Source organism: Parageobacillus caldoxylosilyticus NBRC 107762, from assembly GCF_000632715.1.
Lineage (GTDB): Bacteria > Bacillota > Bacilli > Bacillales > Anoxybacillaceae > Saccharococcus > Saccharococcus caldoxylosilyticus.
This window is the reverse complement of the sequence record NZ_BAWO01000024.1, coordinates 1-57,671: the sequence shown is the minus strand read 5'-3', so window position 1 is coordinate 57,671 and position 57,671 is coordinate 1. Positions and strand designations below refer to the sequence as shown.

Here is a 57,671-nt window from a genome sequence, read left to right as displayed (position 1 = left end):
TTCATCCCAATATACGAAAGGGATGGAATTCCGATCCTGTGTTGCATGAGAGGAGCCATTTCTTTCGTGCGGACCTCTTCGGGTTCGCCCCACTGAATAAAAAATGGGTAGCGGCATGTATCATCTTGTTCGTCTTTAATAAATAGCATCGACCAGCTTAATACTTTACCGTCTTCACGTTTTCGGCTTCCGGAAAACGGACCAATCGGCTTTAGTCCTTTTGCCTGGATGTGGGCGATGACAGCATCGATATCGTCCGTGCGGAATGCCAATTGCGAAAAGCCTTCTCCTTTATGGGAGTCTGCGACGATTTGCTGGATTAATACGTTGTCGGAAGTTTTTGCTTTATCAAAGTCTGTAAAGCCGATCCATTCAATATATCGCAGTCCTGTAAAGTAGTTCAAGCAGTTATACGTGCCCCAAGAAAGATGTTTTCCACCGTTTATTGCGTGAAATCCGATAAGCTGAAACGCGGTTTTCGCTTCTTCCGGATTTTTCGTAAAGTGAACGATATGGTCAAACATGATATCCATGCTGGCTACTTCTCCTTTTTATAAAAAATAGAGGGCGAGAACTGTTTGGTAATAAATGCCTAAAACAGCCTGCTTTTCATTTTATATATCTCTCGCTCATTCTCCGTCGTTTTATGAACAGCAAAATCGACATCAAGAAGCTTAATATTGTTTAGCTGTTCGTTCAGTTGTTGGTAATGGGAATCTACTTTTTTCTCAAGTTTATGAAGGCCTTGTTTGAGAGAAGCGATTTCACCGTGGATGTTGTGTACGTCCATTGCGAGGGCTTCGAGTTTGGCATCTGTTTTATCTTGCCGGTAAAGAAGTGCCGTCATTAGTTCGTTCAGTTCCTTTAGCCCGGATTTCAAATAAGCCTGTTCTTTTTCCAAACATTTTTGACCATCGTGTAAATTTTTCACTTCATTTTCCAGCGTTTTTGGCCATCGCGTAAATCTTTTACATCTTTTTCTAACCGCTTTTGCCCATCACGCAGATTTTTTATTTCGTTTTCTAGCTGTTGTTGTCCGTTGCGTAAATCTTTTATTTCCGTTTCCAGCCGCTGTTGTTCGTCGTTTAGACGATGCAGGGTGTCTCCCATATTCCCAAGGCGATCTAATATTTGTTGGGGAAGTACATCAGTCATCGATTTGTCTCTTTTCAAAAAATAATGTCTTTCCTTTAATATAGCACGTACGTTCGGTTTTATCAAGCAATAGTAGGTTTTACCTTGATTATTTTTTAGCCTCATTTTTGTTTTCTTTTACAGGATGCGGCAAATGTTGCTTCATTCGATGAAAGTTTGGTATCATCATAGTATTGTGATAGGTCGAACTCATTGGAGGTGAAAAAGATGTCGAGAATTTCTATTGAACAAGTAAAACATGTAGCGCATTTGGCGCGTTTGGCGATTACGGACGAAGAAGCAGAAATGTTTACGAAGCAGTTGGACGCGATTATTACGTTTGCTGAACAATTAAACGAGCTCGATACAGAAAATGTTCCGCCAACATCACACGTGCTTGATATGAAAAACGTCATGCGCGAAGATGTGCCGACACCGGGACTTCCGCGCGAGGAAGTGCTGAAAAACGCGCCGGATCACCAAGACGGTCAGTTTCGCGTGCCAGCGATTTTAGAGTAAGGAGGGGGAAGCAATGTCATTATTTGACCATAAAATTTCCGAATTACATCGTTTATTACATAAAAAAGAAATTTCTGTTTCTGATTTAGTCGATGAATCATTCCGCCGCATTGGCGAAGTGGAAGAAAAAGTGCAAGCGTTTTTAACACTAAATGAGGAAAACGCGCGCGCGAAAGCGAAAGAGTTAGATGACAAACTGGCGAAAGAAGAAAACGATTTCGGTACGCTTTTTGGCATGCCGATTGGTATTAAAGATAATATTGTGACAAAAGGATTGCGCACAACATGTGCAAGCAAAATTTTGTATAACTTTGACCCGATTTACGACGCAACGGTCATGGAGCGCTTGCATGAAGCCGGTGCGATTACGATTGGAAAATTAAACATGGACGAGTTTGCGATGGGGTCTTCCACAGAAAACTCCGGCTTTCAACTGACGCGCAACCCGTGGGATTTAGAGCGTGTGCCGGGCGGCTCCAGCGGCGGTTCCGCTGCGGCAGTAGCGGCAGGCGAAGTACCGTTTGCTTTAGGTTCTGACACGGGTGGTTCGATTCGCCAACCAGCAGCGTTCTGCGGCGTTGTTGGTTTGAAGCCAACATACGGACGCGTATCGCGCTTCGGACTTGTCGCGTTTGCCTCTTCACTTGATCAAATCGGCCCGATTACGCGTACGGTAGAGGACAACGCCTACTTATTGCAAGTCATCGCTGGTTTAGATCCGATGGATTCAACATCAGCAAATGTAGAAGTGCCAAATTATGTAGAGGCGCTTACCGGTGACATTAAAGGCCTAAAAATCGCCGTGCCGAAAGAATATTTAGGCGAAGGCGTATCAGAAGAAGTTCGCCAATCCGTACTTGATGCATTAAAAGTGTTGGAGAAATTAGGAGCGACATGGGAAGAAGTATCGCTTCCACACTCAAAGTATGCGCTAGCGACTTACTATTTGCTTGCTTCTTCGGAAGCGTCCGCGAACCTTGCCCGTTTTGACGGAGTTCGTTACGGCTACCGCACGGATAATGCGAAAAACTTAATTGATATGTACAAACAAACGCGCAGCGAAGGATTCGGAAATGAAGTGAAACGCCGCATCATGCTCGGTACGTTCGCGTTAAGTTCCGGATATTATGACGCATATTACAAAAAAGCGCAAAAAGTGCGGACATTAATCAAACAAGATTTCGAAAAGGTATTTGAAAAATACGACGTCATTATCGGGCCGACGACGCCGACGCCAGCGTTTAAAATCGGCGAAAAAACGCACGATCCGTTAACAATGTATGCAAACGACATTTTAACGATTCCAGTAAACCTTGCCGGTGTTCCTGGCATTTCTGTACCGTGCGGCTTTGTGAACGGCTTGCCGGTCGGATTACAAATTATCGGCAAACATTTTGATGAAAGCACGATTTACCGTGTCGCCCATGCGTTCGAGCAAGCGACCGACTATCATAAACAAAAACCAGCGTTATAAGGGGGGAAACATGATGAATTTTGAAACGGTCATTGGTCTTGAAGTTCACGTCGAGCTAAAGACAAAATCGAAAATTTTCTCCAGCAGCCCAAATGCGTTCGGAGCGCCCCCAAACACGCAAACGAACGTCATTGATTTAGGATACCCAGGGGTTCTCCCAGTGTTGAACAAACAAGCAGTCGAATTTGCGATGAAAGCGGCGATGGCGCTAAACTGCGAAATCGCGACCGAAACGAAATTTGACCGCAAAAACTACTTCTATCCGGATAACCCGAAAGCGTATCAAATTTCGCAATACGATCAGCCGCTTGGCAGAAACGGCTGGATTGAAATTGAAGTGAACGGCAAAAAGAAAAAAATCGGCATCACTCGCATTCATTTGGAAGAAGACGCCGGAAAATTAACGCATACCGGCGACGGTTATTCGCTTGTCGATTTTAACCGACAAGGCACTCCATTAATTGAGATTGTGTCAGAACCGGATATCCGCTCCCCAGAAGAAGCGTATGCGTATTTGGAAAAATTAAAATCAATCATCCAATATACAGGCGTGTCCGATTGTAAAATGGAAGAAGGTTCGCTTCGCTGCGACGCGAATATTTCCCTTCGTCCAATTGGCGCGACCGAATTTGGTACGAAAACAGAGTTGAAAAACTTAAACTCGTTTAACTTCGTGCGTATGGGCTTGGAATACGAAGCGAAACGGCAAGAGAAAATTTTGCTTTCCGGAGGCGTCATCCAGCAAGAAACGCGGCGCTTTGATGAAGCGACGAAAACAACGGTGCTCATGCGCGTGAAAGAAGGTTCGGAAGACTATCGTTACTTCCCAGAGCCGGATCTTGTCATGCTGTATATCGATGACGAATGGAAAGAGCGCGTCCGCGCATCGATTCCAGAGCTGCCGGATGCGCGCAAAAAACGCTACATCGAAGAACTTGGCCTGCCGGAATACGATGCGAAAGTGCTGACGCTGACAAAAGAAATGGCCGACTTTTTCGAAGCGACGGTGGCAAACGGAGCGGATCCGAAACTGGCTTCCAACTGGCTCATGGTCGAAGTGTCGGGATACTTAAACGCCGAGCAAAAAGAACTGCATGAGATCGCGTTGACGCCGGAAAGCTTGGCCGGCATGATTAAGCTCATTCAAAATGGCACGATTTCATCGAAAATCGCGAAAAAGGTATTTAAAGAGCTCGTTGAAAAAGGCGGAGACCCAGAAAAAATCGTCAAAGAAAAAGGGCTTGTGCAAATTTCCGACGAAGCGACATTGCGCAAAATCGTCATTGAAGTGCTCGACGCCAATCCGCAATCGATCGAAGACTATAAAAACGGTAAAGACCGCGCGCTTGGCTTCTTAGTTGGCCAAGTGATGAAAGCGACAAAAGGACAAGCCAACCCGCCGCTTGTTAATAAGTTGTTAATAGAAGAAATGAATAAACGATAAACAATCAAAAGCTGGCTGTTATATACAGCCAGCTTTTACTTTATTTTAAAAAACTTTCTATTGATGTTTTGGATAATCCACATGCGTGAAAGAAAGGAATACTATTACGCCAAAGCAAAGAAACTAGGATTGTTTTCTTCCGGCGAAGAACAATCTATTTCGTCTCGTCAACCATTGGATGGGGCGGAACGGACATCATCATCGTTTCTGCATGGCTGTTTGGTTTTTTCATTTTGGTCTTTCTGATCATTCTCTTCAACGTGATCGTTCCATGTATGAAAAAGTTTGTTCCGCAAACAGGTTGTTTTCGGAGGAACTTTGACATGTTGCACATGGCAGAATCATCAATAAGGAAAAAGGAAAAAGTCCTGATTGCCATCTGGCAAAACAGGAATATATCATGATTTATCCTTATTTTCCTTGTGTTACCATTTAAATAGTGTGTAAATGGGGGAGAGGAAATCAGGGTGTCGTCTTTATTGGAATCGATTGAAAAAGAAGTGAAACACAGGGTCTACGAGACGATGATCGATTGCCTTGAGTCCTATCAGGGGCAAGTCAAAGAAGCGATCGAGGAGTTTCATCAAGGCACTCGTGCCTTTTATCGCGCAATGAGGAGGATGTTCCGTATTAGCAGGGAGAGTCGAGGGAAGCGTATGAATTGGTATACCGGGACTTTTGCGGCAAATCGAGGCACATATTTATGCAACTGCAGATGAACTTCTTCATGAAATCAGCAGGGAAATCGCCCAAATTCGACGAAAGATAGAGGAGCTATAATGACTATGATTCGAATCAATCCGGAAGAACTGGAAACGGTAGCGAAGCATGTTCCCGATGCGGAAGACGCCTGCTGTCGTGCGCGGACCTCGCTTTCCTGGGAACTTCCCTCTTTAGTGATAGAGATTACCGGCATCGGTTCTGATGCCATCTATGAGCTCAAAGACGAGCTGATTCATTGGCTCCACTGCTATGAAGAAAAGCTAAATGAAGCGGAAGAACTGCTGTATCGAACAGCCGCGGCAATAAGACAGGCAGACCAAACTCTTGCGGATAACATGAAAGAATTTGGCTTAGAGCTCCTTGGCTGGTATGATGTGCAGCGATTGTTTAGAGAATACGACCGATCACCGGAGAACGGATTTCGGCAGGAGACCGCTGGCTGGCGGGAGGAATGCTATTGGCTTCTCTTATTCCTCCGGTCAAAGGGATAGGAATAGCCGGCAAAGCGGGGATCAAAGGAGCGAAAGCGGCGGAAACCGCAGCGGATGTTTCCAAATCAGTCTCGCAAACGAAACATGTTCTCCGCTATGATAAAGTTATGCCTGCCCTTCAAGCGGCGTATCTCCACGTGGTAAAAGCGCCGATTACCAACACAATCTGTTCGTTCAAAAAGCAATGAAATGACCTTCTCGCCAGCATTCCATTTGTCCGTGGCAGCCGGACTTGGCGGGAATCGGCCCAGCGCCCTGCGTATGGATGGAGCGAAGAGAGAAAGAAGCGGTAGAGGTAAAGTCTAAAGTACATGAGAAACGTAACAGTAATCAAATAAGCATATGATATGAGGCTGGCTCAAAAGGTCGCTGAATTCGCCTTTGAGTCAGCCTCCTTCACTTATCTGCGAAATTCTCATTCCACTGGCCATGTATCATGCTTGAACGCATGATGACGCCAACAGGCCGGTCATCGTCCAATATCCAAATGGTTTAATACGGATGCATCTGTTGTATAGGAGGCAATCACATCCATATCACCGTTTTTCGGTGCTTCCTATATTCCTCCACCTGGCGCTTGCAACATAGAGGATTCAGTGAATTTTGCCATAAATTATTCTTAAATTTTCCAAAGAAAATGCACAAATTGGGATTAAAGTTAATAGATGTAGATGTGTCAACAAAATGCCGGGGGTGATTGGATGAACATGACGCATTACATGGAACTGTTAGCGGTGAATCAACCTTGGAATTTGATTTTATTTATGGCTATTCCCGTTGCTCTTGCGGAGACCATTGCAATAACGGAGCTAGCCATTCTTTTTACTCGCCGTTTCGATGGAATGATGCGTAAAGTCAACAAAATATGCAGCATCATTGTTGGTGTTTACTTTTTAGTAATTTTTATTTACTTATTTGTTAATGCTGTCATTCCGTTTACATTGAATGGGGAATGGCGCGGATGGATTGATATCATTGCGGTAGGATTCTATTTAATGGGAGTCCTTCCGTTATTGGGATTAAGTCTAATCGATTTAGGCATAATCGGGCGGAGATGGAGCGAGGAACAAAAGTTGAAATATCATTCCACTTTCGTTGGTATATTTTTAGTAGTAGCCCATATTGCCATGATTTTTGGAATGCTCGATCCATCGATCGGCGGCCATTCTCATCATATGCATATGTAAAAAATAAAGCGGTATGGCGCTTAGAAGCATCATACCGCTTTATTTTTTACATACACGGGCGAAGAATGGCTGACGATTGATGCATCAAGAATGATAAAAGTTGCCAACAAACTCGGGATGGCATTTTCACATTTTGTGTTGCCATCCCTTATTTCATGCATCGCTATTTTGTTTTCTTTCCCATAATTCCTATTGAATTTTGAGGATACGGGAGTATATCAGAGCATTTCTAAGAATACGGAATCTGCTCCTGAGTCAACATGGCAAATTGGTAAATATGCAAAGATATAGCTCTATACCAAACTTGTAAACAACATCCAATTGACGATATGCTATTATTGTGACCGTTTTCACCCGTTATTCCCATTTTATGGCCTCTCCTTGCCACTGCACATCACTTCAGCACAATCTATATCAATAACGCATGCATAATCACATAAAGGAGGAATTTCATTGCGAAAATGCTTGTTTCTATTTTTATCCGCTGCCATGTTGTTCACTTTAAGCGCCTGCGGAGCTGGCGAAAAAGCGGAGAAAGGGAAAATTGTTGTCGCGGGTAAAAAGTTTACTGAACAGGTGATTTTAACCCACTTGCTTGCCGAATATTTGAAGGCGAACACCGATTTAGACGTAGAAGTGGAAGATAGTTTGGGCGGCGCGTTTATGCTGCAGCAGGCCATGGAAAAGGGAGATGTCGATTTATACGTGGAATATACGGGTACTGGCTACTTAAACATTTTAAAAAACAAATACGATCCATCGAAAACACCGGAAGAAATTTATGAAGAAACGAAAAAGCAGTATAAAGAAAAGTTTAACATCGCATGGCTGAAGCCGCTCGGCTTTAACAACACTTACGCCCTCGCAATGCGCAAAGAACTTGCCGACAAACTGGGTGTAAAAACGTACTCCGACCTCGCTAAGAAATCTGATCAGCTTGTATTCGGCTCCGATGCGGAATTTTTTGAGCGGAGCGACGGGTATGACGGGTTAGTTGAGACATACGGCTTTAAGTTTAAGAAAACTACCAACATTGATCCTGACTTGCAGTATGAAGCGGCAAAAAACGGCGATATCGATGTCATTACCGCCTATACGACCGATGCACGCATTAAAAAATACCACCTCGTTGTGCTTAAAGATGACAAACACTACTTCCCGCCTTATCACGCTGTGCCGATTATCCGTCAAGAAGCACTTGATGCCAACCCTGGATTGGAGAAAGTTTTGAATAAGCTCGAAGGTGTTTTAACGGATGAAAAAATGATGGAACTCAACGCGCAAGTAAATATGGAAGGAAAAAGTCCAAAACAAGTGGCCATTGACTTTTTGAAAGCAGAAGGATTGATAGATTAATGTTTTCTCATAGCAAAGGTGGGATGAGGATGATTCGCTTTGAAAATGTATGGAAACAATATGACGACGGTTTTGTCGCATTGAAAAATATTAATCTCGAAATTCAAAAAGGAGAATTGGTCACTTTAATCGGGCCAAGCGGATGCGGAAAAACGACGACGATGCGGATGATTAACCGCCTGATTGAACCGACGTCTGGAACGATATATATTGACGGGCAGGACATTGCAAAAATGAATCCAGTGGAACTTCGACGCAACATTGGCTATGTCATCCAGCAAATCGGGCTGTTCCCTCATATGACGATTGCGGAAAATATCGCTTTAGTGCCGAAACTGAAAAAATGGGAGCCGTCCGCCTATCAAAAACGGGTTGACGAACTGCTCGATCTTGTCGGATTAGATCCAGCAACGTTTAAACATCGCTACCCGTCGGAACTCAGCGGTGGCCAGCAGCAGCGGGTCGGCGTCATTCGTGCCCTTGCCGCAGAGCCTGACATCATTTTGATGGATGAGCCGTTTAGCGCGCTCGATCCGATCAGCCGTGAACAGCTGCAAGAGGATATTGTGAAATTGCAGGAAGAAATTCAAAAGACAATTGTGTTTGTCACCCATGATATGGATGAAGCCATTAAAATTGCCAACCGCATTGCGATTATGAAAGACGGAGAAATCGTACAATTTGCTACGCCGGATCAAATTTTGCGCCGTCCTGCCAACTCATTCGTACGCGGCTTTATTGGAGAGAACCGTCTGGCACAAAGACAGACAGCCGTGCCGACAGCGGAAGATTTAATGTCCCATTCCATCGCCACGGTATCGCCGAAGCGCGGATTGGCCGAGGCCTTCCGGTTTATGAAAGAGAAAAAAGTAGACAGCTTAATCGTTACGGATAAAAAGCAATCCTTTCTTGGTGTCGTGACATTAAAAGAACTAGAAAAACATTATCATCAGGAACATCTTCTTGTGGCGGACATTGCTGATTTCGATGTGACGACACTAACAAAGGATGCTGATGTGACGGACGTCGCGGAAATTTTCCATCAACGGGACGTCAGCGCCATCCCTGTATTGGACGGGGATCGCCTTGTCGGCGTCATCACGAGATCGAGCATGATGCGCGGGCTGGCGGAATGGGAGTTTCAAAAGCAACCGTGAAGGTGGGATGAGAAATGGATTTGCTAAACACGCTGATAGAACGAAAACAAGAGATTTGGATCGCTTTCCAAGAACATATTTTGCTTTCCGGAATCGCGATGATCATTGCGATTTTATTCGCCGTTCCGCTTGGCATTGTCTTGACAAGATATAAAAAGCTGGCTGAACCAATCATCGGCATCGCTGCTATTATTCAAACGATTCCAAGCCTTGCTTTGTTAGGATTTATGCTTCCGATCTTTGGAATCGGGAAATTGCCGGCTATTATTGCGTTAACGTTATATGCACTGCTTCCGATTTTGCGCAATACGTATACAGGCATCCTTGGAGTCGATCCCGCGCTTGTCGATGCCGGCCGAGGAATGGGAATGACATCGCGGCAAATTTTATGGATGGTCGAGCTTCCCCTTTCCTTGCCAGTGATTATGGCAGGCGTACGAACGTCTACTGTTTTGACGATCGGCGTGGCGGCGCTCGCAACCTTTATCGGCGCCGGCGGCTTAGGCGATCTCATTGACCGCGGACTGCGGATCGCCGATAAAAATTTGATTTTGGCCGGTGCCATCCCAGCAGCGATTTTAGCGATTTTATTTGATCTTTTATTGCGGAAGCTAGAAAATAAAGTAACACCAAAAGGCTTAAAATCATAGCAAAAAAAGAGGAAGGGCCGTATTCCTTCCTCTTTTTCATCGTAAACAGTGCCTGCCGCTGTTCGCCCAATTAGAGGGCAAGTAGCTAGTCTTTAACACATGCTTTGGGTGGTTTTTCCTTTCCGTTCGTGGACATCAAGAGAAGAGTACGCCATACTTCGCAGTGAGGACTTCTTGACCATGGTGGACGGCTTCGCTGATTGCTTTTGTTTCATTGACTTTTTCATCGAGAAACACAAATAGCTGTTTCTACATGGTTAAACGTTCTTTCATGCTCGTTATGTCTTCTTCTAAAGCGGATGATCGTTCTGTCATATAATAATATTATCCATGGCGAAAAATTGTCGTCGACTTCCAATCGTGCAAAAAGCGCAGAGGATCGACGGGACTTCTTTTTTCCTTTCCTCCCTGCAGCCATCAGCATTTTCATCTATTGACGAAGTTTTCGAAATGGCGTATACTTGGACACAACTATATTAGAAAAACGTTAATACATCACCGTTTTTGGGGTGATCGTAACGACGGAGAATTGCAACCTAAATGAAAAGTAATATAATGATATTGAAAATATCGTTTGCATCTTAACTATGAGGAATTGAAACTATTCTGAAAGTAGGAGTTTGTATCTTAACTATAAGGAATTGAAAGAAATATGATGGAAAGCTAACCAATCCAAACGGTTATCTTACCTATAAGGAATGGGAACTAAATGAATGATCAAATTTCTTCCCCGATCGAGCTGGTATCCTGTTTGCCAAAAGGCGTAGGCGGAAAAATAGCCGTGATAGGTAAATTTTACTAATAGTGAAAGCAAGAAGAGGCAGTTGAATGCGACCTCTTCTTTTTTGTTTTTCATTGATATAACCATTCATTTCGCAAAACACAAAATTTAAAAATTCAATTCTCTTTTTTTGTGCTATTTTGGTACAATGTAGTAAAAAAGTATGATGATGGGGTGGTATGTTGATAGAGACAATAGCACGAATAGGGTGTATAGAATTGGGAGGAAAGTACCGAGAAGCTATCGACCAATTTATTGAAAACCCAGGCTATCCCCATTGCATACATATTCTTCTTCAAAGAGGGAGCGACGGTGCATTTGCTTGGGAAGGCTGTGAAGTAGAGGAACAAAAATCTGATTTTCGTAAATATTTATTTCGCAGCGGCTCTTCCCGCGGGGTAAACTACTCGCCTACAGCCAAAATCACAACAGTAGAGAATACGTACCAGCAAAAAGTGTTAGGATGGTTTAAGAAAATGTGCAAAGTCAATAGAAATGACTTCTTCCGTGGCATTCAAGAAGTATTGGAAAAAGAAAAAGACCGCATTTTGCAAGAATTACAAAGCAAGTTGTCGTTTTCTAGTAAAAGGACGATTCTTTCTTTAAAGGTGGACGGGTCGTATCTCTATGATATTCCCGAGTTTCGTGATGCGTTTCTGTTTTTGATCAATGAAAAGGATTTGGAATTATCCGCGTCTAATCAAGTTTGTTCCATTTGCGGGCAGCGGAAAGATACTGTTATTGGCAAAATGTCGGTGTTTCGTTTTTATACGCTTGATAAGCCGGGATTTATCACCGGAGGATTGGATGAAGAAAAGGCGTGGAGAAATTATCCTGTTTGTCTTTCTTGTAAGTCATATATTGAAGAAGGAAGAAGATTTATTGAAGAGAATCTTCGTTTTCAATTTTATGGATTTTCCTATTTGCTTATCCCCAAGCCGATCGTTCCTGTTGCAGAGGATGATGGTTTTGCAGAGGTGTTGGAATATTTATCTTCCCATAAAAAAGGAGTGCGGATGCATCAGAAGCAGATTGAATCGTTTATGACCACGGAAGAAGATGTCATGGACATGTTGAAGGATATGAAAAATGTCGTTTCTATCCAGCTATTATTCTTGCAAAAAATTCAAAGTGCGGAACGAATTCTGCTTTTGATCGAAGATGTGTTGCCTTCAAGAATCAGCGAACTGTTCAAAGCCAAGTCCTATGTCGAACAACATCTATATGCGGAAGGAAATCATTCATTCCATTTTGGATTTATCCGGACTTTCTTCCATAATTCGTACGACAAATATTTTTTGCACATCGTCGAGTCGGTATTCAAAAAGCGGTCGCTTTCTATTTCTTTTTTGGCCAAATTCATTATGGAACAGTTGCGCAAAGAATTGCCTGCTTACCAATCAGGGGAACCGTCTTTCTTTTATAAAACGAGGCAGGCTATTGCCATAATTGTATTTTTAGAGCAGGCTGGTGTGTTGCCGGTTAAAGGAGGAACTGCCATGAGCGAAAAATTTGGTGCGCTGTTTGAAAAGTATGGAAAGCAGCTAGATACTCCGGAAAAGAAAGCTGTTTTTCTGCTTGGTTCATTGACGCAAATGCTTCTCGACATTCAACAAAACAAGTACGGCAGCAAGCCTTTTCTAAAGCAATTAATGGGGCTGAAAATGGATGAGCGGGCCGTAAAAGGGCTGCTTCCGAAAGTAATCAATAAGTTGGAAGAGTATGAATCCTATCATTTTATCCATAAGCAGTTAGCTGAGGAAATTTCCACTTTATTTTTGTTTTCATCCTCAAGGTGGAAAATGTCAGTAGATGAATTGAATTTTTATTTTGCTTGCGGCATGAATCTAGTTTCGAAGGTTAGAGAATCATTAATGGCAAAGGAGGAGGCATAATATGCTGCAAAATCGCTCTGAACTATTGTTTTTATATGATGTACAATGGGCCAATCCAAACGGGGATCCAGTTGATGAGAATAAACCAAGGATTGATGAAGAAACGGGAAGAAACATTGTAACAGATGTTCGGCTAAAGCGCACCATTCGAGACTATTTATATGATTATTGTCATCAAGAAATTTTTGTGCGCGAAATTGCGGGAGAAAATGAGTACATCCAGGATGCGAAAATGCGGGCGGAAGATTTTTTAGTCAAAGACGGCGAAAAATTGGATAAATCCAAACTGTCGCTTGCCGAGATGAAACGGATTATTAATGAGGAGATATTGCGTCAGTGCATTGATGTTCGTCTGTTTGGCGTGACGCTGCCTATCGAAAAAAACGCAAAAGAAAAAAGCTCTATTACCCATACAGGACCGGTTCAATTCAAAATGGGGCAGTCGCTTCACACAGTCAAACTGGAATATATTAAAGGAACAGGCGCTTTTGCATCGGGAAGCGGGATGATGCAAAAAACATTCCGGGAAGAATATGTTCTCCCTTATTCCCTTATTGCCTTTTACGGGGTTATCAATGAAACGGCTGCCGCGTATACGAAACTGACGGAAGAAGATGTGCAATTGTTGTTCGATGCGATGTGGAATGGCACGAAAAATTTGATTTCGCGCTCTAAAGCAGGACAAATTCCCCGCTTATTGCTTCGTGTTGTCTATAAGGAAAAACATTTTCATATCGGCGAGCTAGATAAATATATTTCTTTGCACTCAGAAAAAGTCGATGAGGAAATCCGCGATGTGTCCGACTATGTGCTCGATACTGCACCATTGATCCGTGTTATGGAAAAAGAAAAAGAGAAAATTGAAAGAGTGGAGATCAAAAAAGATGATCGCCTTGTGTGCAGTGAAGATATTATCGAAAGTTTGAAAGCTGCTAGAATTCCAGTAGAGGTCAAATAGCAAGGAATGAAGGACATGAATGTGCTTGTATTTGATATTCGTGCGGATTTCGGACATTTTCGCAAAATCTATTCTACGTCATCGCCTTTGACTTATTCGATCATTCCGCCCACATCTTTTTTTGGCATATTGGGGGCCATTATTGGTTTGGGAAAAGAGGAAAACGCATATTTGAGCTATGTGAATCATGAAACGGTCAACATGGCGATTCGCATTATGAGCCCAGTTCGGAAAATACGGATGGGATTGAACCATGTCAATACGAAGGGAAATATATGGGTTCCAAAGCAACGGCGCGAAGGGGCGCGGACGCAAATCCGTACCGAGTTTTTGCGGTTTCCGCATTTTCGCTGCTATGTCCATGTAAAAGAGCAGTCTTTGTTTCAACAGTTAATCGATTATATACAGCAACACCGAAGTGTATATACTGTCTGCATGGGGCTTAGTGAGTGCATCGCTGATGTCCAATACGTTTCTTTGGAGGAATTTCGCTTAGTGAACAACCATGCGGAGGCTGTTTCGATTGCTTCGGTGATTCCCGAAAAATATGTGACATCCCTTTGTATCGAATCGGGAAAGGAATATAGAAAGGAACGGTTCGCTTTTCAGATCAACGAGGAACGAATTGTGTCCGATTACGAAGAAATTTTGTTTGAAGCGAGCGGAGAAGCCATCCGTGCGGTTGTGTCCCATTATTGGGAAAACAAGACGGGAGAGCGTATTGTATTTTTGTACGATCACGGAAAGGAATGATGAGATGTATTCTCATCTTCATTATCACTTGTCTAAACATTTAGAGCGAGTAGAGCATCTCTCCTTCCTGTTTTTGTCGGCGAAAAACTTCAATCGCAAAGCAATCATAGTTTTCTCAATGGAACAAACGGATTGCCGTTTTTGATGACATCAACAAAGCGATGGTTTTTTCAATGGTATCTTCTAGGTACAAAATTCTGTGTTCGAGTGCGAAATAGCTGTCGCCAATTATCAAAAATTGAAAATGAAACTACAAAAACATCATGGCTCCAGACGAAGATTCCGTCATTTTTTACACCTTTCGTACACAAAAATATTCCATGCGGGAAGAAATGGGATTGAAAAAGGTGGAGATGAATTCATCCTTTAGAAAGTAGGGAAACGATGCGATTGACGATCACGATGAGCGGGCGAGAGAAGCCGGTTACTCTCCCGCTTCATTATCAACAACAACTGCAAGGATTGCTATATCATTCTTTGCAAAATCCAACATTCGCTCATTTTTTACATGAAGTCGGATTTCGCAAGGGGAAGCGGTCGTTCAAACTGTTTACGTTTAGCCGTCTTTTCGGTTCTCATCAACTAAACTTAGAGCGAAAGACGATTACGTTTTACGATGAGTTCCATTGGCATGTCGGCACCGTATTGCCGGAAGTAACGCAAGAGCTTGGGGAATATTTGTTGTTGCGTTCAGATGTGCAAATAGGTGGACAGCCTGTGGAAGTAAAGCGAATTGACGTAGAAAAGCGAGAGATTAAAAGCGAAGAAATTGAAATAGAGATGCTTTCGCCGCTAACGGTTTACAGCACGTACGAAACCGTCGACGGAAGCAAAAAAACGCAATTTTTTAGTCCATATGATGAAGTATTTTCTCATTTAGTCGAATTAAATTTCCGCAATAAATATGAAGCGTATTACGGCGTTCCGCCAAAAGAACGGTTATTTATCGAACCGATTCGCGTAACCGAAAAGCATAAAGTCGTAACGGTTTTTAAAGGATTTTATATTACCGCTTGGCTCGGATATTATCGCCTTCGTTCGTCTCCAGGCAACTTAACCTTTTTGTATCGCGTAGGTATTGGCGGACGAAACTCCCAAGGTTTCGGCATGTTTCGCCTTCTTTTCGAACGCTGAGCACTTCCTTTGTTTGTCGTCGACCTCCAATCGTGCAAAAAGCGTGGGGGATTGACGACATTTTTTCCTTACCTCCCTACAGCCATCGGCGTTTTCGTATATTGACGGAATTTTCAAAATGGCGTATACTGAACATAACGACATTGGAAAAACGTTGATACATCAACGTTTTTTAGGTTTTTATCTTAACTATAAGGAATTGAAAACCGAAATTGGGATACGATGAAAGCGAAAGCCGGTGAGTTTTATCTTACCTATGGGGAATTAAAAGAAATCGGCATCATCCGGCCAACCTCTGTTTTTATCTTAAGTACGAAAAATGGAAAACGTGCTAATATCGTAAGAAATTGAGCCAGCGTTCCAGCGTGATAGGATAATGGTAACTGTTCATTTTTATCATACCTGCGAGCAATTGTGATAGTGGTTCTGGCAGTCTTTCCTTCATAATGTCAATATCACGTTGTGACCTATTTGCGCATTCTCGTTTCTCTCTAGCACGATGCTAAGGAGAAACGAGTTTTTTATTGCACCTTTATGGTGCGCATGTTCTAATAATAGTGATTGATAAGAAAATATGTAGGAAGAGCTTGGTCTTTCTTGTAGGGAATGATATAAAAAATTTTATTTTCGAAACAAGGGGTGAGGGCTGATGGAAAAAGAGGCGATCATTCGCTTTGAGCGGGTGACGAAAATATATGACGGCCAAGTAGTGTTGGATGACATCAGCTTTGATATCGAACGAGGCAAATTTTATACGCTGCTGGGGCCGTCGGGATGCGGGAAGACGACGATTCTTCGTTTGATCGCGGGGTTTACGGAGCCGACGGAAGGGACGATTTATTTTCATGGAAAACCGGTCAATCATATTCCGGCCAATAAGCGGCAGGTCAATACGGTATTTCAAGATTATGCCTTGTTTCCGCATTTGAACGTGTTCGAAAACGTGGCGTTCGGGTTGCGGATCAAAAAGAAAAAACAAGCGGAGATTCGTGAAAAAGTGATGGAAGCACTCCGGTTTGTCAATTTGGAAGGATACGAGAATCGAAGTGTGCAAGAAATGTCTGGCGGACAGCGGCAGCGGGTGGCGATTGCGCGCGCGATCGTCAACGAGCCAGAGGTGCTTCTGCTCGATGAACCGCTGTCAGCGCTTGATTTGAAGCTGCGCACGGAAATGCAGTATGAGCTTCGCGAACTGCAGCGCCGTTTAGGAATTACGTTTATTTTTGTCACGCACGATCAAGAAGAGGCATTGGCGATGTCTGATCAAATTTTTGTCCTGAACAAAGGGAAGATTCAGCAGAGCGGCACGCCGAAAGAAATTTATGATGAGCCGGTTAACCGTTTTGTCGCCGATTTTATCGGGGAGTCCAACATTTTGCGCGGAGTTATGCTCAAAGACTACCTCGTTGAATTTGCGGGAAAGCGGTTTATGTGCGTTGATAAAGGATTTCGTCCGAATGAACCGGTCGATGTCGTCATCCGTCCGGAAGATTTGCAAATAACGACGCGCGCCCAAGGAAAGCTGCAAGTGCGCGTCGATTCGCAGTTGTTCCGCGGCGTGCACTACGAGCTGTGCTGCTATGACGAGGATGGCAATGAGTGGCTTGTCCATTCGACGAAAAAAGCGGAAGTCGGCGAAGAAATCGGTCTTTATTTTGACCCTGAGGCGATTCATGTTATGCGCATCAGCGAGGAGGATGGAGAGAAAATCGATGAAAACTAGCATACGCAACGTTTATTTATTGCCGTATGTCGTTTGGATAGGGATATTTGTCGTCGCGCCGATTCTGTTGATCGTGTATTACTCCTTTTTTGATATTGAAGGAAAGTGGACGTTGTCCAATTATAAAATGTTTTTTACGCCGATTTATTTAAAAATGGCGGCGAGTTCCGTTTGGTATGCGTTGTTGGTGACGTTCTTTTCCTTGTTGATTGCCTATCCGGCCGCGTACGCTCTGACGAAAACGAAGCATAAACAGCTTTGGCTGCTTTTTCTGATTTTACCGACATGGGTGAACTTATTGTTAAAAGTGTATGCGTTTCTCGGGATTTTTGGTACTTACGGATTGGCAAACGCCATATTGGCGGCGGTCGGCATTGGCCCCAAGCAAATTTTGTTTACTGATTTTAGTTTTGTGTTTGTATCGGTGTATATCTTTATTCCGTTTATGCTTTTGCCAATTTTTAATGCGCTTGAGGAATTGAATCCATCGCTTGTCGATGCGGCGCGCGACCTTGGCGCTTCGGCGTGGACGACGTTTCGCCGTGTTGTATTCCCGCTGACGCTTGATGGAGTAAAAGCAGGATGTCAGGCGGTGTTTATCCCGTCCCTGTCCTTGTTTATGATCACAAGGCTTATTGCGGGAAACCGTGTGATTACGCTTGGCACGGCGATCGAAGAACATTTTCTTGTCACGCAAAACTGGGGCATGGGCTCGACGATTGCGGTGTTTCTGATTATCGCCATGGCGGCCGTTGTCGCTGTGACAGGAAACCGGAAGCGAGGGTGAAGCGATGCGAAGCAATCACAAATGGGGAAAAGTATATTTAGCAGTGGTTTTTGTCATTTTGTATATGCCAATTGTGTATTTAATTTACTATTCATTTAACAGCGGCGGTACGATGCATGATTTTGAGGGAGTGACGCTAGACTGGTATAAAGAAGTCCTCCATGACACGAGGCTATGGATTATTGTGCTGAATACGATCACCATCGCCCTTCTGTCATCAGCGATTTCCACGATTCTTGGCGTAATGGGGGCATTGGCGATTTATTACGTGAAAAGCTGGCGAATGAAGCAAATATTATTGATGTTAAACAACGTGCTGATCGTCAGTCCCGATGTCATCATCGGCGCCTCATTTTTAATTTTGTTTACGATGATCGGCATTCAGCTTGGGTTTACCTCTGTCTTATTATCCCACATTGCGTTTAGCGTGCCGATTGTGGTACTCATGGTGCTTCCGAAACTGCAGGAAATGAGTTCGACATTGATCGACGCAGCGCGTGATTTAGGAGCGAATCAATGGGATGTGCTGACGAAAGTCGTCCTGCCGTATATTACTCCTGGGATTTTTGCCGGCTTTTTCATGGCGCTGACGTATTCGCTCGATGATTTTGCCGTCACCTTTTTTGTGACCGGAAACGGCTTTTCTACGCTGTCAGTAGAAATTTACTCGCGGGCGCGCCAAGGCATTTCGCTGTCGATTAACGCGCTGTCGGCGCTGTTGTTTTTATTGACGATTGCGCTTGTCATCGGCTATTACTTCATCAGCCAAAAAAGTGCTGTATCCGGAATGGGGGGGCGGCGTAGATGAAAAAACTGACCATCTTTTTTGCCGCTGTATTTGGCGCCGCACTATTGCTTTACTATGTTTCGCTTGCGTTGAATCGGACGGAAGGCTATGTGGGGAAAAATACGTTAACCGTTTATAACTGGGGCGACTATATTGATCCCGCGCTCATCAAAAAATTTGAAAAGCAAACAGGCATAAAAGTGATTTACCAAACGTTTGACTCGAACGAGGCAATGATGGCGAAGATCGCTCAAGGCGGCGCGACGTTTGATGTCGCCGTGCCGTCGGAATATGCGATCAGCAAAATGAAAGAGGACGGTCTGCTTATTCCGCTCGACCATTCCAAATTGCCAAACTTAAAATATATCAACCCTCGCTTTTTAAATTTGTCGTTTGACCCTGGCAACCGTTATTCCGTTCCGTATTTTTGGGGGACGGTCGGCATCGTCTATAATCCGGGCATGCTTGGCGGCAAAAAAATCACCAGTTGGAATGATTTATGGGATCCGGATTTGCGCAATCAAATTTTATTGGTAGATGGCGCGCGCGAAGTGATCGGCATGGGGCTAAACAGCTTGCATTACTCGCTGAATGATACGAACAAGGAGCATCTCAAAGAAGCGAAAGAAAAATTAGACCGCCTCGTGCCGAATGTCAAAGCGATTGTGGGTGATGAAATTAAAATGCTTTTGGCGAATGAAGAAGCAGCGATCGGTGTCGTCTGGTCAGGAGATGCGGCGGAAATTATTGCGGAAAATGATAAGCTCGATTACGTCGTGCCGAAAGAAGGATCGAACTTATGGTTCGATAATATGGTGATTCCGAAAACGGCGAAAAACATTGAAGGGGCGCATAAATTTATCAATTTTATGCTTGACCCGAAAAACGCCGCACAAAACGCAGAGTATGTCGGTTATTCGACGCCAAATAAAAAAGCGCTTGATTATATGCCAAAGGAGATCACCGAAGATAAACGGTTTTATCCTGATTTTGACTCCATCGGGAATTTGGAAGTGTACAAGAATTTAGGAAAACGGATGCTCGCATATTATAACGAGCTGTTTTTGCAGTTTAAAATGCATCGGAAATAAGGTCTTTTCCAATACGGAAAAGGCCATTTTGTTTTCTTTTCTTAAAAGTGGGGGTGGGCATAGCTCTAGTATTCCATTATATAGCTGCTCATATATATAGCTGCTCATTTCGGGAATTTTCTTGAATTTTGGGAAAAGGAACAAGAGAAGTGAAAACGAACAGCTTGCTTCGGCTTTATTGTTTTATCAAAAACAATCATGTTATAAAGAAAAAAGAAAGCGCTATCAAAAAGGTGCATCTTCATTGCATTTTCAAATGAAAGCCTAAGAAGGGGGAGTGAGTGGACATGATGCAAAAAATTCAGCGGTTTGGTGCGGCCATGTTTGTACCGGTATTGCTTTTTCCGTTCGCTGGTATAGTCGTTGGCTTGACCATCTTATTTAAAAATCCTGATATCATGGGGTCCATTGCTGATCCGAATGGAATGTGGTACAAGTTTTGGACGGTAGTAGAAGAGGGTGGATGGACGGTCTTCCGACAAATGCCGTTATTGTTTGTTATAGGCATTCCGATTGGGTTGGCAAAAAAGGCCCATGCGAGAGCTTGTATGGAAGCGATTGTTACTTATTTAACCTTCAACTATTTTATTAACGCGATATTGACTCTTTGGGGAGATAAATTTGGTGTAGATTTCAGCCAGGAAGCTGGCGGAGTTAGCGGTTTGACAATGATTGCGGGAATCAAAACATTAGATACGAGCATTATTGGAGCGATCGTTATATCTTCTATTGTTGTAGCGCTTCATAATCGCTATTTCGATACGAAACTTCCTGATTTTCTTGGCATTTTTCAAGGTTCATCATTTGTGGTGATTATTGCGTTTCTTGTGATGCTTCCAGTTGCTTTAATAACAGCATATGTTTGGCCAATCGTACAACATGGCATCGCATCTTTACAAGGATTTTTAGCAAGTTCGGGAGTGTTTGGGGTTTGGTTGTATACATTTTTAGAGCGCATCCTTATTCCAACAGGATTGCATCACTTCATCTACGGTCCGTTTGTCTTTGGTCCTGCGGTTGTTGAAGGAGGAATCGCTAAGTATTGGATGGAGCATTTATCAGAATACGCAACATCTGCCCATTCTTTAAAACAAATGTTTCCAGAAGGCGGATTTGCATTGCATGGGATGTCTAAAATCTTTGGTATTCCAGGCATTGCATTAGCGATGTATGTTACTGCAAAACCAGAAAAAAGAAAACAAGTTTCAGGGCTATTAATCTCTGCCGCTTTAACGGCTGTTATTGCTGGAATTACAGAACCGATTGAATTTACTTTCCTGTTTGTGGCACCTTGGTTATTTGCCGTTCATGCAATTTTAGCAGCCACAATGGCAGCGGTGATGTATGCATTCGGCGTTGTAGGAAATATGGGCGGGGGACTGCTAGAAATCGCTACGGCAAACTGGATTCCACTATTTAAATATCACAGCACGACTTATCTCATCCAATGGGCAATCGGTTTCGCGTTTATGATTATTTACTTCTTTGTTTTCCGATATTTGATTCTTAAATTTAATGTTGCGACGCCGGGACGCGAAGCGGATGATTCATCAGAGACGAAATTATATACGAAAGCAGATTATAAAGCAAAAAAACAGGCTAACCAAAATGTCAGTAGCAACAGCTATACAGTTCAAGCATTGCAATTTTTAGATGCGCTCGGTGGTCCTGAAAATATCGTGTCGGTTACTAATTGTGCCACACGCCTTCGCGTTAGTGTAAATGATGAATCAAAAGTCGCGCCGGATAGTGTGTTCAAGTCTGCAGGGGCCCATGGTGTCGTTCGTAATGGCAAAGCAATTCAAGTGATCGTTGGTTTATCGGTTCCGCAAGTGCGAGAGCAGTTCGAGAAAGCTTTAGAAGAAAAGGGATTTAAAACAGGGTCATAACAATCATCTCATAATGGATAAAAAGATGGGAAAATTCTTATCTAATGTGAAAAAGAACGGAAAGTGTGATTAGGTCCAGAATGGCTGGAATCCATTGTTCCCATATTTTCGGTTTGCTATAACAGTAGTGAAAGCGCTCACTATAAAAAGGAGGAAGAAAAATGAAAAAGTTTTCCATTTTGATTGCAGGTGGGGGAAGCACATTTACTCCGGGGATTGTGTTAATGTTATTGGATAACTTAGATAAATTTCCAATTCGTAAATTAAAATTGTACGATATTGATAAAGAACGTCAAGATATCATTGCCGGAGCGTGTGAAGTTATTTTAAGAGAAAAAGCTCCAGAAATTGAGTTTCTCGCTACTACTGATCCGGAAGAAGCATTTACCGACGTTGACTTCGTCATGGCCCACATTCGGGTTGGAAAATACGCTATGCGTGAATTAGATGAAAAAATTCCGTTGAAATATGGCGTGGTAGGCCAAGAAACGTGCGGGCCAGGTGGAATTGCATATGGAATGCGTTCTATTGGAGGAGTATTAGAATTAATTGATTATATGGAAAAATACTCTCCTAATGCATGGATGCTCAATTATTCCAATCCAGCAGCGATTGTAGCTGAAGCGACGCGCCGTCTCCGTCCTCATTCGAAAGTACTTAACATTTGTGATATGCCTGTCGCGATTGAAGAACGTATGGCGCGAATTTTAGGGTTAAAATCCCGCAAAGAAATGACGGTAAGATATTATGGATTAAACCATTTTGGATGGTGGACAGATATTCGCGACAAAGAAGGAAATGATTTAATGCCTAAATTAAAGGAGCATGTTGCAAAGTACGGATACCTTGTAAACGACGGTGGGGACAATCAGCATGTTGATGCTAGCTGGCAAGATACATTCTTAAAAGCGAGAGACGTATATGCGTTAGATCCGGATACGTTGCCGAACACATATTTAAAATACTATTTGTTCCCGGATGAAGTAGTGGCACATTCTAACCCGAATTATACAAGAGCAAATGAAGTAATGGATGGACGCGAAAAATTTGTATTTACGGAATGTAAAAAAGTCATTGAAAACCAATCAACAGAAGGCTGCGCTCTTCATATTGACGAACACGCTTCATACATTGTTGATTTGGCACGTGCCATTGCTTATAACACTCATGAAAGAATGTTGCTTATTGTAGAAAATAAAGGAGCTATTTCTAATTTTGACCCGACCGCAATGGTGGAAATTCCATGCATTGTCGGCAGCAATGGTCCTGAACCGCTATCGATCGGAGAAATTCCACAATTCCAAAAAGGATTAATGGAACAACAAGTATCTGTGGAAAAGCTAGTGGTAGAAGCATGGATAACAAGGTCTTACCAAAAATTATGGCAAGCTATAACACTATCTAAAACAGTACCAAGCGCAAAAGTAGCAAAACAAATATTAGATGATTTAATCGAAGCAAATAAAGGATATTGGCCAGAATTACATTAAAAAGAATACGAAAACAAAAAGTACAAAATGTTGTACTTTTTGTTTTCGTTCTCCTCCTTTCTTTATAGTAAACTTTTTAAAGGAAGGAGGGTAAAACAATGAAAATCGAAGAATTGATTAATAAACATTATAATCAACTAAATGAGACCGATTTCCATATTTTAAAGTATATTTTAAACAATAAAAGCGAATGCCACAAATTAGGAATCAACAGTTTAGCAGAAAAGTGCAATGTTTCGCGTTCATCTATCTTAAGATTGGCCCAAAAGCTTGGGTTTAGCGGATATAGTGAATTTCGTGTGTTTCTGAAATGGCAGGAACAAGAAGGGAACAGTAGCGATAAAAGCCAAGTCGAAATTTTAAGCAACGATATTCTCGAAACATTAAAATATATCAAGACAAAAGATTTTTCTGAAATGTGCAAATTAATCCATCGCGCGCAAAGAATATTTGTTTATGGAACCGGTACGGCGCAATTAGATTGTGCCTTTGAATTACAACGAATGTTTCTGGCTGTAAAAAAATATTTACATGTCATTCAGGCGCAAACGGAATTTGAAATGGTAATTAAAGACCTGACGCTAGATGATTTAGTCATTATTATTTCTTTTTCCGGAGATACTCCGACGATTTTTCCAGCAGTACAGTCATTGGTCGCGAAAGGAATACCATTTATTTCAGTAACAAACTTAAAAAATAATCGGTTGGCAAGGATGACTCCTTTTAACTTATATGCCAATAGCTCGAGCAACGAATTAAGCGATGGCACTAAACTTAACACATTTGCTTCTTTTTTTATTATAGGAGAGACGCTTTTTAGTCACTATGTCGATTATCTTAAGCAACTGCAAAATGAAGAAAAAAATGGTGAACAACCATGAGGAGATCGAAAAATTTTTTGACTTGGAACTCTCAGACCATAATGGCTAAAAGCACTGTTTTTTTTAAAGCAGCCATTTACTTTTTTTATGCAGTACCATTGATTTTTGTCACTTACCTGTACTTAGTGGCGCTTCATGCGAACCAAACATTTTTCACTCCTGTAATCCGCGAGCCGATCATCACCATTATGTTTGTTATAGCGATGCTAAATCCTTTTTTTGCTGTATTAACAAAAGTAGCGGTAAATGATTTAGAAAACAAAAGGCATGTCAAGTTATCATATGTGACATTGTGGATGGTAGCTGCATCTCAATTGCTTATTGGAAATCTCTTTGCCAGCATCATTCTCTTATTCGGCTTGCATCAACAAAGAAAAGAACAACCAACGTTATTAAAAGAAGGAAAGATAGAGCTCAAACATAAAGGAGCATGTGTGAGACTTTTCGGTAGTACATTAGTATTTTTTCTCTCTATCGTTTGTTTATTTTTATTCATTAAAATTACATTTTAAAAACGGATAGAAAGTGGGTTGAGATATGCTGAAAAAATTATTTAGTAAAAAAATAGAGACGAGAGTAGTAGAAATACATTCCCCGCTTGATGGGGAAGCAATACCGCTAGAAGAAGTTCCTGACCCTGTATTTGCCCAGAAAATGATGGGAGACGGTTTGGCGATTATTCCGAAAAACGGAAAAGTAGTTTCCCCTATTAACGGAAAGGTTGTGCAAATTTTCCCTACGAAGCATGCAGTCGGCCTCGTTTCAGAGGAAGGATTAGAAATACTTATTCATATTGGATTAGAGACTGTAGAGCTAAATGGGGAAGGATTTGAAGTCGCGGTAAGCGCCGGCGAAACAGTGAAAGTGGGAGACCCTTTACTGAATGTAGACCTCGATTGTTTGGAGCAAAAACATAAAGAAATCGTAACCCCGATTGTTATTACCAATCTGCTTGATAAAGCGGGAGATTTAGAATATATCGCAAAGAATAGCGTAGTAACAAGAGGGGATGTAATAATGAAATGCAGTGTAAAAGTGAATTGAACAGCTACATCGATCTGTTTTATCAAGCTGGCCTACAGACAAAGGTACGAGCCGGTTGTGTTGCCAGCAATAAGAATAGAAATAAAGAGGTGGCTGATCCCGAAAGTTTTGAGGATCAGCCACCCATCTATATAAAAAGGGGGGATTGATTAGTTTGTTTTTGCTTGCGCTTCTTTCCATTTGGCCAGTTCGTTTTCTACCTCTTCTTCCAGAGAGGAAGGGCGATAATGTTTAGACGCCAAGAAGTGGCGGGCGGCGGTGGTTTCCGCTTCTAAAGCAAGGATACGTTCTTCCATGCGCGCGAATCCGCGCAGCGCGTGATCGGGATGGAAGGAAGCGAGGGAGGCATCCATCTGTTTCAGCGCTTTGGCGGCGTTGGCACGTGCGATCAATTCTAATTGTTTTGCTGAAAGCTCGTCATATTTTTCCTGTAGCTGTTTTAATTGTTCTGTCACGTATGCGTTTTTTTCTTTCACTGTTTTGTATTGTTGCTCATAGGCGGATAATTTTTTCTCATACAATAGTTTTTCCCGCAGCGCGAGCTTCGCTATCGCTTCTTCGTTCCGTTCGAGCGCCAATGTTGCTTGGCGAGCTCGCTTTTCGATGATCGCTTTCGTTTGCGCGATCAACGTTTCATAGCGCTGTTCGGCGAGTATTTGCTGGGTGAGGGCTTGATGGCCTTGTTGAATATGTTCCTCGAGTTCGCGTAAGTATTGTTTTGTCATGGCGATCGGGTCTTCCCATTGATCGACCAGTTTATGCAAATCAGCAAGTATCATCGTTTTGACACGGCGGAATAATCCCATGTTACGAATCCTCCATTTTTATGTTTTTTTCCCATTCATCTAAAATATGTGCCGCTTGAATGGACGGCGTTGGCCATGATCCGATGGAGCTTGTCTGTTGCTGTTGGCGTTTTTTCAGAAGATAAGCAGCGACAAACGCCAACGCGATCAATGCCCATTTCGGCAGCAAGCCAATGAGCCCCCACGCCATCAACGCCAATCCCAGCCATTTAAAAGATCCTGCCGTTTTCCACCATACCCAGCCGATGACAAGCAACGATAGGTGAAAAAGAAAGACAAGGATTCCAAACATCATCCAGACATGGGGAGCCATCATGCCCGCTGGCCCTTGATAGAAGGCAAAATGGCGATGCCCGGCAAACGGTCCGCCGTAATGAGGCATGTCCATATCGAAAATGATCAAGCGGCTTCCAAACCAAAACGGAATCATATGCATCACCCCGTATCCCACAAGAAACAAAACGGCAAGCAGGACAGCTGTTCTTTTTTCCATGCACGCTGTCACCTCCTTTTCCATATGGTGTGGACGGTGTTGCGGTGCTTCGCTTGTCCGCGAATAAAGCCAGCGCTTCAAAAAGATCGCGGACATGGACGCAAAGGGGAATGTTTTTTGGTTTTTCCCTCGTGCAGTTTGCATTGTAAAAAAGAAAAGAGAAAATTAGGTGAAAAAACGAAAGCAAAAAATTTTTTATAAAAAAAAGCGCCTTCCATGATCGGAAGACGCTTAGCACGGGATTTTGACGATAAACTCGCTTCCTTTGCCGACTTCGCTTTGCACGTCAATCGTGCCGCCGTGCGCATCAACGATCCATTTGGCGATCGACAAGCCGAGCCCGTGACCGCCCTGTTGGCGCGAGCGCGCTTTGTCGACACGGTAGAAGCGGTCAAAAATGCGGCGGATTGCTTCAGGAGGAATGCCGATTCCCGTGTCTTTTACCGAGATCGTCAGCCGTTTCTGCTGTTTCCAAGGCTCCAGGCGAAGAGATAAAGAGACTTCGCCGTGATCGGGAGTATATTTGATCGCGTTGTCAAGCAATATATATAAAAGCTGTGTCAGCTTGTCCGCATCGGCGGTAATGATGATTGACTCGGGAGCGTGAAGATGCATTTGAATTTGTTTTTTTGCCGCTAATTCGGATAATAACTGGAGCGTGCGTTCAGCGTACGGGCGGAAATCAAATGTTTCTTTGACCAACTGCAAGGAGGCATGTTTTGCATCTGCACGCGCTAACGTCAATAAGTCATTGATAAGCTTTGTCATCCGTTTGAGTTCTTCCCGAAGCCGCGTTAACAGCTTGTGCGCAAATTCGTTTTTCGTTACTTCTTCTTCCATTGCGAGTGCTTCGACAGAGGAAAAAATGACGCTAAGCGGCGTCCGCAGCTCGTGGGATGCGTCGGCGACAAACTGCCGCTGGCGGTCATACGCTTCTTGAATCGGAATAAGCGCCCGTTTGGACATAAAATAACTTAATACAACGGCAACGCCGATAAATAAAATAGCTAGACCGATCAAAACGACTAATAGCCAGCGAAAGATGTTAAAAAAGGATGTGACATCCACGCCGACATACAAGATGCCAATGACATTTCCATGCAGAACAACGGGACGTGCGGCGGTCAAAAGCCGCAATTCATGGGAATGAAGGCGGGTAAATGCAGCCAGCTGTTCAGGAATATCGACTGTTACATAAGTAGGCACATGTTCATTTACCCTTGATTCTTGCAAGGCTTTTAATAAAAACGGCCTCATATATTTGTTGACCTCATCTCCCGCAATCAGTTGTCCATCCGTGCCTACGACGTAAAAAAAGAATTGATCCTCGTTTAATAATACGACGCTTTCCTCGTCAAAAAAATCAAAATCGCTTTGTTTCAACAGAAACTGTTCGATCGCTTTTTGTTCTTGATTGACCAGGCTAATGATCCGCCGTTCTTGGTCGTTGGTGGCAACCAAATAAAAAAGAAAAGCAGCAATTGCGATAAATAGAGTGAGAAACACCATCAAAATACCGCTATATAATGCGGTCAGGCGCCATTGCGTGCGGTGAAACAGGTCGCTGTTTTTGATTTTCTGCAGCCAATCATTCCATTTATTTATCAATTTTATATCCCACCCCGCGCACCGTTTGAATGATCTCTCCTTTTAGCTTTTTCCGTAATAGTTTAATGGTGGCGTCAATCGTTTTCATCGACACATCGGCATCCCATCCCCATACGCGGTCAAGGATTGTTTCACGCGGTACGACGTGTCCGCGGTTTTGTAAAAGAAGGTCTAATACTTGAAATTCGCGCGGAGTCAATAATATTTCTTCGTTGCCGCGGTGAAGGGTATGGCTCGTTCGGTTTAACACGAAGCCATGGAAATGCACGATGTCTTCCTGAAGCGGCAGGAATGTGCGCCGCGCCAGCGCTTTAAGGCGAGCCATTAATTCATCAATTTCAAAAGGTTTGACGAGATAATCATCGGCGCCTGCCTCCAGCCCTTCTACGCGGTCTTGTACCGCATCTTTTGCCGTTAGCATCAGAATGGCGCCCGTGTAGCCGTTTTCCCGAAGCCGTCTGCAAATCTCCACGCCGTCCCCGTTTGGCAGCATCCAATCCAGCACCAATACATCGTAAAATGAGGCAAGCGCGTAATCGTATGCCTCTTCTCCTTCCTGCACCCAATCGATATGGTCAACACCTTTTTTCTTTAGCAGGTGAACGATTAATTCCCCTAGGTACAAGTCATCTTCAGCAAGCAAGATTTTCATCGTCTTTTCTTCCTTTCTCATTTCCGTTTCTCCTTATGAATAATCATAACAGATGTTCGTGAAAAATCGATGAAAACGCGAAACGGGTTGACAAAAATCAATTTTTCACCATATTTTCACTTTTTTTGCTTATACTGTTTTCCGACGAGATTAAAGGAGGAATCGTATAGTGAAACGAATCAGGCAAGCGCATTTATGGATAGGATTAATTACTTCTATTTTCCTGTTAACGGAGGCAGTGACAGGGCTTTTGCTGGCAGAGCCGTGGCTGATTGGTCAGCAAGAAAGGGGAGAACATCGCGAATTCCTTTCCCCGAATTCATCGACACCAGAGCATTTCAACAATTTCCAAGAGGGCAGGCAGGTACGGGAAGCGGGCGGGTCTGTACAATCGCTTGCTGGCATCATCCGCGGACTGCATGAGGGGAGACTTGGTTCCTTCAATGTTAAATGGGCGATTGATATCGCCGCTGTGGCAATTATTTTATTAACGCTATCAGGAATTTATGTGTCGCTTCGATTGCTTGTGGCACAGCGCCATCGCAAAAGAAAACGGCCATTGCCTGTCGCCACGGAATAAAACAACAGATGAAGAAAGGAGAAAGGAACGATGGATATGAATATGATGCCACCATATGAACCACAAACCGTTCGACCGCCGAAAAAAGGCCGTTTCTTTTCTTGGCTTGCCGCTTCGCTTGCTGGGGCGGTGCTTGGCAGTGCGATTACGTTATACGCTGCGCCGAAGGTTGGCATTTCGTCACCTTCGTCATCTGCAGGAGAAACGAAACAGACCGGCACTTCTACATCTACAGAGGCTCTCCCGCTGCAGCCGACGAGAAGCGTATCCAATAATATGATAACCGCAATTGAAAACGTCACGGATGCCGTTGTCGGTGTCGTGAACATTCAAAAGCAGGAAGATTTCTTTTCTGATCGTACAGAAGACCAGGAAGCGGGAACCGGTTCGGGAGTCATTTTTAAAAAAGATGGAAATACCGCGTATATTGTCACGAACAACCATGTGATTGAAGGGGCGAACAAAGTAGAAGTATCGCTGGCTGATGGCAAAAAGGTGAAAGCAGAGATTGTAGGAGCCGATCCGCTAACGGATTTAGCGGTATTAAAAATTGATGGCAGCCGCGTCACCAAAGTAGCAAGTTTCGGTGACTCGTCCAAGTTGCGGATCGGGGAGCCAGTTGCGGCGATCGGCAATCCGCTTGGCCTTGATTTATCGAGGACGGTGACGGAAGGAATTGTGAGCGGAAAGCGAACCATGCCCGTTTCCACTTCTGCTGGCGAATGGGAGTTAAACGTGATTCAAACCGACGCTGCGATTAACCCGGGTAACAGCGGCGGCGCGCTTATTAATAGTGCGGGGCAAGTGATAGGAATTAACAGTTTAAAAATTTCTGAAACGGGAGTGGAAGGATTAGGATTTGCCATTCCAAGCGAAGATGTCAAGCCGATTGTGGAACAGCTGATGCAATATGGGAAAATAAAGCGTCCGTATCTTGGCGTGCAGCTTGTGGATGTCGCCGATCTTTCCGATGAGGTGCGAAAAGAACAGCTGCAATTGCCAGACAGCGTAACGGCAGGAGCGGCGGTGGCAGCGGTAGAACCGTTCTCTCCAGCTGCGGATGCGGGACTTCAATCGAAAGATGTCATCGTCGAAATGAATGGGCAAAAGGTAGACAGCGTCAGTGCGTTGCGAAGATATTTATATACGAAAACGAAAATTGGTGAGAAAGTGAGGGTTGTCTTTTATCGCAATGGAGAAAAGAAAACAACTTCCATTACATTGCGGGCGAGAGGAGACAGCGAATCATAATGATATCCACTGATGCCTGTTCGCATGGACGGACAGGCTATTTTTTTCGAAACAACCGTTTATACCGTGCATCATACTACTTTTGGCTTGCAGGAATGATAATTAAACTTTTCGAATATTATGTAAATATAGGACAAATAGCTTAATTTCCCGTTTTTTGAGTGATTAAAAAATGGATTATATAAGAAGTTTTGACATAGAAATGAAAATGAAAAAGCGCTGGTGGTTGTCATCACTGTGTGGGAAGAAATGCATCGCCTCTAGGGAAGCGCGGGCATAGGGGTCGCCCGCGCTTTTTCGCCTACATGGCGTTTTATGGAATGGCTTTATTTGCCGCATGGAGAAAGAAAAAGCAACATCCAAAGAGCGCGCTGCAATTGCCTATCCATGTTAAAGCAAACAACGATTAGTATGTAGCGGCATTCGATGTATGTGGTAAACGGACCTTGTTTGTACCGTGCAAACGGTATTTTTTGAAAAAGATAGAGGAAATATGAGGAAAGTTGTCGAAAAAATGTAATGGATGAAACTAAAGCAAGATGTCTTTCGTATGATAAGGTAAATGACGAGGGAAGGGGGAAACGGGGGTGTTCGGCTATCCATTGGAAACGGTGTATCTTGCTGTCCTGATTGTAAGCGGGAGCTTGACGCTCTTATATATTTTCTTTAGCGATGTGGTTGATGGCGTTTTCGAGCTGCCCGATCATCCGTTATTTAGCCCGCAACTCGTTTTATCATTTTTCACAGTTGGCAGCGCATCCGGTTTTTTGTTAGAAAGATATACGGAGCTGCCTGCCTGGTTGATTGCGGCGATGAGCGGGGGAATTGCACTCATTGTTGTATTGCTTTTGCATTTTTTCGTCTTTATTCCGCTTCGGTCGGCAGAGACATCGTTAAACTATTCCGATACGGACTTGGAAGGCTCGCTTGCTAAAGTGATCGTCACCGTTCCGCGTGATGGATTTGGCGAAATTTTATTGACGCGCAAAAGCGGCGCGGTTTCGAAAGCGGCCAAAAGCATAAACAACGAAGAAATTGCCTCCGGAACGGAAGTGATCGTTGTGAAAATGGAAAACGGCGTCGCCGTGGTGGCGAAGCACGATCCATATGATATTTCATCATTACATAAAGGGGGATATATGGAATGACGCCATTGTTAGTAGTCATTGGAGTGGTTGTACTGCTTCTTGTCGGATTAATCGCCATTTTTATCACCCGTTACCGTACGGTCGGCCCAGATGAGGCGCTCATTGTGACAGGCAGTTATTTAGGAAGCAAAAATGTGCATGTCGATGAATCCGGCAATAAAATTAAAATTGTCCGCGGCGGCGGCACGTTTGTCCTGCCGATTTTCCAGCAGGCCGAACCGCTCAGCTTGCTTTCTATTAAACTAGACGTGCAAACGCCGGAAGTGTATACGGAACAAGGCGTTCCCGTCATGGCGGACGGCGTAGCCATCATTAAAGTCGGCAGTTCGATCGGCGAGATTGCCACAGCAGCGGAACAATTTTTAGGAAAAACACGCCAGGATATGGAAAATGAAGCGAAGGAAGTGCTAGAGGGCCATCTTCGTTCCATTCTCGGTTCGATGACGGTGGAGGAAATTTACAAAAACCGCGATAAATTTTCGCAAGAAGTGCAGCGCGTCGCCTCGCAAGACCTGGCAAAAATGGGGCTTGTCATCGTTTCGTTTACGATTAAAGATGTGCGCGATAAAAACGGCTATTTAGACGCGCTCGGAAAACCGCGCATCGCCCAAGTGAAGCGCGACGCCGATATCGCGACGGCGGAAGCGGAAAAAGAAACACGCATTAAACGCGCAGAAGCGGATAAAGAAGCGCGCAAAGCGGAGCTCGAGCGCCTGACGGAAATCGCGGAAGCGGAAAAAATCAATCAATTGAAGCTTGCCGAATTCCGCCGGGAACAAGATATCGCCAAAGCGCGCGCCGATCAGGCGTATCATTTGGAAGAAGCTAAAGCGAAACAGGAAGTCACCGAGCAGCAAATGCAAATTAAAATTATTGAGCGGCAAAAGCAAATCGAATTGGAAGAAAAAGAAATTTTGCGCCGCGAACGGCAATATGATTCGGAAGTGAAGAAAAAAGCGGACGCCGAACGCTATGCGATTGAGCAAGCCGCGGCGGCGGAAAAAGCGAAGCTAATAGCTGAAGCGGACGCGCAAAAATACCGGATCGAAGCAATGGCGAAAGCCGAAGCGGAGCGCATCCGTCTCGATGGATTGGCAAAAGCGGAAGCAGAAAAAGCAAAAGGGGAAGCCGAGGCAGAAATTATCCGTCTGAAAGGTTTGGCGGAAGCGGAAGCAAAACAAAAAATCGCCGAAGCGTTCGAGCGTTATGGTCAAGCGGCGATTCTCGACATGATCATCAAAATGCTTCCAGAATACGCAAAACAAGTGGCGAGCCCGCTTGCCAATATTGATAAAATTACGATTGTCGATACGGGTTCTAATAGCACAAACGGCGGTGCGAACCGCATCACCGGCTATGCGACCAACTTAATGGCCAGCCTGCAGGAAACATTGAAAGCTTCCGCGGGGATCGATGTGAAACAATTGTTAGAAAACTTTGCGGCGAAAGGAAATGTGGAACCGTCAAGCGCCCAAGCGAATGAAGAAGCGGCGGAGCAACGGAAAACAGCAGGGCAATAATCAAAGGGGCTGAGACGATCAGCCCTTTCTTGATGGAGAGATGTCATCGTTGCAACCGCTGGGCGATTCCGCTATTATGTTAAATAGTGGAATTGACATTAATAAAGTAGGATGATGAAACGATGAAGCGTGCAAGGATCATTTACAATCCAACGTCAGGCCGGGAAATATTTAAACGGCATTTGCCGGAAGTATTAGTACAATTGGAAAAAGCGGGATATGAAACATCATGCCATGCGACAACCGGGGCGGGCGATGCGACGGAAGCGGCCCGCAAAGCAGTGGAGCGCGAATTTGACTTAGTGGTGGCTGCCGGCGGGGACGGAACGATCAACGAAGTCGTCAACGGGATTGCCGATCAAGATTATCGCCCCAAGCTTGGCATTATTCCAGTCGGGACGACGAACGATTTCGCCCGCGCGATCGGCGTGCCGCGTTCGATCGAAAGGGCATGCGACATTATCGCCAACGGGGAAGCTGTTCCGATCGATATCGGCTGCGTCATGAATGAAGGGAAAACCCGCTATTTTATTAATATTGCCGGCGGCGGCCGTTTAACCGAATTAACCTATGAAGTGCCAAGCAAATTAAAAACCATGCTCGGCCAGCTTGCCTACTATTTAAAAGGAATCGAGATGCTTCCGTCGATCAAAGCGACAGAAGCGCGCATTGAATATGACGGCAAAATATTTGAAGGCGAAATTATGCTCTTTTTAGTGTCGCTGACGAACTCGGTCGGCGGCTTTGAAAAGCTGGCGCCGGATTCGTCTTTGAATGACGGCATGTTTGATTTAATTATTTTAAAGAAAACGAATTTGGCTGAGTTTATCCGGCTTGTAACGCTCGCGGCGCGCGGCGAACATATTAATGACCCAAATCTCATTTACACGAAAGCAAACCGCATTAAAGTGATGTCGCCGATGCAGTTAAATTTAGACGGAGAGTTTGGCGGCATGCTTCCGGGGGAATTCGTCAATTTGTACCGGCATTTGGAAGTATTGGTATCTAAAGAAAAAGCAGAGCAAATGAGGACAGGGTACTAATCCCTGTTCTCTTTTTGTGCTGCACAGAATTGTGTGCTACAATCATGACAGCACTGTGTGGACGATGGATACTGATTACGCTTAATATGTCTATATAAGACTTCTGATGGATAAGAAGTTTGTCACAGATTTTTTCGACTGTCGGAGGCAAGTCTTTGATTTGCCTTCGTCACGCTAATGCGTGGCAGATGACCGAACAACGCGCTGGCAGACAAATATATTTGTCTGCAAAGCAGGCTGTTGTTCGGTCACCGACAGTCGGAAAACATCGTGATTCTTGGATAAAAAGTTCAAAAGACGATATAGCAGAGCTAGTTCCTCGAAAGGTGAAGAACAATGGCAAACATCGAAGCACCAGTAATGAAAAACGAATATTATGATGTGACATTTGAAGATTTGACACATGACGGTTTAGGAGTCGCTAAAATTGACGGATTTCCCATTTTTGTCAAAAACGGGCTGCCGGGCGAGAAGGCGAAAATCAAAGTCATCAAAGTGAAAAAAGGATATGGCTACGGACGCCTTATCGAGCTGCATGAGCAAAGCCCGGACCGCGTCGCGCCCCTGTGCCCGATTTACAAGCAGTGCGGCGGCTGCCAGCTGCAGCACTTAAGCTATGAGGGCCAGCTTCGAGCAAAACAAAAACATGTGAAAGAAGTGATGGCGCGCATCGGCAAATTGAAAAATGTCATCGTTCATCCTGTCATCGGCATGAAAGACCCATGGCGCTACCGCAACAAAGCGCAAGTGCCTGTCGGCGAGCGCGAAGGCGGGCTGGTCGCGGGATTTTACCAAGAGCGCAGCCATGAAATTATCGATATGGATGCCTGTCTCATCCAGCAGGAAATGAACGATGTCGTCGTACAGACGGTGAAAAAAATTTGCGAAAAATACCGCATCCCTGCCTATAACGAAGTATCGCATAAAGGGGTGCTCCGCCATATCATGGCGCGCTACGGGGCGGCGACGAAAGAAGTCATGGTCGTTCTCATTACCCGCACGGAAGAGTTGCCGCATAAAAAGAAAATTGTGCAAGAAATTATTGATTCCGTGCCAAATGTAAAATCGATTATCCAAAACATTAACCCAAAAAAGACGAATGTGATTATGGGTGACGAGACGAAAGTATTGTGGGGAGCCGAATGCATTTACGATTACATCGGTGACATTAAATTCGCGATCTCGGCTCGCTCTTTCTATCAAGTCAACCCGGAACAAACAAAAGTGCTATATGAAAAGGCACTCGAATATGCTGGTTTGACGGGAAAGGAAACGGTGATCGACGCTTATTGCGGCATTGGTACGATTTCCTTGTTTTTAGCGAAAAAAGCGAAAAAAGTGTACGGCGTCGAAGTGGTGCCGGAAGCGATTGAAGATGCAAAACGCAATGCTGAATTAAACGGCATCACCAACGTCGAATTTGCCGTCGGCGAGGCGGAAGCGGTCATCCCGCAATGGTACGAACAAGGCATCCGCGCGGACTGTATCGTTGTCGACCCGCCTCGCAAAGGCTGCGATGAAACGCTTTTACAAACCATCATTGCCATGAAGCCGAAGCGCGTTGTGTACGTTTCCTGCAACCCGGCGACATTGGCAAGGGATTTACGAATTCTCGAAGACGGCGGCTATCAAACGATCGAAGTGCAGCCGGTTGATATGTTTCCGCATACTGCGCACGTTGAGTGTGTCGCTAAACTAACCTTGAAGTTGTAGAAACTAAATAAAAAAACTCCTGCCAAAGTCGAAATAAAATTTTGATAAATGGTTGGAAAAAGGCTTGAGGGAAAAGGGAAAACCTTATCCCTCCAGCCTTTGTTTTTAACATTTTCCCGAGAAGTCTCCCTTCCTCTAAACGGAGTAAAGGGGGAGATGAATCGGGAAATTTTTGATTCACAAAAACGAACATATGTTTTATAACTAACCCATCCAATGAGGAAGGAAAGAAGGTAGTTTTCACGCTTCTTGGCTAAAAAGTGTTCTTCCGGACATTCAAAGCGGATTTGGAGCGATTGGACGATTAATCGAGGGTCTGCCCGTGTTTGGAATGAATGTCTTTGATTGGCGAAAGGCCATTTTCTCCAATACAGCCGCTCGATCATCTAAATGGAATGAAGGCGAGAGAGGTTCATACGGTTTTACGAAGCCTCAATGAAATAGGCGCTTCAATCAGTAAAATAGGCACTTCAATCAGTAACAACCACCCAACAGAGTACATAGCTTGTTGATGAGAGTACTCGAAGTAGTCGGTGGATTTATCTGAATTTGCAGATATCTTTCTGATTACTTTCGTTCTACTCTCATCCCTGTCTCTGGTTAAGTCGCCAGAAACTACAAAATTTAATAAGGATGGTGTGAAATGTATAATTTCCAAGATGAACTTCAAATGTTAGGGTTGGATGATTTCGCGGCGGATGAGGTGATGGTTTGGGATCCTCAAACCCAGACCTATTTGGTTGATGATGCTCGTCAATTCGGTGGACGCTGTGGAGGACGTTGCGGAGGCCGTTGTGGTGGACATTGTTTTGGCCGTTGCGGTGGACATTGTTTTGGCCGTTGTTTTGGACATTGTTTTGGCCGTTGTTTCAACTGCTTTAGTTGCTTTAGCTGCTTCCATTGCTGGGGGGGAGGTTTTGGCGGAACTTTCTAGTCCCCTAGCACAAAAAGGTGATTACCTAAGAAGAATGGACTGCCCCTGCGTAATTCTCTGCAGGGGCCCCGCTTTATGAAATGAACATAAAGGACAAATAGATGTACATAAAATGATACTACGCATTTAGGAACAACTCACGGATACGGAGGGGTAGAATGAAAAATCTGAACGCTTCCTCGCGTCTGAAGGTGAAAAGAGACACGTTTTTTATCCCTGATCCAAACGGTGGTGTGTATTTTAGGAATAACTCCAGCTCATTTCGTATGAAAGGCAATACAATTTATCAGTGGATTGAAAAACTGATGCCCATGTTTAACGGAGAGCACACATTGGGAGAATTGACAAAAGGATTATCGGCCCCATATCGGAACAGGGTGTATGAAATTGCAGAAATTCTGTACAAAAACGGCTTTGTTCGGGATGTGAGCCAAGACCGTCCGCATCAATTGGACAGCAAGATCCTCCAAAAGTATGCTTCACAAATTGAATTTATAGAAAGTTTCGTTGATTCCGGTGCGTTCCGTTTTCAAGTATATCGTCAATCTAAAGTATTGGCAATCGGCTCTGGCCCATTTTTGGTCTCATTGGTTTCTGCGTTGACCGAATCAGGATTGCCTAAGTTCCATGTTCTGATTACAGATTCGATGCCTACTAATCGAATGCGGTTGAAGGAACTGGCGGAGAATGCCCGCAAAACGGACTCCGAAGTAGCAATAGAGGAGATAACTCTACAGAAGGGAGCGGGGGAGAGTTCTTGGCGAGAAGTGGTACAGCCATTTGAGTGGATTTTATATGTCTCGCAGGAAGGCAATGTAGAGGAGCTGCGGGCCCTTCATGCCGTTTGCAGGGAGGAGAAGAAGGGGTTTCTCCCTGCCATATCTTTGCAGCAAGTGGGTTTAGCGGGTCCATTAGTGCATCCGGATTCTGAGGGATGCTGGGAATCCGCATGGCGTCGCATACACCGATCCGCGCTTCGCGAAGACCGGCCGTTACAAACTTTTTCTTCCACAGCGGGAGCGATGTTGGCAAATGTGATAGTATTTGAATTATTCAAAAAAGTTACAGGAGTGACGAAATCGGAACAGAGAAATCAGTTTTTCCTTCTCGATCTGGAAACATTGGAAGGTGACTGGCATTCGTTCATAAAGCATCCACTGGTGACGACTGGACGTGTGGAGGCTGAATTGGTTCAAGATCTGGATTGGAGGCTTAAACAGAATTCGAGCCGCAATGATCCGAGTAGATTGTTTCATTATTTCAATCAATTGACATCCGCAGAATCAGGAATTTTCCATATATGGGAGGAAGGCGGCTTGAAGCAGCTTCCGTTGGCCCAGTGCTGCGTTCAAGCTGTGAACCCGCTATCGGAAGGCCCGGCTGATCTGCTTCCAGAAGTTATCTGTGCAGGTCTAACACATGAGGAGGCACGGCGGGAAGCGGGGTTGGCTGGGATTGAATCGTATATATCGCCAATGATAGATTTACTTGTTACGGCATCTTTAAACCGCGAAAAAGAAGTTGGTGTGATCACACCACAGGAATTTATCGGTGTCGGGGCAGGGGAAACGATTGCGGAAGGCATTTGCCGGGGATGGCAAAAGTGCTTGGACGAGGAGCTGTGCAAACGGCAAGTTAATCGCAGGGAACCTATTTTTCGGGCATGGTTGGGTACGGTGGAGGATGAGCACTGCCGTTTTTATTTGCAGGCACTGACGACGATGCATGGACCGCCGACGATCGGTTTGGGAGAGAAGGTGTCAGGCTTTCCTGTGGTATGGGTCGGCACGAGAGGCCGCTGGTATGGCAGTGCCGGCTTGAATATCACAATGGCGCTGCGGAAAGCGCTAGAGCAGGCGCTTATGGATGCACAAAATCAAGCTCAAGCGGCTTCACTTCGAATACAAGTGCTGGATGATTCCTCCATTCTTCTAAACGAAGAGGAGCCATTAAGACTTGAGATCCCTGCTTGTGAAGAAACGGCACAATTGGAGCTCTTGCAGTCCGCCATGCAGGTCTTGAAACAGAATAGGATACGACTTTTCGTCTTTGATTTAGCGATAGAACCTTTTTTGAAAGAGGAACTGGCAGGGGTGTTTGGCGTGCTGTTAAGAAAGGAGAATTTCTGATGGGTGCTTGCGTATTGATGGTTGGAGAAGGGGTATTGGCAGATTTTGTGTATGAAAAATTGTCCGTTCAATATCAGGTGGTTCGGCAAATTGATTTCGAGAAAGGAGTTCCGGAAGAAACGGGTTTGGCTCTAGTGTTGCACGATGCTTGGCATCCCTCCGCTCATCACAAGGCGGAAGAGGTGCTACGACCGTTAGGCATTCCATGGCTTCGGGGCTTCGTTTCATTTGGTGAGGGCGTGATCGGTCCGCTAGTTCGCCCTAATACACCGGGATGTTCTCAGTGTGCTGATATGCGACGCCTTATAGCGGGGTACGACCGTAAGGAAATGTGGGAGCTGCAACAGATGATGGCGGTGCAAGGAGGAATACAACGTGATGCATGGGTATCACGAACTGGACTTTTGCAGATGGCCTACCTGATCGCCGCGGAAACGAAGAGGGTGTTAGAAGGCAGTCGTGCCCACTTAGAAGAAAAGGTGTTCCTAATCAACCTGAAAACATTAAAGAACTCATGTCACTTCTTTCTGCCCGACCCATTATGTACGGTATGTGGTCAATTACCCGACGATTCACCGACAGCAGCCCAAATATCGCTGCAACCAAGTCCAAAGATCAGCGCTGACAATTACCGCTGCCGTCCGATAGAAGAGTTGAAAGAAGTACTGGTCAAAGACTATCTAGATTACCGAACTGGATTATTGAATGGTAAAATGCATCATTTCGTGCTGCCGTTTGCGGATGTCGTTGTCAATATGCCGTTGTTTATAGGGGACGAGGGAGTGGCAGGACGGACTCATTCCTATGAGATTAGCGAGTTAACCGCCATTTTGGAGGGATTGGAGAGATATTGCGGCATCGAACCTCGTGGCAAACGAACGGTGGTTTATGACAGTTACCGAAATCTAGCAGATCAAGCACTCAACCCATTAAAGGTAGGAGTGCATGCAGAGGAACAGTATGCGCGACCCGATTTTCCGTTCAAACCGTTCCATCCTGATCGTCCAATGAATTGGGTATGGGGCTATTCGTTTTTACAAGAGCGTCCGATTTTGGTCCCAGAGTTGCTCGCATATTACAGTTTAGGAGGTGGGGATGGCTTTGTCTACGAAACTTCCAACGGATGTGCATTAGGCGGGAGTTTAGAGGAAGCGATTTTCCATGCCATTTTGGAGGTGGTGGAGCGTGATTCATTCTTAATGACTTGGTATGCGCAGCTGTCTCTTCCGCGTCTTGACCTTCGTTCCGCTAACGATAAAGAATTACAGTTGATGGTCGAACGTGTGCGTGCAGTGGCGGGATATGATCTGTATTTTTTCAACTCGACGATGGAGCACGGGATTCCAAGCGTTTGGGCAGTGGCGAAAAACAGAAAACAAAAGGGGTTGAATCTTATTTGTGCCGCTGGAGCTCATCCGGACCCCATACGGGCGGTGAAAAGCGCGATTCACGAGTTAGCTGGCATGATGCTTGTGCTTGACGAGAAATTGGAGGCAAACCGAAAGAAATATGAGAAAATGTTACATGATCCGTTATTAGTGCAGCAGATGGAGGACCATGGCATGCTGTACGGTTTGCCGGAAGCAGAGGAACGTCTGCAATTTTTGTTGGATGACAATCGTCCGTTGCGAACGTTTGAAGAAGAATTCAAACAGCAAACGAAGAGTGCGGACTTGACGGATGATCTGCGGGATATTCTTCAGAAGTTTCGACGATTGAACCTCGAGGTAATTGTGGTGGACCAGACAACACCCGTAATCAAAAGAAACGGATTATATTGCGTGAAAGTACTGATTCCAGGAATGTTACCGATGACATTTGGACATCACCTTACCCGCGTGACAGGTCTCGAGAGGGTGCTCCGGGTACCGATGGAACTCGGGTATACGAAACAACCGCTCACACTTGAACAGCTTAATCCACATCCCCATCCGTTCCCATAGGAGGCGGGAGGATGAAGCTAGATACGTTTTTACACCATCTTCATTTTGACATCGATAAGATTATGCCGCCAGATTGGGAGGTAGATTGGGAAGATGCGCCGCTTCCGTATAAGTTGTACCGCAATTTGCCAGTGATTCCGCTTTCTTCAGAAGTACCGTTAACGTTCGAGGGAAGGGAAGCGCCTGGAAATCTCGACCTAGAAGAAATAGGTCATTTTCTTTGGTACGTTTTCGGCCTTACTCAATTTTGTCAGCTAGCCTTTTCCATGGGTCCGACGGAACAAGCGGAAAACCTAATGCACTTGTACCGGCGGTTTGTTCCCTCGGGCGGGGCGCTGTATCCAAACGAATTATACGTGTATTTGAAAATGGAGGATGTTCCAGAAGGAGTGTACCATTACGATGTGGCACACCATCGTTTGGTATTGTTGCGGGAAGGCAATTTCGATTCCTATCTAACTAGGGCCTTGGGCAATCGCTGTGACGTGTCGGCTTGTTTCGGTATTGTTTTTGTATCGACAATGTTTTGGAAAAATTTCTTTAAATACAATAATTTTGCTTATCGCCTGCAAGGGCTGGATGCTGGCGTGCTAATCGGGCAGCTGTTGGAAGTGGCGAAACAGTTCGGCTTCGCATCGACAGTGTATTTTCAATTTCTTGATAGGGCGATCAACCATCTGATTGGACTATCCGGACAGGAAGAGAGTGTATATGCCGTTATTGCATTATCTGTGGAGTCTTCGATCACTTGGTTTGCTAACGATAATAACTTAGAAGAAAATGTTTCTGCCACTGAATTGTGCAGAGAATTGCCAGCAGTTCAGCATCATTACTATATTCGGTCGCGGAGGATCATGGACTATCCGATGCTGAGAAAAATGAATGAAGCGTCGATGTTGGAATCATCACGATCATTTCGGCAGATTAAGGTAGAGGAGAAAGGTACCTGTGGGGTCCAAGCGGTAGTTCTGCCTTGTGTGAAGCGGTTATCGTATGATCTGGCATCCGTCTGCCAGAAGCGATATTCACCAGGTATGGATTTTGTTTTGGGAAAGGTAAGTCAAGAACAATTGGCTACTTTGCTAAAAGAGGCGACGCTTTCTTTCACGTATCGAAATGATTTAGATGGAGAATATGAGAAGCCGCCGTCCCGTGTCTCCCTGTATGGCTGTTTTTATAACGTTGAAGATGTTCCAAATGGTGCTTACTACTATGATAGTGCTGTTCATGCGTTAGGACGGATACGTTCTGGAGATTATCGTCACTACCTGCAATACGGAATGTCAATGGACAATGTTAATCTGTTCCAAGTGCCGCTCTGTCTGCATGTGGTAGGAGACAGGGATCACCTGCAAAAGGAATTAGGGTACAGAGGATATCGCATTCAACAAATGGAGGCGGGGATGTTCGTGCAACGACTGCTCTTGGTGGCGTCTGCCATGGGGATGGGTGGGCATCCGCTTCTCGGATTTGATGTGAACTTATGTGATAAACTTTACAAGATCGATTCGCGTGGGAAAACAAGCTTAATCCAAATTCCAATCGGACCCTATCGTTCTCGCGCTTGGTTAAAAGGGAGTTTGCGTAGCTAGGAGAGCCAAGAGTAAAGCTTTGGTTTTGTTTCGAGTAAACATATGGTAGTTTTATGGTTATTTGCCGTTATTAACATAAGAGAGGATATTCATATTCAACTTTTCAAGGAGCGACTCGACAGTTTTTTGGTAAACGAAAATGACTATTTCGGTAAAGTTGTGCTTTTAGCAAGGATAAAGGTTTGAGAGAAAAGGAAAGACCCTTATCCCTCAAACCTTTGCCTTTGACAATGGATTTCTAGTTTCTTTCTTTCATCTTTGATCCGAGATGGTTGCATTATTATTAAGTGCACTTAATAGAGCAAGATTATCATATGGAGGACCAGATGTTGTACCTACAAGCAAAACAATATCAAATTCATTCGGTGGGGTTCCCCATGAGTTTCCTAAGAAGGTGGTGAATGCACGGTCTACTAAAAATCCTCCTTTTGTATTGTAAACCACATTATTGTTAATAGGACCTGTCACATTCGGATTAATATACATTCCTGTCCTTAAAGAATGGAAAGTATTATTCATCACCGAAATAGCAAGGCCTCCTTGAGATACGATGGCTCTGTTAACAATCCAGCTGCTCATAGGCAATGCTTGAGGTGGCCCGTAAATGGTATTATTGATGATTGTCGTATTATTTCCACCAATTTGGATAAATTCTTTTGCATAAGGAATATTGCTTGTCATCGTTAAACCATCGATTGTCGTATTTGGGGCAGTAATTAGCATTGCAATAATGTTCGCTTGTAAGAATAGCAGGGTACCCGGTTCTCCTTTTAAAGTAATTCCAGCCTTATTGACGACAATTTGTGATGTAATTGGATACGTTCCACTTAGAATATGAACAGTTCCACCTGGATTCACCGCGGCAATTCCTTGAGGAATGGTTCCAAAAGGATTTGCTCTACTGCCATTTCCACCAACAGCACCAGCTTGAACATAAATATTATCTAAATCAACGACCTGATTTACGGCTTGATCAAGAGCGGCTTGGACACTAGCAACGGAAGGGTAGCCTAAAGCAGGCCGATTATTGAGCAATTGCTGGGCAACATCATTTTTAGCGGTTTCTGATAACATGTTATATTCTGTAAGGTTTAATCCAAGCAAAGGATTTTCAATGGCAGCTCGCATTTCCGAAACAGTGGTTGCGGCATTGACAGCAGCTAAACCGACAACTTGATTTACGGCTTGATCAAGAGCGGCTTGGACACTAGCAACGGAAGGGTAACCTGAAGCAGGCCGATTATTGAGCAATTGCTGGGCAACATCATTTTTAGCTGCTTCTGATAACATGTTATATTCTGTAAGGTTTAATCCAAGCAAAGGATTTTCAATGGCGGCTCGCATTTCCGGAACAGTGGTTGCGGCATTAACAGCAGCTAACGCAATGTCTGCTGGCAGAGGTCCATGCACTTTCACGATTTGCATATTGGTGCAACCACATGTCACTCTCACCTGTTGCATATTTTTCTTATGTTCAGACAATATGTTTCACCTACTTTCCACTTTAATTATTTCAATATATGAGTAGGATCATAAGTTAGTTATAGAGTAAGCGTTTATATTATCAACATTAGGCAATTTAATATTCGGAGAATGAGATAGCCAAAAGGAGGTATTCTCTCTTTCTCTTGTAGATTTTTTAAGTATTCATTATCAGAAGTCCATCCTTGAAAAGTAGCCTTTTCCGAATGACTAGTATGCCTTTGAAGGAACAATACCGCAGCAAAGCTAGGAATCGATTTTGGTGTCGCAGGACGCACATATTGCTTGCAAGTGTTGTACCTTGGTGTAAAATCGGGGAAACAAGAAACTGAAGAAAGAGGCACCCTCATTATGAGGATGTCTCCCTTTTGTGCCGACTAGGTCGCGGGCTATTGAAATTAACTGATTCCAACACCCGCACTTGCAAAACCTGTAAGGACACCGATATTAATTGGAGTAGGTCCAGATGTTCTTAAGGAAACAACCAGTAATAGTTTGTCACCTGCAGCTACCGGTAATGCCGCCGGGGCAGTACCAGCTGCAGTATTGCCAGCGGTAACTACAGGGTCGAAGGCTGGTACTAAATCTACAAAAACGCCTGTTGGAGTAAAGGTGTTGCTAGCTGGATCAGGTACACCTCCAGTAGTACTTCTCCATAATTCTGCTCGAACTGTTCCAGCTGCAGCTAAAGTTATACCCACTGTAGCACTAAAGAATGCAGATATGGATGTGACGGTTCCGGCACGAGGAACCACAAACGCGAAGTCAGGGATGTTCCCGGCACCGACACCTAGAGTTAGTGTTCCTGTATTAATATCAGTAGTTGGCGCAGAACTTCCGAATCCAACGATAGCTCCAGTACTAACTATTACACCTGCAACATCAACTGTAGATAGTGCAACAGGAGCTATTCCAGATGCATACGGAATGATAGCGCCGGCCCCTGGAGGTCCTTGTGTTGCAGGTCCATGCACCGTCACATGCAAATTTTTACATCTACATACCTGTTTACAATTACATTTTTCTTTTTTATGATTACTATCACAATATTACCAATGTTCCGATAATGTATTTCATCTCCTTTGAATTAAGTTACTTTAAAATATGAGAAAGATATAAGTCTGATTGTACAAGTGCTTATTTTATTAAAATTAGGGCGATTGAATATTCGGAGAACAGACAACCGAAAGGAGATATTCCCTCTTTTATTATAAAGAATGTTTGTTTGTGCTATAGCTAGCCATGCTAACCAGCATGGGTGCAAAAGGATATAAGAGACCTAACTATTTGCATTTTTTATTTTCATTTTATTGATCGGTTCTTAAAATTTAGCTTCGTCATGAAAGATGTTCAGTTTATGATTATGCGAGTGGAAAAAGCTCCTGCAGGTATAATGCAGTCGTGCAAAGGAAAATGATAGCGTGGTTTTGATTTCCAATGCCAGAACCATAAAAAACCGAAACCGCCAACCAGCGAAACGCCTGGTTGGCGGTTTTTTGTACGCCCAACAGTCGTGATGTTCGGAGAGGAAGATGGTCGTGTGCGAATACGAATCCAGCTAAAGCAGTCTCGTCTGATTGGATGAAGAGTTCTGCACTCCGTTCTCTTGCCAGACTTTAGAAGCTATGCAGGCTTCGGCCAGAGCTAGGTCGGATACGGCGTCGTCGGGCGTCACCAGTCCGCTCCAGTTCGGATCTTGGATCATCCGGCATAAGTCCAGGAAGCGGGCCTGGGCCATCGCCTCATACCATCCTTGCCGATCAACCAATGACAATGTCCGCCGATACGGTAGGCGGGAAACGAAAGATGAGGATGCACGATCGGACATCGACGCACTAGGAGACAACCGCGATGCGGCCCATGCCCGTACCCGTTCTCCAGCGTCTGCCGCTGGTTGCGTAGGCACGGTGTCAAGCAGGGCGTCGATCTGTTCCGCCTGTTCTGCCGTGAGCATGCCCTCGACGTATAGCCGTTGAGGAATCCAGCCTTCAAGCACAATCCGCCCTTGAGCACAGTGGACTTCCCACTGCGTCGACTCGGGAGCGTCCGCTTCCATTGTGAATCCATGGTAGTACTGAACCGGTACGTACTCGTGCAGGAGTTCGGCGCCTGCCCTTTTTGTCGGCACTTGCGTTTCCTGTACATAGTCCTGACGCGTGCAGCTGCGGTGAATCACACTCGCCCACACGCGTGACTGCTCGCCGTTCGCTTCGGTTACAGCAAAACCGCGCGCATCTTCAGGTTCGCCAAACCAGTGCCGGCCGACTTCGAAGAAGTGAACCCCATGTTCGATGAAGATGCCTCCGCTCTGTTCGCGGTTCCAGAACCAATGCCCGGCTGCGACACGGTGTGCGGCGTTGTGGAGACTGGCGTGGTGTACACGACCTAACAAATGGTGACGGAGCATCCATTCGACCACTTCCACCAACGGGTTGTAGCGCAAGACTAGGTTGACGGCGAGCGCGCGCTGTTGTTTCGCGGCGAGCCGGACATTGTCTTTCAGCGCCGCTGAAGTCAGTGCCCCAGGTTTCTCCAGCAGTAGGTGCTTACCTTGCATCAATGCCAGTTCGCCGAGCGGTGCGTGGAGATGGGGCGGTGTCGTCAAGATCACCACGTCGATGTCCGGATCACGGATGAGTTCGGCCGCTTCCCGATATTCGCGCGGGGCAGCCACATCGGATCGACGGTGGCGATAGGAGGCCAGCACGCGCTGGCGCTTTTCGTCAGTACGGCCAGCGACGGCTATCAATTGAAATTCAGGCAACGGCGCGAGCGCGCCGGCCAAGAACGCAGCAAAAGCGCCTGCGCCGGCAATACCCACGCGGTATGGTGGGAGCGGATAAGGCATCGCGTCTTCTCCTCCTTTATCACGAATGAATCCCTATTAATCTATATTATGTTGACAATTGTATTATACTGCAAAGATGGCCTCTGACGCTCTTCATTTTGCGTCCGTTTCAGCATGGGCGGCACTTAAAGTCGCGGAACGGTAGAATTGTTCCGCAACTGCAGTAGCATTACTAAGCAAACTCGGTGTGATCCACCCAAACGACATCGATGCCGCGGCGATTATACTAAAAAGCATTTTACTTGCCATCATGATGGAATATTATGTATACTATTATTAGCAACCAGATATATTGAGTGCTAACAACTTATCTCTCATCTATTTTTTCATTTCTTTCATTTTTTCATCATCCATCTGTTTCGGCCTTCATAATATTAAGTGAACCCTATGAAGCTCGAAACTAATGGGAGGGATGACAAAATGAAAGCATTGTTGTTAGCTGGAGGTTTAGGTACACGTCTACGTCCATTAACTGAAAATCTGCCGAAACCAATGGCACCCATTGCGAATCGCCCATGGTTGGAACACCTCATCACCTATCTACATGAACAAGGCGTCGATCAGTTTGTTATAGCCGCGCACCACTGTTCGGATGTGATTCGCCGTTACTTCGGAGACGGACGGCGCTGGGGAGTGAAGATTGAGTACGCTCTCGAACCGTTTCCGATGGGGACGGCAGGAGCTATCAAGAATGCGGAGCGATTGCTCGATGAGCGGTTCCTGGTCGTCAACGCTGACATTGTCCACTTGCCGCAGTTGATTCCTCTTCTTGAGTTTCACCGCCAGCATGGTGGAATCGCCTCTATTGCGCTGACAGAAGTAGAAGACCCTTCTTCATACGGAGTAGTTGAACAGGATGATGCCGGACGGATCTTGCGTTTTATTGAGAAACCTCGCCCTGAGGAGGCGCCGTCAAATCGGATCAACGCCGGTTTGTACATACTAGAACCGGAGGTCATGCGTTATATCCCGGCGCAACGTGAGGTCTCTATTGAGCGTGAAACGTTCCCGCGTCTGATTCGGGAAAGCGCCGGCGTATATGGTATGGTAAGCCAAGGCTATTGGCGCGACATGGGGACTCCGGCCCGTTACCGCCAGGTTCATTGGGATGTGCTCGACCGACGTTTTCCTCTTTCCATGCAAGGGCGTCAGGTTCAGCCTGGTGTTTGGACAGGGGAAAACGTCGAATTCGGTTCCGGTTCCCTCTTGGTGCCGCCGGTGTTGATTGGGAACAATGTGAAGATAGGCGACCAGGCGGTGATTGGTCCATACGCGGTGATTGGTGATAACTGCCGCATCGGTGCCCGCGTGCATTGCTCGCACTCCATCCTTTGGGATCGTTCAGTCGTGCGTGAGGGCAGCCGCCTCAGCAACAGCATTTTCGGGTATCGGACCGTGGCGCCTGCCGGCGAGGTATTCAATAATTCCATTATCAACCAACCGAAAGAGGTGATGCAGGCATGAAGCGGATCGCATACGTCAGTACATTTCCACCGCGTCGTTGCGGCATCGCCACATTCACCGAGCATCTTCTCAACAGCGTGCGCATCGCCGGCAAACGGCGCGATGTTGATCCGGTGATTGTACTCTATAACGAAACCGATGGCGACTCGGCCTATCGAAACGATCCGAAGTTCTGGCCTTTACCGGCGCAGGACCGTGCGGCTTACACGCAGATGGCGGAACAGGTCAACCGCAGCGATGTCTCGGTGGTGGTCCTGCAGCACGAGTTTGGCATTTTCGGAGGCGAAGCGGGTGAATACATACTCGACTTCGTCCATGCCCTGAAGAAGCCGCTCGTCACGACGTTTCACACCATCTTTGCCGATCCTCAACCGCCTTATCGCCGTATTCAGCAACAAATCGCTGATGCGAGCGACGCTATCGTGGTTATGAATCGTCAGGCGATTTCGTATCTGACCAGAGCGTTTAACTTGCCGGAGCGTAAAATCTTCTACATTCCGCACGGTGCACCGGAGCCAAGTGGCGAGGATCGGGATCTCCTCCGCCGTCGCCTGGGATTCGAGGGGCGCAAGGTCATGTTCACCTTTGGATTGCTCAGTCGCGGCAAGGGCATCGAGTCGGTGATCACTGCCTTGCCGGGAGTGGTCCGCAAAGTGCCAGAGACTCTATACGTCATTGCCGGACAGACACACCCTGAAGTGAAAAAGCGCGAGGGGGAAGCATACCGCGAGGAGTTAAAGGAGATGATCCGTCGCCTTGGGCTGGAGGCGAACGTACGGATGATTGATCGCTATTTCAGCGAGGAGGAACTGATCGACTACTTGACAGCGTGTGATCTTTACGTCACCCCATATCCGGGAATGCAGCAAATTACCAGCGGCACCTTGGCCTATGCGGTTGGCGTGGGTCGTCCGGTTCTCTCGACGCCATATGAACATGCCCGTGACCTGCTGCGCGGATGTGAGGAACTGCTGTTGCCGTATGGCGACACTGCCGCTTGGGAGCGGCAACTGCGGCGGCTGTTAGCGGATGAAGCAACTATGCGGCAATGGGAGGAGAAGATCAGACAGATCGGTGCAGCGACGCACTGGCCACACGTTGGCGAACAATACCTGAAACTGTTTGCGAAGCTCTGCAGCGAAACGGACGATGATGCAAAGGCTGCAGAGCGGAGTGAAGGAGAGGTGAAGCCTATTGTCCCCGTCAGTCGTTAAGTTCGATCATCTGGAACGCATGACTGACGACACGGGGTTGCTCGAGCATTGCCTCGGGCGCATCCCGCGCCGGCAAGAAGGTTACTCGACCGATGACAACGCGCGCGCCATCTGGGCGTGCATGGAGTGGTTGGATCTGCTTAGAGACGATGAATCCGCGGAACGACGAAGACTATACCAGCTGCTGGATCGGTACTTGGCCTTCTTGCTTTGGGCGCAAAGGGAGGACGGCTGGTTTCAGAACAACTTTTATTTTAACCGGATGCCGGAATCAGAGTCGCGCTCGGACGACTGTCTGGGCCGCTCCCTATGGGCGGCGGCAGCGGCGTACTTGAATCTCGAAGACGCTGCCCGGCGTCGCGTGGCCGCCGAGATCCTGCGCCGGTCGCTTTCGGCCAGCGGCGAGTTGCAGTTTTTGCGCGGCCAGGCCTGGGGTCTCGCAACTTGTTGCCTGCTGCTGTCTAAGCGAAGAGACGGTTCGACTTTGCCTTCTGGAGTGACTGAAGCCGATCTCATCAATCTGGCGGACGTGTTCGAGCAGCGCTTGCTCGATGCTTACCGCACGCACAGGACGGATGACTGGCGGTGGTTTGAGCCGCAAATCACCTACGCCAATGGGCTATTGCCGTGGGCGCTGTTTGTAGCCTATCGGTACCACAGACGCGTCGATACGCTAGAAGCAGCCAAGGAGAGCCTCGACTTCCTGGTGGATAAGATGAGCGGTCGCGATGGTGTCATCCGTCCCATCGGCAATCGCGGTTGGTGTGACGGCCATCGGCGTGCGGACTGGGATCAACAGCCCATCGACGTGATGAAATTGGCTTTGGCTGCGCGCGAGGCCTATCGGGTGTTGGGAGACGACGCGTACCGAGAAGTCGTTCGCCGCTGTCGCGATTGGTTTTACGGCGACAACGACCTCGGCATTCCCCTCGTCGATCCGAGCGATGGGAGTTGCTGTGACGGCCTTACCCCGGACGGGCCGAATCTGAACCGGGGCGCAGAGTCGACACTTTCCTATCTGTTGACGGAAGCCATGGCAAAATCCTTGCAGTTGGGGGTGGTTCTCGATGAGCTTTTCGATGGCACAACAATCCGTTCTGCCACCGCACGTGTTTAAGGAGTACGACATTCGCGGGCGCGCAGGAGAGGAACTGGACGAGAATTTTGCCTACTTGTTAGGAGCGGCGTTTGCGGAAATGGTCCGGCAAGCCGGTGAACAGAAGGTGGTGGTTGGCCACGACAACCGCATCTCTTCGCCGGCATTACACCGTGCACTGATTGCAGGGCTTAGCCAGGCGTTGTGCCGGGTGATCGACATCGGTCAGGTGACAACCCCGATGTTCTACTACAGCCTTGAGTACACCAATGTGCCATGCGGCATCATCGTCACCGCCAGCCACAATCCGGGCGACGAAAACGGTTTTAAGATTGCGATGAATAAGACTACTATTTATGGCGAGCGCATCCAGGAGCTGCGGCGGACGATGGAACGGATTCTCAACTCACAAGGGATCAACCGCAGCGACTCGTGGAAGGAAGGATATGTGGAGACGCTTGACATCGAGCCGGCCTATCTGCAAATGCTGCAAGACAAGATCCAGTTGGGTGCGCGCAAGCTCAAGGTAGTGGTTGATTGCGGCAATGGGACCGCTTCGACGATTGCACCGAAAGCCTTGGAGGCATGGGGGTGCGAGGTCATACCTTTGTATTGCGAATCCGACCCGACATTCCCTAATCACCATCCGGATCCGGTGGTGCCGGAAAATCTGAAGGATTTAATTGACGTGGTGCGACGGGAAAAGGCGGATCTTGGTGTGGCATTTGATGGCGACGGTGACCGGCTGGGTGTTGTCGATGAGGAAGGAAACATTCTTTGGGGCGACCAACTGATGATTTTATTCTGGCGCGAGATTCTTCGCCGCTATCCGGGAGCCGAAGCGCCGGTCGAGGTCAAGTGTTCTCAGGCGTTGGTGGAAGAAATCGAACGGCTTGGCGGCAAACCGTTCTTCCATCGCACTGGCCATTCACACATCAAGGCGACGCTGCGCAGCCGGCCAGAGATTCCGTTTGCAGGAGAAATGTCCGGACATCTGTTCTTTAATGACGAGTTCTACGGCTATGATGACGCCCTGTACGCGGCGGGGCGGCTGTTGCGCATTCTCTCCAACGATGACCGCAAGCTGTCGCAGTTGTTTGCCGACGTGCCTCGATATCACGCCACTCCGGAGACGCGCGTGCCTTGTCCGGAAGAGCAGAAGGCGGAAGCCATCGCCGCGGTCAAACAGCGGTTTGCGAGCATTAACGAGGTCGTAGACGTGGACGGTGCCCGCATCCAGTTCAGAGACGGTTGGGGGTTGGTGCGTCCGTCGAATACGCAGCCTATCCTTGTTCTGCGCGCCGAAGCCACGTCACCGGAGGCATTAGCCGATATCAAACAGCAGCTGGCTGACGTACTCGGCGAGCCGCCGCTTAACTTGACCATCCCGTGGTGATGCAGATCGCGATTGAAGTTGGATCGCAATTCGTATCGGCGCCGACCTGAACGGTCCATGCTGTTCGGGTCAGCGCTGTTTTGTTTTTGAGAAGGCAAACCAAAAATGTTTCCATCATAAGTTGCTATACTTTTGTTGTTCAGAAGATGGCTAAATGGATTTACTGTAAATTATATAAAAATAAAAATAATGAGTGTCATGGTCGAAAGTAAGAAAAGACTTTGAAACCATTAAGTTTTGTTCAAATATTTGTCATAGATTTGGAAGTGTAAGCGTTACAATCAAAAAATTAAATAAAAGTTCATAAGTGTTTAGGCTAGCATCGTTTACAATATATACGTGAAAATCATCACAAATAAATATATAAAAATAATATTCATCATGTTGGATTGTACATCACAGAAAGGAAGGATCCATTTTGGGGATATTATCGGTTAGTGGAATCATTATTCGATTTTTATTAGGTGGAGGAGCGGTCGTTGCTTCTACCATCGTTTCAAGAAAATTAGGATCAAAAATGGGAGGAATTTTCGCGGCATTTCCCGCTGTATTTTTCGCGGCGTTATTGACACTTCGGTTAGATGCAAAAGGCAGCGAGTTAGTGGAAAAGTCGATTGTTTTATCCCAAGGAGCTATTGTTGGGATGTTCATAAATATTATGTGTGCAATAGCGGTCGTTTATCTTTGTACGAGAAAAGGTTGGAAACGCGGGCTTACACAATCGCTAGCTGGATGGTTTCTTGTTTCTATTGTTTATGCTTTTATTTCAACATATTTCTAAGTTATTAAGGTGATCGTTATGGATGGACGTGATTTATTTTTCCGTTTTTTATTTGGTGGCTCTGCAGTTGTACTAAGTTATGTAACGGCAAAACTGTTGCCATGGAAAGTGATTGGAGGAATTTTTGCGGCATTCCCAGCTGTTATGGTCGTTGCCGTGATGATGGTTGGCATGAAGTATGGATCTAAAGAAGCGGCAAAAACAGCGCAAGGATCTGTTTACGGAATGATCGGTTGTTTGATTTGTGTATTAATGGTGTTATTTTCCCTACAACTTACACACAATTGGTGGGTAAGTTTTATTTTTGGTCTAATTGCATGGTTTGCAAGTTCGTCATTCCTTGTATACATGCGAGATCATAAAAATATATCAAAATCGGAACAATGATAAAGAGGCGGCAGAACAAAAATCATGAGCAGCGAAGATAGAAGCCTGGCATGATACGAACATGCTGGGCTTTTTTTTGTGTGTGCCATGAAAAACTACCGCCTTTCAAAAAACGTTCTTTTCAAAAAATCGAATGATAAGGGCTCCTCCAAAACTGTCGTATTCAAAAATCAGGATATATTCAGTATACATCCTGATTTTTGATATCCATTAGAAGTTGTGCAGATATCAAAGCCGAAATTCATTGATTGATTGTACGGAATGCATCCTAGATCTGTCATTTGAGATGCCATGTCGGTTCTCCAGCAAATATACAAAACATATAACAAACGATATAAATAATTTTACATTTTGTCCAATGAATGGGGTTATTTGATTATATACAATAATATATAAGTTTTAGTATTCATAACACCAAAGAATCGATCTAATAAAGGAAATGTACCAAAATGGCTAAGCTGAGGCATCGATGAAGCGAAAGAGGTTCCAGGAATGAATCGAGCAATTGGCCTGTATTGGTTTAAATAGTGAGAATGGTGTTTGTCGCCCAGCACTTTCTCCAAAAAACCGGCAGGCAGAGTCATTGCATTAACTGCTCTGGCGGGCAGGGCACCCCTCTCTATATTGTTCACGTATCCGTCAAGTCCGCTTGCTGAAGCTCGGAAACAAGGAAGCGATGTGCCGCCAATACCTCATGCCCGATCGGGGCACATTAGCAAAATCTGTTTTTGAAGATGCCAAAGTATGTATGGTCATCAATGCTTTGAGAGAATGGCACAAGGATGTACTGTGGAACCGTATGAAAAACGGGAATTTACAAACTGGCAGTTCAGATATGTATTCCTTCCACTTCAGGGATCAGAAAGAAATTGGGAGTGGGATTTTGCTAAAATCCTAAACGGTAGCCATTGATTGAAAATCGCCATCCTACTTTATATACTCTGGAAGCGGTTGTTGCTGGAAGGTTGAGCCTAAATCAGTCCGTTGATATCATAACTACAAAAGCAACTTAATTATTCAGAATATTCAAACTAAAAATGAAACTACTGTTGGCGCAGATGCTGTCCTAGTTCTTTTTAATCCATCAATAAAAAGAACGATTTCTGTAAGAGCCCCACTCATATGGGTGTGGATTACAATCCAGTTGAGGGAATGAAAGTACGGAGAGAAGTCATCACTGTCCTTTCGCGTGGAACCTGTATTATTCAGAATAAGACATTTGTAGGGCAAGAAGGATATGGAAGAAGCCAGAAATATTCTCGATCTTAAAAAATCAAGTAATAGGGGTGAAATGAATATGGGCGACAAAGTGAAAACTAAGTTCATTCATCATACGATGTTCGCGGGGATGAAGCGATTGAGGTGCATAAAGTCAAAGGATTGACGAACACATCACATTTATTCGTAAAGTAAAAAAATCAGGTGTCTAAGTTGTGCGTTTGCAAGAAATATTTTTGGCCCTTATTTCTGTGCGGAACAAGCCTCGCAATCATGAAAAAGCAAACGGATGTTAATATTGCTTCTGCGAATCGAGTTGAAGTAGAAGCTTCTTGAAACATGGCGAAGTTTTACGGATAATCCTGTTTAACAGACCTGCGTGGCAACATCATGGCTATTGAGAGCCGTGATCGAGACAAAGTTATCATCGGAGAAATCGATCAGCAAGTCATTCAAGAAGTGTGCGATGCACGGAACTTTATCGAGATCGTCGTCCCGACACATACATGAGACTTCAAATAATTTAAAAAGGGGGGTTCTTGATGAAAACACAGATTGAACAAAATGGTATTGTAACCCTTACAGAAGAAGAGGCTAAAAGGCTGAATGGAAGTGAATTGTGGAATGATGATTTGCGGCCGACAACATTTAAGGAACATTCATGGAAAGGCTTAAACTTTGCTGCTTTATGGATCGGTATGTGTTTATGCATTCCTTCCTACACTATGGCCAGTGGTATGATTGCTCTAGGCATGAACTGGTGGCAGGCGGTTGGAACTATTTTTCTCGGCAATGTGATTGTCCTCATCCCCATTTTATTAAATTCACATGCCGGAACAAAATTTGGAATTCCGTATCCTGTTTTTGCACGGCTTTGGTTCGGAGATAAAGGAGCACACATTCCAGCCTTGGCCCGCGCGATTGTAGCCGCTGGATGGTTCGGGATTAATACGTGGATTGGAACAGGTGCGATTGATACATTGTTAGCAGCCTCATTTTCTGCTTGGAGAAACTTACCTGGACATACGGCTATCGTATTTGTTTTCTTTTGGGCTCTGAATGTAGGGGTTGCTTATAAAGGCCCCGAGGCCATTAAAAGACTAAGTTTCATAGCTGCTCCTGTCGTGGGCATCTCTTCAATCATTCTCCTCGTCTGGGCGTTCACTCATTCGGGAGGTTGGGGACCTATTTTAGAGCAGCCATCGAAATTCAAAACCACTGGGGAGTTTTTAAAAGTATTTTTTCCAGCCCTAACAGGCGTTATTGGTTTCTGGGCTACACTTGCTTTGAATATTCCTGACTTTTGTCGTTACGCTAAAAGTCAGAAATCGCAAATGGTTGCTCAAAGTTTCTCTCTTCCAATTACGATGACTGTCTTTTCTTTCATTGGAATAGCAGTTACATCAGCAACTGTCGTCATTTTCGGCCAAGCGATTTGGGATCCTGTACAACTGCTTGCTAAGTTCCCGCCATTTGTTATTCTTTTGGGAGCCATTGTGATTGTTATTTCTTCCCTAACCATTAACATTGGGGCTAACATTGTAGCTCCCGCCCGCGCTGTTGAGAATTTATACCCGAAACGAATTACGTTTGGAATAGGTGTTCTTATTACCGGGCTGTTTGCTATTTTGTTGCAGCCATGGTATATCATGTCAAACTTTGGAAACTATATATTTGGTTGGCTCGGAACATATGCTGCTTTACTTGGTCCGATTGATGGCATTGCTATTGCAGACTACTGGCTTGTTCGCCGGAAACAATTGGATCTTAAAGAGTTATATGAACCTAATGGTCGTTACAATTACGCTACCGGTTTTAATAAAAACGGAATTTATGCTCTTGTGATCGGCGTAGTCATCCCTGTACTGGGCTTACTAATTCCAGGCCTTCGCTTTCTCTGGGATAATGCTTGGACGTTCGGATTATTTATTGCTATTGGTGTCTATACCTATTTAATGAAAGGGGACAAAAGCGTTCTAAGAGAAGGTGAATACGAGAAAATTACGATTATAGAAAATACTACTTATGATGTAAAAAGAAATCTGATAGAAACAGAACTTACAAAATAGCAGAAGCATAATACGAACGGATGCGTTAATTGAGCAAGACGAAAAAATCAATTTACAAACCCGTGGTGCTAGATAAAATCAGACAAGCATAAAAATAGCCCTTGCATGAGGATCTCCTTAAAATGAAAGTGCGACCAAACATTTAAAAGGAGAATTCACATGCAAGAGCACTTTCATTTTACAACAGATCGAGCCAAACTTCAAAAACAATATGAAGCGATTTTGTTCTTTGTATCGGCTCAACTATCGAGTATCCAGATTCCTCTTCAACGTCGAAATCGTCATTTGTTGAAACAGAAAGACGAAGTCATCATCGCCATCCATGTCCTTGGAAAGTTGTTGGGCTTCACTTCCGAACGGGCTTGGCACCGGTTTGTGATTGGGAATTTGTTTCCCAAGGCCTTGTTCCCTGAGCGTTCTCGGTACAACCGTCGCTGCCGGGCGCTTGGCTTTGCGATCAAGTGGATGCGGCACCAGCTGGCCAAGCGCGGGCAGCACCATGCGTATGCGGTTGTGGACAGCTTGCCGATCGAGTTGTGTCATTCATCCCGAATGTATCGCGTCAAACGGTTTCGTGGAATCGCCGATATTGGCTATTGTGCTTCCAAAAGGATTGCTTTCTATGGGTTAAAACTTCATCTGCAGGTCACCGATCAAGGGCTTCCGATGGGATATGTCGTCACCGAAGCGTCTTGTCACGACCGGGTGGCCGCTGAAACCGTCATGACACAAATTCCACATTCGTATAACCTAGGTGACAAAGGGTACATCAGCCAAAAACTGCAAAAGAAGCTGTACGAAGAGCATCGAGTTGCTTTTTGGACGCCTGTTCGAAAAAATCAGCGAATTCGCCAATCAGACGCATGGAAACAGTGGATGAAACGAAAACGCAAAGTGATTGAAACCGTGTTTTCGATTTTAGTCGATTCATATCGGATCACCGAGATTCGAGCGAA

The 57,671-nt window shown here is 45.1% G+C and carries 49 protein-coding genes and 3 pseudogenes (1 of these 52 running past the window's edge); 41 read left to right on the top strand and 11 right to left on the bottom strand.

All coding sequences use genetic code 11. The features are described 5' to 3' along the window. The 3 genes in view from GCA01S_RS08055 to GCA01S_RS20890 are tightly spaced (at most 59 nt apart) and all read right to left on the bottom strand, a layout consistent with a single transcriptional unit that may run on beyond the window. Positions 1 to 533, bottom strand: the 5' portion of a protein-coding gene (locus tag GCA01S_RS08055; RefSeq protein ID WP_042408893.1) for a VOC family protein. Its footprint begins 265 nt before the window's first position; the window shows 533 of its 798 coding nt (coding positions 1-533); its start codon is at positions 531 to 533; its stop codon lies off the left edge, out of view. Positions 534 to 592: 59 nt separating this feature from the next. Next, complete coding sequence (locus GCA01S_RS20895; RefSeq protein WP_042408890.1) at positions 593 to 931, bottom strand: hypothetical protein; 339 nt, start codon at positions 929 to 931, stop codon at positions 593 to 595. After that, positions 928 to 1,155: a hypothetical protein gene (locus GCA01S_RS20890; RefSeq protein ID WP_042408887.1), complete on the bottom strand. Its 228-nt coding sequence runs from the start codon at positions 1,153 to 1,155 to the stop codon at positions 928 to 930. The genes GCA01S_RS20895 and GCA01S_RS20890 overlap by 4 nt, the downstream gene beginning before the upstream one ends. A 207-nt stretch (positions 1,156 to 1,362) precedes the next feature. On the opposite strand from GCA01S_RS20890, the gene gatC reads away from it, so the two are divergent. The 23 genes and pseudogenes from gatC to GCA01S_RS07930 all read left to right on the top strand — a co-directional run bounded on the left by gatC (position 1,363) and on the right by GCA01S_RS07930 (position 25,348). Beyond that, complete coding sequence (gene gatC, locus GCA01S_RS08040) at positions 1,363 to 1,653, top strand: Asp-tRNA(Asn)/Glu-tRNA(Gln) amidotransferase subunit GatC (protein ID WP_003253258.1); 291 nt, start codon at positions 1,363 to 1,365, stop codon at positions 1,651 to 1,653. Positions 1,654 to 1,666: 13 nt separating this feature from the next. Beyond that, positions 1,667 to 3,127, top strand: a complete 1,461-nt coding sequence (gene gatA, locus GCA01S_RS08035; RefSeq protein ID WP_042408885.1) for an Asp-tRNA(Asn)/Glu-tRNA(Gln) amidotransferase subunit GatA — start codon at positions 1,667 to 1,669, stop codon at positions 3,125 to 3,127. 13 nt (positions 3,128 to 3,140) lie between these two features. Beyond that, positions 3,141 to 4,571: an Asp-tRNA(Asn)/Glu-tRNA(Gln) amidotransferase subunit GatB gene (gatB, locus tag GCA01S_RS08030; protein ID WP_042408883.1), complete on the top strand. Its 1,431-nt coding sequence runs from the start codon at positions 3,141 to 3,143 to the stop codon at positions 4,569 to 4,571. A gap of 467 nt (positions 4,572 to 5,038) precedes the next feature. After that, positions 5,039 to 5,351, top strand: a pseudogene (locus GCA01S_RS20885) (DUF5082 domain-containing protein). Then, a pseudogene (locus GCA01S_RS08015) lies at positions 5,351 to 6,074 on the top strand (pre-toxin TG domain-containing protein); the annotation flags it as partial. The pseudogenes GCA01S_RS20885 and GCA01S_RS08015, both read left to right, overlap by 1 nt. 412 nt (positions 6,075 to 6,486) lie before the next feature. Beyond that, positions 6,487 to 6,972 carry a DUF6803 family protein gene (locus tag GCA01S_RS08010; protein WP_017434395.1) on the top strand — a complete coding sequence of 162 codons (486 nt, stop codon included), beginning with the start codon at positions 6,487 to 6,489 and terminating at the stop codon, positions 6,970 to 6,972. Between the two features lie 489 nt (positions 6,973 to 7,461). Further along, a complete protein-coding gene (locus GCA01S_RS08005) occupies positions 7,462 to 8,328 on the top strand; it encodes a glycine betaine ABC transporter substrate-binding protein (protein WP_174407485.1) in 867 nt (288 codons plus the stop codon). A gap of 29 nt (positions 8,329 to 8,357) precedes the next feature. Beyond that, positions 8,358 to 9,485, top strand: a complete 1,128-nt coding sequence (locus tag GCA01S_RS08000; protein ID WP_042408873.1) for an ABC transporter ATP-binding protein — start codon at positions 8,358 to 8,360, stop codon at positions 9,483 to 9,485. A gap of 14 nt (positions 9,486 to 9,499) precedes the next feature. After that, complete coding sequence (locus GCA01S_RS07995; RefSeq protein ID WP_017434392.1) at positions 9,500 to 10,135, top strand: ABC transporter permease; 636 nt, start codon at positions 9,500 to 9,502, stop codon at positions 10,133 to 10,135. Between the two features lie 960 nt (positions 10,136 to 11,095). Continuing rightward, positions 11,096 to 12,811, top strand: coding sequence for a TIGR02556 family CRISPR-associated protein (locus tag GCA01S_RS07990; RefSeq protein WP_174407484.1), 1,716 nt, complete (start codon positions 11,096 to 11,098; stop codon positions 12,809 to 12,811). 1 nt (position 12,812) lies between these two features. Next, the gene (gene cas7b, locus GCA01S_RS07985) at positions 12,813 to 13,769 is read left to right on the top strand and encodes a type I-B CRISPR-associated protein Cas7/Csh2 (RefSeq protein ID WP_042408872.1); all 957 of its coding nucleotides are present in this window, start codon (positions 12,813 to 12,815) and stop codon (positions 13,767 to 13,769) included. A 15-nt stretch (positions 13,770 to 13,784) separates the two neighbouring features. Next, positions 13,785 to 14,522, top strand: coding sequence for a type I-B CRISPR-associated protein Cas5b (gene cas5b, locus GCA01S_RS07980; RefSeq protein WP_042408870.1), 738 nt, complete (start codon positions 13,785 to 13,787; stop codon positions 14,520 to 14,522). Between the two features lie 187 nt (positions 14,523 to 14,709). Next, positions 14,710 to 14,892, top strand: a pseudogene (locus GCA01S_RS21280) (CRISPR-associated endonuclease Cas2); the annotation flags it as partial. Positions 14,893 to 14,906: 14 nt separating this feature from the next. Next, positions 14,907 to 15,656: a CRISPR-associated endoribonuclease Cas6 gene (cas6, locus tag GCA01S_RS07975; protein WP_017434388.1), complete on the top strand. Its 750-nt coding sequence runs from the start codon at positions 14,907 to 14,909 to the stop codon at positions 15,654 to 15,656. Positions 15,657 to 16,305: 649 nt separating this feature from the next. Next, positions 16,306 to 17,379, top strand: coding sequence for an ABC transporter ATP-binding protein (locus GCA01S_RS07970; protein ID WP_042408869.1), 1,074 nt, complete (start codon positions 16,306 to 16,308; stop codon positions 17,377 to 17,379). After that, positions 17,369 to 18,166, top strand: a complete 798-nt coding sequence (locus GCA01S_RS07965; protein WP_042408867.1) for an ABC transporter permease — start codon at positions 17,369 to 17,371, stop codon at positions 18,164 to 18,166. The genes GCA01S_RS07970 and GCA01S_RS07965 overlap by 11 nt, the downstream gene beginning before the upstream one ends. 4 nt (positions 18,167 to 18,170) lie before the next feature. Then, positions 18,171 to 18,974: an ABC transporter permease gene (locus GCA01S_RS07960; protein ID WP_042408865.1), complete on the top strand. Its 804-nt coding sequence runs from the start codon at positions 18,171 to 18,173 to the stop codon at positions 18,972 to 18,974. After that, entirely contained in the window at positions 18,971 to 20,044 is a 1,074-nt protein-coding gene (locus GCA01S_RS07955) for an ABC transporter substrate-binding protein (protein WP_042408861.1), read from the top strand. Before GCA01S_RS07960 ends, GCA01S_RS07955 begins: the two co-directional genes overlap by 4 nt. A 287-nt stretch (positions 20,045 to 20,331) precedes the next feature. Next, the gene (locus GCA01S_RS07950) at positions 20,332 to 21,933 is read left to right on the top strand and encodes an alpha-glucoside-specific PTS transporter subunit IIBC (RefSeq protein WP_042408857.1); all 1,602 of its coding nucleotides are present in this window, start codon (positions 20,332 to 20,334) and stop codon (positions 21,931 to 21,933) included. 161 nt (positions 21,934 to 22,094) lie between these two features. Continuing rightward, the gene (locus GCA01S_RS07945) at positions 22,095 to 23,423 is read left to right on the top strand and encodes a 6-phospho-alpha-glucosidase (RefSeq protein WP_042408855.1); all 1,329 of its coding nucleotides are present in this window, start codon (positions 22,095 to 22,097) and stop codon (positions 23,421 to 23,423) included. Between the two features lie 98 nt (positions 23,424 to 23,521). After that, positions 23,522 to 24,304 carry a MurR/RpiR family transcriptional regulator gene (locus tag GCA01S_RS07940; RefSeq protein ID WP_042408852.1) on the top strand — a complete coding sequence of 261 codons (783 nt, stop codon included), beginning with the start codon at positions 23,522 to 23,524 and terminating at the stop codon, positions 24,302 to 24,304. Positions 24,305 to 24,321: 17 nt separating this feature from the next. Then, on the top strand, positions 24,322 to 24,816 hold the full coding sequence (locus GCA01S_RS07935; protein WP_255212269.1) for a hypothetical protein: 495 nt from the start codon (positions 24,322 to 24,324) through the stop codon (positions 24,814 to 24,816). 25 nt (positions 24,817 to 24,841) lie between these two features. Beyond that, a complete protein-coding gene (locus tag GCA01S_RS07930) occupies positions 24,842 to 25,348 on the top strand; it encodes a PTS sugar transporter subunit IIA (RefSeq protein WP_042408848.1) in 507 nt (168 codons plus the stop codon). A 149-nt stretch (positions 25,349 to 25,497) separates the two neighbouring features. Here GCA01S_RS07930 and GCA01S_RS07925 read toward each other — a convergent pair whose 3' ends face one another. The 4 genes from GCA01S_RS07925 to GCA01S_RS07910 all read right to left on the bottom strand — a co-directional run bounded on the left by GCA01S_RS07925 (position 25,498) and on the right by GCA01S_RS07910 (position 28,907). Next, positions 25,498 to 26,154, bottom strand: coding sequence for a PspA/IM30 family protein (locus GCA01S_RS07925; protein WP_042408845.1), 657 nt, complete (start codon positions 26,152 to 26,154; stop codon positions 25,498 to 25,500). A 1-nt stretch (position 26,155) separates the two neighbouring features. Beyond that, complete coding sequence (locus tag GCA01S_RS07920) at positions 26,156 to 26,647, bottom strand: hypothetical protein (protein ID WP_052510026.1); 492 nt, start codon at positions 26,645 to 26,647, stop codon at positions 26,156 to 26,158. Between the two features lie 231 nt (positions 26,648 to 26,878). Then, a complete protein-coding gene (locus tag GCA01S_RS07915) occupies positions 26,879 to 28,255 on the bottom strand; it encodes a sensor histidine kinase (protein WP_017434374.1) in 1,377 nt (458 codons plus the stop codon). Further along, complete coding sequence (locus tag GCA01S_RS07910; RefSeq protein WP_026078385.1) at positions 28,245 to 28,907, bottom strand: response regulator transcription factor; 663 nt, start codon at positions 28,905 to 28,907, stop codon at positions 28,245 to 28,247. The genes GCA01S_RS07915 and GCA01S_RS07910 overlap by 11 nt, the downstream gene beginning before the upstream one ends. Before the next feature lie 169 nt (positions 28,908 to 29,076). On the opposite strand from GCA01S_RS07910, the gene GCA01S_RS07905 reads away from it, so the two are divergent. The 10 genes from GCA01S_RS07905 (at position 29,077) to GCA01S_RS07860 (ending at position 42,760) form a co-directional block, all read left to right on the top strand. Further along, on the top strand, positions 29,077 to 29,487 hold the full coding sequence (locus GCA01S_RS07905; RefSeq protein WP_017434372.1) for a PepSY domain-containing protein: 411 nt from the start codon (positions 29,077 to 29,079) through the stop codon (positions 29,485 to 29,487). Between the two features lie 36 nt (positions 29,488 to 29,523). Next, positions 29,524 to 30,738 carry a S1C family serine protease gene (locus tag GCA01S_RS07900; protein WP_026078384.1) on the top strand — a complete coding sequence of 405 codons (1,215 nt, stop codon included), beginning with the start codon at positions 29,524 to 29,526 and terminating at the stop codon, positions 30,736 to 30,738. A 587-nt stretch (positions 30,739 to 31,325) separates the two neighbouring features. After that, entirely contained in the window at positions 31,326 to 31,886 is a 561-nt protein-coding gene (locus GCA01S_RS07895; RefSeq protein WP_042408843.1) for an NfeD family protein, read from the top strand. Beyond that, positions 31,883 to 33,406 (top strand): flotillin family protein, encoded by a 1,524-nt coding sequence (locus tag GCA01S_RS07890; RefSeq protein ID WP_017434368.1) that lies wholly within the window; start codon positions 31,883 to 31,885, stop codon positions 33,404 to 33,406. Before GCA01S_RS07895 ends, GCA01S_RS07890 begins: the two co-directional genes overlap by 4 nt. 122 nt (positions 33,407 to 33,528) lie before the next feature. Next, positions 33,529 to 34,449 (top strand): diacylglycerol kinase, encoded by a 921-nt coding sequence (locus GCA01S_RS07885; protein WP_017434367.1) that lies wholly within the window; start codon positions 33,529 to 33,531, stop codon positions 34,447 to 34,449. 336 nt (positions 34,450 to 34,785) lie between these two features. Then, positions 34,786 to 36,162 (top strand): 23S rRNA (uracil(1939)-C(5))-methyltransferase RlmD, encoded by a 1,377-nt coding sequence (gene rlmD, locus GCA01S_RS07880; protein ID WP_042408841.1) that lies wholly within the window; start codon positions 34,786 to 34,788, stop codon positions 36,160 to 36,162. A gap of 643 nt (positions 36,163 to 36,805) precedes the next feature. Next, positions 36,806 to 37,096 carry a heterocycloanthracin/sonorensin family bacteriocin gene (locus tag GCA01S_RS07875; protein WP_071997939.1) on the top strand — a complete coding sequence of 97 codons (291 nt, stop codon included), beginning with the start codon at positions 36,806 to 36,808 and terminating at the stop codon, positions 37,094 to 37,096. 158 nt (positions 37,097 to 37,254) lie between these two features. Then, positions 37,255 to 39,225, top strand: a complete 1,971-nt coding sequence (locus tag GCA01S_RS07870) for a putative thiazole-containing bacteriocin maturation protein (RefSeq protein ID WP_042408835.1) — start codon at positions 37,255 to 37,257, stop codon at positions 39,223 to 39,225. Beyond that, positions 39,225 to 41,168 carry a TOMM precursor leader peptide-binding protein gene (locus GCA01S_RS07865; protein WP_042408831.1) on the top strand — a complete coding sequence of 648 codons (1,944 nt, stop codon included), beginning with the start codon at positions 39,225 to 39,227 and terminating at the stop codon, positions 41,166 to 41,168. Before GCA01S_RS07870 ends, GCA01S_RS07865 begins: the two co-directional genes overlap by 1 nt. Before the next feature lie 11 nt (positions 41,169 to 41,179). Then, positions 41,180 to 42,760: a SagB family peptide dehydrogenase gene (locus GCA01S_RS07860; RefSeq protein ID WP_042408828.1), complete on the top strand. Its 1,581-nt coding sequence runs from the start codon at positions 41,180 to 41,182 to the stop codon at positions 42,758 to 42,760. Between the two features lie 252 nt (positions 42,761 to 43,012). On the opposite strand, the gene GCA01S_RS07855 is transcribed toward GCA01S_RS07860, so the two are convergent. The 4 genes from GCA01S_RS07855 to GCA01S_RS20080 form a co-directional block, all read right to left on the bottom strand. Then, positions 43,013 to 44,242, bottom strand: a complete 1,230-nt coding sequence (locus GCA01S_RS07855; RefSeq protein WP_223845324.1) for a hypothetical protein — start codon at positions 44,240 to 44,242, stop codon at positions 43,013 to 43,015. A gap of 398 nt (positions 44,243 to 44,640) precedes the next feature. Then, a complete protein-coding gene (locus tag GCA01S_RS07850; RefSeq protein ID WP_223845360.1) occupies positions 44,641 to 45,222 on the bottom strand; it encodes an exosporium glycoprotein BclB-related protein in 582 nt (193 codons plus the stop codon). 578 nt (positions 45,223 to 45,800) lie between these two features. Continuing rightward, complete coding sequence (locus GCA01S_RS07845; RefSeq protein WP_042408824.1) at positions 45,801 to 47,090, bottom strand: Gfo/Idh/MocA family protein; 1,290 nt, start codon at positions 47,088 to 47,090, stop codon at positions 45,801 to 45,803. 93 nt (positions 47,091 to 47,183) lie between these two features. After that, entirely contained in the window at positions 47,184 to 47,327 is a 144-nt protein-coding gene (locus GCA01S_RS20080; RefSeq protein ID WP_155835557.1) for a hypothetical protein, read from the bottom strand. A gap of 183 nt (positions 47,328 to 47,510) precedes the next feature. Here GCA01S_RS20080 and GCA01S_RS07840 point away from each other — a divergent pair, with 183 nt between their 5' ends. The 8 genes from GCA01S_RS07840 to GCA01S_RS07800 all read left to right on the top strand — a co-directional run. Beyond that, the gene (locus GCA01S_RS07840) at positions 47,511 to 48,554 is read left to right on the top strand and encodes a sugar phosphate nucleotidyltransferase (RefSeq protein ID WP_017434360.1); all 1,044 of its coding nucleotides are present in this window, start codon (positions 47,511 to 47,513) and stop codon (positions 48,552 to 48,554) included. Beyond that, positions 48,551 to 49,768 carry a glycosyltransferase family 4 protein gene (locus GCA01S_RS07835; protein ID WP_042408821.1) on the top strand — a complete coding sequence of 406 codons (1,218 nt, stop codon included), beginning with the start codon at positions 48,551 to 48,553 and terminating at the stop codon, positions 49,766 to 49,768. Before GCA01S_RS07840 ends, GCA01S_RS07835 begins: the two co-directional genes overlap by 4 nt. After that, positions 49,749 to 50,885: a YyaL domain-containing protein gene (locus tag GCA01S_RS07830; RefSeq protein ID WP_042408819.1), complete on the top strand. Its 1,137-nt coding sequence runs from the start codon at positions 49,749 to 49,751 to the stop codon at positions 50,883 to 50,885. Before GCA01S_RS07835 ends, GCA01S_RS07830 begins: the two co-directional genes overlap by 20 nt. Beyond that, positions 50,836 to 52,260: a phosphomannomutase/phosphoglucomutase gene (locus GCA01S_RS07825; protein WP_042408816.1), complete on the top strand. Its 1,425-nt coding sequence runs from the start codon at positions 50,836 to 50,838 to the stop codon at positions 52,258 to 52,260. Before GCA01S_RS07830 ends, GCA01S_RS07825 begins: the two co-directional genes overlap by 50 nt. Positions 52,261 to 52,678: 418 nt before the next feature. Continuing rightward, positions 52,679 to 53,041, top strand: coding sequence for a DUF3147 family protein (locus tag GCA01S_RS07820; RefSeq protein ID WP_042408813.1), 363 nt, complete (start codon positions 52,679 to 52,681; stop codon positions 53,039 to 53,041). Positions 53,042 to 53,059: 18 nt separating this feature from the next. Further along, on the top strand, positions 53,060 to 53,428 hold the full coding sequence (locus tag GCA01S_RS07815) for a DUF3147 family protein (protein WP_042408812.1): 369 nt from the start codon (positions 53,060 to 53,062) through the stop codon (positions 53,426 to 53,428). A gap of 1,760 nt (positions 53,429 to 55,188) precedes the next feature. After that, on the top strand, positions 55,189 to 56,715 hold the full coding sequence (locus tag GCA01S_RS07805; RefSeq protein ID WP_042408810.1) for an NCS1 family nucleobase:cation symporter-1: 1,527 nt from the start codon (positions 55,189 to 55,191) through the stop codon (positions 56,713 to 56,715). A gap of 159 nt (positions 56,716 to 56,874) precedes the next feature. Then, a partial coding sequence (locus GCA01S_RS07800) for an IS982 family transposase (protein ID WP_042408808.1) occupies positions 56,875 to 57,671 on the top strand: 797 nt, incomplete at its 3' end.

Bases quoted from the DNA above. Each gene is read 5' to 3' on its own strand.
- GCA01S_RS20890 (WP_042408887.1), bottom strand. From the start codon at position 1,155: ATGACTGATGTACTTCCCCAACAAATATTAGATCGCCTTGGGAATATG.
- gatC (WP_003253258.1), top strand. From the start codon at position 1,363: ATGTCGAGAATTTCTATTGAACAAGTAAAACATGTAGCGCATTTGGCG.
- gatA (WP_042408885.1), top strand. From the start codon at position 1,667: ATGTCATTATTTGACCATAAAATTTCCGAATTACATCGTTTATTACAT.
- gatB (WP_042408883.1), top strand. From the start codon at position 3,141: ATGAATTTTGAAACGGTCATTGGTCTTGAAGTTCACGTCGAGCTAAAG.
- GCA01S_RS08010 (WP_017434395.1), top strand. From the start codon at position 6,487: ATGAACATGACGCATTACATGGAACTGTTAGCGGTGAATCAACCTTGG.
- GCA01S_RS08005 (WP_174407485.1), top strand. From the start codon at position 7,462: ATGTTGTTCACTTTAAGCGCCTGCGGAGCTGGCGAAAAAGCGGAGAAA.
- GCA01S_RS08000 (WP_042408873.1), top strand. From the start codon at position 8,358: ATGATTCGCTTTGAAAATGTATGGAAACAATATGACGACGGTTTTGTC.
- GCA01S_RS07995 (WP_017434392.1), top strand. From the start codon at position 9,500: ATGGATTTGCTAAACACGCTGATAGAACGAAAACAAGAGATTTGGATC.
- GCA01S_RS07990 (WP_174407484.1), top strand. From the start codon at position 11,096: ATGTTGATAGAGACAATAGCACGAATAGGGTGTATAGAATTGGGAGGA.
- cas7b (WP_042408872.1), top strand. From the start codon at position 12,813: ATGCTGCAAAATCGCTCTGAACTATTGTTTTTATATGATGTACAATGG.
- cas5b (WP_042408870.1), top strand. From the start codon at position 13,785: ATGAATGTGCTTGTATTTGATATTCGTGCGGATTTCGGACATTTTCGC.
- cas6 (WP_017434388.1), top strand. From the start codon at position 14,907: ATGCGATTGACGATCACGATGAGCGGGCGAGAGAAGCCGGTTACTCTC.
- GCA01S_RS07970 (WP_042408869.1), top strand. From the start codon at position 16,306: ATGGAAAAAGAGGCGATCATTCGCTTTGAGCGGGTGACGAAAATATAT.
- GCA01S_RS07965 (WP_042408867.1), top strand. From the start codon at position 17,369: ATGAAAACTAGCATACGCAACGTTTATTTATTGCCGTATGTCGTTTGG.
- GCA01S_RS07960 (WP_042408865.1), top strand. From the start codon at position 18,171: ATGCGAAGCAATCACAAATGGGGAAAAGTATATTTAGCAGTGGTTTTT.
- GCA01S_RS07955 (WP_042408861.1), top strand. From the start codon at position 18,971: ATGAAAAAACTGACCATCTTTTTTGCCGCTGTATTTGGCGCCGCACTA.
- GCA01S_RS07950 (WP_042408857.1), top strand. From the start codon at position 20,332: ATGATGCAAAAAATTCAGCGGTTTGGTGCGGCCATGTTTGTACCGGTA.
- GCA01S_RS07945 (WP_042408855.1), top strand. From the start codon at position 22,095: ATGAAAAAGTTTTCCATTTTGATTGCAGGTGGGGGAAGCACATTTACT.
- GCA01S_RS07940 (WP_042408852.1), top strand. From the start codon at position 23,522: ATGAAAATCGAAGAATTGATTAATAAACATTATAATCAACTAAATGAG.
- GCA01S_RS07930 (WP_042408848.1), top strand. From the start codon at position 24,842: ATGCTGAAAAAATTATTTAGTAAAAAAATAGAGACGAGAGTAGTAGAA.
- GCA01S_RS07925 (WP_042408845.1), bottom strand. From the start codon at position 26,154: ATGGGATTATTCCGCCGTGTCAAAACGATGATACTTGCTGATTTGCAT.
- GCA01S_RS07920 (WP_052510026.1), bottom strand. From the start codon at position 26,647: ATGGAAAAAAGAACAGCTGTCCTGCTTGCCGTTTTGTTTCTTGTGGGA.
- GCA01S_RS07910 (WP_026078385.1), bottom strand. From the start codon at position 28,907: ATGAAAATCTTGCTTGCTGAAGATGACTTGTACCTAGGGGAATTAATC.
- GCA01S_RS07900 (WP_026078384.1), top strand. From the start codon at position 29,524: ATGAATATGATGCCACCATATGAACCACAAACCGTTCGACCGCCGAAA.
- GCA01S_RS07890 (WP_017434368.1), top strand. From the start codon at position 31,883: ATGACGCCATTGTTAGTAGTCATTGGAGTGGTTGTACTGCTTCTTGTC.
- GCA01S_RS07885 (WP_017434367.1), top strand. From the start codon at position 33,529: ATGAAGCGTGCAAGGATCATTTACAATCCAACGTCAGGCCGGGAAATA.
- rlmD (WP_042408841.1), top strand. From the start codon at position 34,786: ATGGCAAACATCGAAGCACCAGTAATGAAAAACGAATATTATGATGTG.
- GCA01S_RS07875 (WP_071997939.1), top strand. From the start codon at position 36,806: ATGTATAATTTCCAAGATGAACTTCAAATGTTAGGGTTGGATGATTTC.
- GCA01S_RS07870 (WP_042408835.1), top strand. From the start codon at position 37,255: ATGAAAAATCTGAACGCTTCCTCGCGTCTGAAGGTGAAAAGAGACACG.
- GCA01S_RS07865 (WP_042408831.1), top strand. From the start codon at position 39,225: ATGGGTGCTTGCGTATTGATGGTTGGAGAAGGGGTATTGGCAGATTTT.
- GCA01S_RS07860 (WP_042408828.1), top strand. From the start codon at position 41,180: ATGAAGCTAGATACGTTTTTACACCATCTTCATTTTGACATCGATAAG.
- GCA01S_RS07845 (WP_042408824.1), bottom strand. From the start codon at position 47,090: ATGCCTTATCCGCTCCCACCATACCGCGTGGGTATTGCCGGCGCAGGC.
- GCA01S_RS20080 (WP_155835557.1), bottom strand. From the start codon at position 47,327: ATGCTTTTTAGTATAATCGCCGCGGCATCGATGTCGTTTGGGTGGATC.
- GCA01S_RS07840 (WP_017434360.1), top strand. From the start codon at position 47,511: ATGAAAGCATTGTTGTTAGCTGGAGGTTTAGGTACACGTCTACGTCCA.
- GCA01S_RS07835 (WP_042408821.1), top strand. From the start codon at position 48,551: ATGAAGCGGATCGCATACGTCAGTACATTTCCACCGCGTCGTTGCGGC.
- GCA01S_RS07825 (WP_042408816.1), top strand. From the start codon at position 50,836: ATGAGCTTTTCGATGGCACAACAATCCGTTCTGCCACCGCACGTGTTT.
- GCA01S_RS07815 (WP_042408812.1), top strand. From the start codon at position 53,060: ATGGATGGACGTGATTTATTTTTCCGTTTTTTATTTGGTGGCTCTGCA.
- GCA01S_RS07805 (WP_042408810.1), top strand. From the start codon at position 55,189: ATGAAAACACAGATTGAACAAAATGGTATTGTAACCCTTACAGAAGAA.